This window comes from Salibaculum griseiflavum (assembly GCF_003129565.1).
In the GTDB taxonomy this organism is placed as follows: Bacteria; Pseudomonadota; Alphaproteobacteria; order Rhodobacterales; family Rhodobacteraceae; genus Salibaculum; species Salibaculum griseiflavum.
Genome location: NZ_QETF01000008.1, coordinates 1 through 56,030 on the forward strand (window position 1 = coordinate 1; position 56,030 = coordinate 56,030).

A 56,030-nucleotide genomic window follows, 5' to 3' on the forward strand; every position below is an offset into this window, starting at 1 on the left:
GATCATGTTTGGTAGGTTGAAGGATTGGCGGCGTGTGGCAACCCGCTACGACAGGTGCCCGAAGGTCTTCCTGTCAGCCATCGCCCTCGCAGCACTCGTCATCTACTGGCTATGAGTCCTGACCCTACTGAATCAGCGGAAATCTCGAAATCATCGGAAAAGAATGACTCGCTATCGAACACTTCAGCCCCCAACAAATGAACGATCGAGAGTTCTTTTCCAAGTTCTTGATCATTTCCATCCGGCGCCAAAGCATCGCCCTGATATAGTTAATGAAATATTAACGGTTTTTCAGAAAGATGAATGTCGAACCGAAAGATCGCTATTGATCCAAATAGATTCAGTGCAGCACAACGGCTCTTGCCTCACTTCGCTTGAGGCAAGAACAGGTGCGTAATGCAAAAATACCTATGAGAAGAAGATAACACTGACCTTCAAGAAGACTGTCAGGACAGGGTCACCCAGGTCGCCAAGGAAAACTCCACTTTGGTCTTAGGAAATGGCTTCAATCTAGCTCTGATTATCAGAGGCGAGATGAATCGAATTTCATGCAGCTGACAAAACTGGGGGGCAAGAAATTTTCCAGAATACTCGCGAATGAAACCGACACTCAGTCCAATCGAATCTGAAAACAGAGAATTCACGAAACGTCTTATGCCGGGCTTGCCGCAAAAACGTCGTTTTCGATTTCTGAAGCGCCTCCCCCTTCGATCAAAGTCGCGACATTGACGATTGCATCGGCCTGATCCGCATCGCGTGACGCTTCCGAAACCGTGATCAGCACGGTGGAGAGCAAAGATGTCGAACCGGAGGAGCTTTGCGCGGCTTCCAAAACCGCGCCAGCAATCTGCGCGATGACCGCCGCGTGTTCTTCATCGGTCAGGTTTGCGTCGTCCAGCATAGCAAGGGCCTGCAGCACCAGGTCTTGGCAACCAGTCTCAACCGCTGGCGTCTGGCAGGCAGCGAGAATTGCGGTGGTGTCCAGACCGGAAAGCGGCTGCGCATGAGCAGCGGGACTGAAGCCAAGGACCGACGTCACCGCCAAAACCACCCCATGCGTCCGAAACCCTACAGCCATGACCATCTCCCAAACTCAACGACAGCGACGCAAAAAGCATCCCAGAGTTGCTTTTCGAATTCTATAGTGCAATTTTAAGGGGAGTTCAATCGGGTCGCAACGTGTCTTTGAAGAGTGACCGGAGATTTCTCGCGGCCACCCAGAGCAGTTCGATCGTCGTTGCCGAAGGGTTCCCACATATGCTGCGGACCGCCCTGTCCATCTTTTGCGTCGTGCTCGCCCTGATGGCGGGTTGCCTTTTCGTTCACGAATACCGCCATTTTCGAGAGGCATCGCGCTCGCTCAATGAGCGGATTCCACGTCATGCCACATCAGCCAAGCTCGCCGAGCCGGCAAGCCTCAGCCGTCAGGTCGACCAGATGCGGTTTTGCGTGGATGCGCCACAAACGGTTCTTTTCAGCATCTATCCCGACGCAACGCGACAGGGCTTCTCGGAGGCCTGCCTCTCCCAGGCACAAACCATCCTGCGTTCGTCCCCGACAGTGTCCATTGCCTGGTTGGCCAAAGGGGTTTCACTCGCGCAACTGGACCAACCCGGCCCCGCCCGCGCGGCCCTTGCCAATTCCAGGCTTTGCGGACCGCGCGAGGGGTGGATCGCGATCCGCAGGTTGCGCCTGGCCCTTACCCTTGACGTCGGCGCAAGCGATCGGGGTGCGCCGGGGCTTTCCAATGACATTCATCTGCTTGCGAGCGATCCGAAGCTTCGACGTGATCTGGCGGAGCTGTTCGTGCGCTCGGGCACCAAACAGGACCTCATCATATCGATGATGGAAGAGGCGCCGGCGGAAGATCAACGACTCTTCCTGCGCGAGGTGAGGCGGATCAATGAGCGTTAAGTCTGATGTCAATTTCGAAGTGCTGCAACCGGTATTGCGCTCGGAGGTCGGCTCGGAACAAGGCGCCGAGGGACTGTCTTTCGACGAGATCGAGCTTCAGCCCGACGACGCTCCGCTTTCGCGCCAACGCGCCACGCGCAAACTCAACGACCGGCTGGGCGGCATCCTTGTGGCGATCGTTCTGCTGGCCCCGATCCCTCTGGGCTCGAACCGGCCGATTTTCTGGATGGGCTGGGCCGTGGTTCTGGGCCTGCTGACCGCCGGCTACCTGATCGCCATGAGGCGGATCCAGCCCACCCGCCCCTTGCAGGCGCGGCATTTCAAGCTGATCCTCGCAGTCGGGCTGGCCCTGCCGGCGGCCGCGCTGATCCAGCTGCTGCCGCTCGGCTCGCCTCCGATTGGCGATTTACCGGCCGAGATGCAGCCGCAACGGCTGACACTTTCGACCATGGCGACCTTCACAGGCATTCTCCGGCTTCTGAGCTACGGGCTTTTCTTCTTCCTCATGCTCGAAATCGCCACCCATCCGGGACGCATCAATGCGATGGCGCGAGCGATCTTCATCGGCATCATCGTCCATGCAACCTGGGGCCTCGCAGCGCTGACCTTGCTGGGCGACATCGCGTTCTGGGGCAAGAAAGAGGCCTATCTGGGCGTTGCCACGGGCACATTCATCAACCGCAACTCCTACGCGACATTCCTTGGGATGGGCCTGGTCATCGGGATCGCGGTGGTCATGAACCAGGCACGGCACGGCGTAGCACGCCCGCGCCGACGGATGATGCGTCTGGACGAAAACAGCCTGGCCGCTCTCGCAGGGTGGCTGGGCATCGCGGTGATCGCAACCGCGCTTATGGCGACACAGTCGCGGATGGGTATCGCCGCAAGCCTCGCGGGGTGTATGGTCGTGTATTACGCAATGTCTGTGAAAATCCACGGCGCGCCCTGGGCGACATTCATTCGCGTGATGCTGCTGGCGGTCATTCTGACGGCCATCCTGCTCGCCGCCTTCGGGCAAGGCGCCATCGAACGCAGCCTGTTGGTGTCCGAGGCCATCGACACGCGGGCCGACCTCTATGCCCAGGTCGCAGGAATGATCGCCGAACGGCCCTTTTTCGGCTATGGCCTCGACACCTTTCCGATCGCATACGAGATTTTTCACGATGCGCCTGTCTCTTCGGGGCTAATCTGGCCCCATGCCCACAACACCTACCTGGCCTTGTGGGTCGAGATGGGCGTCGTCGCGGGCTCCCTGCCGATGCTTGCGCTGCTTATTGCCACGATGAGGCTCGTCCGCAGCGTCCGGCGCAGGGCGTCCGCCTTTGCCATGCCCGTCGCCGCGCTCGGCATTTTGGCGCTCGGCTCGCTTCACTCGCTGGTCGATTTCAGCCTGGAAATCCAGGCGAATGTCTTTCTCTTCCTGGCTATCCTCGCGCTCGGACTGGGCCAACTTCGGCGTAAGGCGGACGAGCGGTGATATCCCGCCTGACCAGATGGCTCACCGGGCGCCCGGTCGACAGCACATCCTCGGCAACGGCCCGGATACTCGCCCTGCGCGAGATGCCCGCCGCGGTCTATGCCATTGGCGACGTTCACGGGTGTCTCGACCTCTACCAGGACCTCGAAGCGCAGATCGTGGCGGATGGCGCAACCCGCCCCGGCAAGAAGCTGATCGTCCTGCTGGGCGACGTGATCGACCGTGGGCCACAATCCGCCGGAGTCTTGGACCACATGCTTGGGCCGCCTCCAACGGATCACGAACGCGTGGTTCTTCGCGGAAACCACGAAGAAATGTTCCTGCGTTTCCTGGACGATCCCGAGCCTCATATGGGTTGGCTGGATCATGGCGGCTTGGAGACACTTGCCTCCTACGGCCTGCACCTGGACCCTGCCGATGTTTCGGGCGCTGCCCGGAATGGCACGCGCCGCCGGCTAAGGACCCACATTCCCGATAGCCACATAAAGCTTCTGTCGGATCTGCCACATGGCCTCCGGGTCGGGGACTATTTCCTTTGCCATGCAGGCACGGACCCGTCGAAACCGCCCCATGCGCAACGGCCCACGGACTTGCTTTGGGGATTTGACGGCGACGGAGCCCCCGCCCCGGACGGCCCCATCGTCGTGCACGGTCATTTTGCGCATGACACCCCACGTCAATCCCCAAGGCGGATCAATATCGACACCGGTGCCTATGCGACGGGGCGCCTCATGGCGGTCCGCCTTACCGATAATGATAGCCCGCGGTTCCTGCAGGCTCAGCGTGCCGTATACAACCATGTGGCGACTAGACACCGGGTTGCACCCGATTTAATGGATTAGACCTGTAACGGATTTCGAGTGGCAGGATGGCAGGTTACGACACCGGCACGGCAGGACTTAGGGATATCTTTCTGCTGCTGCGCCGAAAGCTTCGCCTGATCCTGATGACCATGGCCATCGCCATCGGGCTGGCCGCCATCTACGTTGCATCAGCGACCCCGCTCTATACTGCCTCGGCCCTGTTGCTGATCGACCCTTCCAGCAAGAACCTTCTGGACCCGGGCGAAACCACCAACCCGAACATTCGCGGGGCTGACGCCTTCATCGAAAGCGAAGTGGAAATCCTGCGTTCTAACGCGACCGCTCTGGCCGCGATCGAAGACGCGAACCTGCTTGCGGATCCCGAATTCGGCCCAAGCCTCGGCCTGCGTGACAAGATCTTGCAAGCTGTCGGCATTGGGTCCTCGGACGACAGAACCGGGCGGCAATTGCTGAATGCGACCCTGTCGCGTGTCAAGGACGCACTGACCGTCAAGCGACAAGGCCTCACCTATGTCATCTCGGTCTCGGTGACATCGGAATCCCCGGACCGGGCCGCCGCTTTGGCAAATACATTCGCCAAGGTCTATATTGAGCAGCAGGTGGACAGCAAAGTGGCCGCCTCGCTGTCCGCACGGGATGTGCTCAAGGCACAGCTCGATACGGCGCAGCAAAACCTGGCTCGATCAGAAGCTGCGCTTGCCTCCTATATCGACGACAATCTCGACCGACTGGCCGAGGAAAGCGGGTCGGCCGAAGTTGCCGCCCTCCGCAGCCAGCTCTTGCAGGCCAGAACAAGCCGCGCGCAATTCCAAGAGACCCTAGAAACCAGCCAGACAGCTCTGCAAACAGGCGATTGGCAAACGCTGACCGCTTCTCTTGAATCCGAGGCGCTTGCGGCCTTGGCAAATCAGCGCCAGAGGCTGGCGCGCCAACTGGGCCAGGCCGAGGACGGCAGCCAGGCCGCCATCGACCTGCGGGCCGAGCTGTCGCAGTTGGAGGAACAGTTGCAGCTTGAGGGGACGGCCGGCGTCCGGCAATTGCAGTCCAGCATTTCCGAGACCCGCCGGATTGGCGAGGGTGCCCGTGAAAGCATTCGCCGCGCCCTGCTCTCGACGGACCTGACCGCTGCCACCCTATCCGAGATCTATGCCTTGCAGCAGGAAGCCTCGATCGCCCGAAACCAGTACGATACCCTGTTGGCCCGCATGCGGGGACTGGAGGCGCAATCCCTTGTCGAAGTCGCCGATAGCCGCATCGTGTCCGAAGCCCTGCCGCCGTCCAGTGCCTCTTTCCCCGATGCCGGGCTGATCCTGGCGCTGACCCTCATCGGGTCTTTGGGTCTGGGTGTCGGGCTGGCTTTCCTGAATGAATACTATATGGGCGGCATAACCTCGGAACACCAGTTGGCAGCCGTCATCCCTGCGCCGGTGGCCGCAACCATCCCCGGCATTACGCCCCAGCGGGACCAGGTATCGGTGGCCGACACGATCCTCGATCAACCCATGTCATCCTTTGCCGAAGGTTTTCGCCGCTTGCGTGCAAGCATCGACAAGCGGTTCAGCCCGGTCGAGGAGCGCGGCAAGATCGTCATGGTCACGTCTGCCGAACCGGCAGAAGGGAAATCCACGATCGCGCTTTCCCTGGCCCGAACCTACGCGATGTCCGGAAAACGCGTTATTCTGATCGATGCAGACATGCGCAAGCCCAGCCTGCACAAGTATATCGGTGTCGATCCCGAACGCGGCTTATTGGATTATCTGCTGGACGATACCCAGACGGTCGGGCTGGACGGGTTCTATGTGGCCGACCGGATCCCGGAACTCGGCGTCATCCTTGGAAATCGCCGCAGCGACGTGCCGACGGACCAAATCCTTCAGTCCGAACGTTTTACGGGGTTGGTGACGAAGGCTCGGGAAAGCTTCGATGTCATTGTCATCGACACACCGCCGGTTCTGCCGGTCGTGGACACGCGCTATGTCGCGCCGCTTGCCGACTGCACCGTGCTTTGCGTCCGCTTCGACGAGACCGGGCAAACGGACCTTCGCAAGTCTTACGAGCAACTCGAAGACGCCTTGCCCAACGCCGACTCGGTTGTCTCCGTTCTGAACTTCCAGGAGGTGACGACCCGTGGTTATCGCTATGGTGGATATTACGGATATTCGGACGAAACCTAGCCCGCCCCGTCGCCCCCGCCCGAAGCGGCATGACCGCGCAGGCGGCAACAGATACTTGCCGCAGGCACGGGGTGGCCGTTAGGCTGTTTTCAGGTTGCACAGCCAAAGACGAGGTTCGCCATGGCCGTCCCGATCATTTTCCAGTCTCTCGAAGGCCAGACCCGAAAAGTGGCCGAATTCGCCGCCGATCTGGTCCGAAAATCCGGTCAGGCGCCGCAGCTGATCGACATGTCCGACCCGATGGTCGAGGTGCCGCTGGAGGGCGCCGAGCGGGTCATCCTCGCGGCCCCGGTCCATGAGCGCCGCCACCCGCAGGAATTCGAGCTGTTCCTGACCGCGCAAGGCAAAGACCTTGCGCGCTGCAAGACCCTGTTCCTGTCCGTCAGCATGAACGCCGCGTTTCCCGAAGGCCGGAACGAGGCGCAAGACTACGTCACCGAGATGCAGATGCGCACCGGCTTCACCCCCGATGCGAGCGCGCTCGTGGCCGGGGCCATCAAGCGTCGCGAATACGACTATTTCGCGCAACAGGTGATTCAGCATGTGGTCATGCGCGGCAAGGAATACGATTCCACCGCCGATGAACATGAATTCACCGATTGGGATGCGCTTGAAACAACCCTGCGTGACTTCCTGGGCTGAGCTCTACAGGATAGGCACCTGCGGCGCGGCCTCGCGGGGCAAGTCCCCTGTCAGACGCGGATCATCGGCTATCTCGACCTGGCGGCGATAGGGCGTGAAGCCAGACCGAATATAGAAGGCCAGCGCGGCGGGGCTGTCGAGCGTGCAGGTATGGACATGCAAGCGCGTGATCGGCGCGGCCCAGGCCCGCGTCAGCGCCTCTTCCATCAACCAGCGTCCGGCGCCTTGCCCCTGAAGTTCGGCGGCCAACCCGAAATAGGCCAGTTCGCATTCGCCAGCGATGCGAAAATCCAGTTCCAGCAGGCCAAGGTCTTCGCCCGCGCGACGCAGGGAAAAAACCGCAACTTGCGGATCATGAAGGATTGCCCTGAGCGCGGCATCATCCATTCCCAGCCGTGAAAACCACAGCCAGTCCCGGCCGATACGCGTGAACAATGCGCGATACCACTCGGGGTCCGGTTCGGCATGGGCGACCAGTTCCGCCCCCGGCAAGGCGGCGGCGCGTGGCGCGGGCCGGGCGAACATCTGAAGGTGCGTCACAACCGCAGCCAGCTTGCCCTGGGGAACATCGGAATAGCCATCGGGCAGCATCAGAAGGCCTTGAAGGTCAGAGTCGTCAGGCTGCGTTCGATCCCGTCAATGTCCAGCAGGTTCTCGTTGATGAAATGGCCCACGTCGCTGTCGTCGGGCACATAGAGCTTCATAAGCAGGTCCCACTCGCCCGAAGTCGAGTAGAGCTCGGAGTGGATTTCCTTGAGCGCGATCGCGTCGGCCACCTTGTAGGTGGTGCCGGGGCGGCAGCGGATCTGGACGAAAACGCATTGAGTCATGGCGAGGATCCTTCGCTAGATTTCGAGACAGGCTGGCATGCTCCGCCGCCAAGGGCAATCGCCTGCGGCAGCTGTGCCACCCCTTTGAAGCGTGCGCCGCATCGGGTGCTTGGCGCGACGGCTGAGGCACCCTATAAGCCGCTTTACAGCAACAAGGAATGCCCCATGCGCAAGGCCAGCATCAGCCGCAAAACCGCCGAGACCGAGATCGAGGTCGAAATCGACCTGGACGGGACCGGCCGGTATGACAATCAGACCGGGATCGGTTTTTTCGACCACATGCTGGACCAGCTGTCGCGTCACTCGCTGATCGACATGAACGTGCGCACCAAGGGCGATCTGCATATCGATGATCACCACAGCGTCGAGGATACCGGCATCGCGCTGGGTCAGGCCTTGGTGCAGGCGTTGGGCGACAAGACCGGCATCAACCGCTACGGCGAATGCCACCTTGCCATGGACGATGCGCAGGTGCGTTGTGCGCTGGACCTGTCCGGCCGGCCCTACCTGATCTGCAATCTCGACCTGCCGACGCCCAAGATCGGCACCTTCGACACCGAACTGGTCCGCGAATTCTTTCAGGCGTTGGCGACTCATGGCGGCATCACGCTGCATATCGACCGGCTGCACGGCTTCAACAGCCACCACATCGCCGAGGCCGCGTTCAAGGCGGTGGCCCGCGCGCTGCGCATGGCAGTCGAAACCGACCCACGCAAGGCGGACGCGATCCCCTCGACCAAGGGCGCGCTGTGACAACGGTTCTGATCGACTACGACAGCGGCAACCTGCACTCGGCGCAAAAGGCGTTCGAGCGGATGGCGCGCGAGGTGGACGCGGGCGAGGTCATCGTGACCTCGGATCCCGACATGGTGCGCCGCGCCGACCGCGTCGTTTTGCCCGGCGACGGGGCCTTTCCACATTGCCGGGATCAGCTATTCGGCCTGTCCGGCATGGCCGAGGCGGTGATCGAAGCGGTCGAGACCCGCGCGGTGCCCTTCCTTGGGATTTGTGTCGGCATGCAGATGCTGGCCAGCGTCGGCCATGAATACGAAGAAACCCCGGGCTTCGGCTGGATCCCCGGAGAGATCTGCCGCATCACCCCCTCAGACCCCGCCCTGCCCGTGCCGCATATGGGCTGGAACGACCTGGTCGTCGATCGCCCGCACCCGGTGCTGGAGGGGCTCGATCATGGGGACCATGCCTATTTCGTTCACAGCTGGGCCATGCAGGTCCAGAACCCGGCCCACCTGATCGCCCATGTGGATTACGGCGGGCCGGTGACGGCGGTTGTCGGGCGCGATACGATCATCGGCACCCAGTTCCACCCGGAAAAAAGCCAGGCCACGGGGCTGCACCTGATCGCGAATTTCCTGACCTGGAAGCCCTGACGCCGGTTTCGACCCGCTGCGACACCTTATCATGACGATTTTTGTCGACATTCGTTTGCATCCAATGGCCATTTGCACCATATCTCGGTGAACTTAACAGGGACCGGGGGCACGACAGCCGATGAGTGATGGAAACGTCTTTCTGATCATCATTGCCTTGTTGCCTTTTGCCGGCGCCCTGATGCCCGGCCTGATGATCCGGGCCGGTCGCACGGCCTGCGCCAGCTTTACCGCCATTCCAACGGCCCTGGCCCTGACGATGCTGATCGTTCTGGCCCCCGACGTGATGCGCGGCGAGGTGATCCAGTATGAGCTGCAATGGCTGCCGCAACTCGGCCTTTCGGCGTCCTTCTTCCTCGACGGGCTGGGCCTGCTTTTCGCCGGGATGATCCTCGGGGTCGGGCTGCTGATCACGCTCTATGCGCGGTTCTACCTCTCGGGCGAGGACCCGATGGGCCAGTTCTATACCTATCTTCTGCTGTTCCAGGGCGCGATGCTGGGCATCGTTCTTTCCGACAACATCCTGCTTTTGCTGATTTTCTGGGAGCTGACCTCGCTGTCCTCCTTCCTCTTGATCGGCTATTGGAAACACCTGCCCGAGGGGCGGCAGGGCGCCCGCATGGCGCTGGCCGTGACCGGCGCGGGCGGGCTGGCGATGATCGGCGGGATGCTGATCCTCGGGAATATCGTGGGCAGTTACAACCTGACCGACATCCTGGCCGCAGGCGACCAGATCAAGGCACATGACTGGTATATGCCTGCGCTGATCCTGATCCTGCTGGGCGCCTTTACCAAGTCGGCCCAGTTCCCGTTCCACTTCTGGTTGCCGCACGCCATGGCGGCCCCCACCCCGGTTTCGGCCTACCTGCACTCGGCCACCATGGTGAAGGCTGGCGTCTTCCTGATGGCGCGGATGTGGCCCGCATTGGCCGGCACCGAGGCCTGGTTCTACATCGTCGCCAGCGTCGGCCTGATCACGATGGTGGTCGGCGCGGTGATCGCCTTGTTCAAGGATGACCTGAAGGCGCTGCTGGCCTTTTCGACCGTGTCGCATCTGGGTCTGCTGACCATGTTGCTGGGCTTTGGCACGGACAAGGCGGCCATCGCCGCCGTCTTCCACATCATCAATCACCTGACCTTCAAGGCCGCGCTGTTCATGACCGCCGGGATCGTCGATCACGAGACCCATACCCGCGACATCAAGCGGCTGGGCGGGCTGTCGGCACTGATGCCCATCACCGCCGTGATCGGCACGATTGCCGCGCTGTCCATGGCTGGCATTCCACTGTTCAACGGCTTCATTTCCAAGGAAAAGATGCTGGAAGAGGCCGCGCATACCGTCTGGTGGGACAATCCCTGGATCATCGGTGCGCTGGCCACGCTGGGCGCGCTGTTCTCGGTCGCCTATTCCCTGCGCTTCATCTTCCACGTCTTCGGCGGCCCGGTGCGCGACGATTACCCGGCCAAACCCCACGACCCGCCCTTCGGCATGTGGGCGGCGCCGGCGCTGTTGTGCATTCCCGTCGTGCTCATCGGCGTCATGCCCCACCTGGCCGAACCGCTGGTCAATGTCGCCGCGGGGGCCGTGACCGGGGTGGAGCAGAACGCCAAGCTCAAGCTTTGGCACGGGCTGACCCCGGCGCTCTACATGTCGATCATCGCGGTGATCGGCGGGGCAATCCTGTTGTGGCTGCACAAGCCGCTGGACCGGGCCTGGATCGCCGCGCCGCGCCCCGAGGCCAAGACGATCTTCGACGCACTGATTGCGGCCGTTGTCAGCCTGACACGCCGGATGACCGATCTTCTGTTCACCGGCGAGATCAGCCGCTACCTGGCCATTTTCGTCGCCGCCTCGGTGGCGCTCGGGGCCGTGGCCTGGTCCGGAGGCGGCCTGGCCGCGCCCGACCGCGCACCGCTTCCCGTGGACCCGGTCGTCTGGGTCGGCTGGGTGCTTCTAGTCGCGGCGACCGGTGCGGTGGTCCTCATGCACCGCCACCGGTTCCGCGCATTGGTCCTGATCGGGATCATCGGGCTGATGATTTCTTCGGGCTTCGTGTTCCTGTCAGCGCCCGACCTGGCCCTGACGCAGATTTCCGTCGAGACCGTGACGATCCTTCTGTTGCTGATCGCGCTGCACTTCCTGCCCAAGGAAACCCCGATCGAAAGCGGTGTCGGACGCCGCTTGCGGGACGGTGTGATCGCGCTCGTGGCGGGTGGCGGCGTGGCCGCCGTTGCCTATGCTTTCCTGCAGCGCAATGTTGAAACGATTTCGGACTATCACCTGGCCAATTCCTACGAGGGCGGCGGTGGCACAAACGTCGTGAACGTGATCCTCGTGGATTTCCGCGGCTATGACACCTACGGCGAGATCATCGTGCTGGGCATTGCCGGACTGATCATCTTCGCCGTTATGGAGGCCCTGCTGAACGGCCCCGCCGGGCGCCGGCTGCGCAACATGGAACTGTCGCAGGATCGTTCGCGTGACCGGCACCCGTTGATGATGGTTGTCGCAACCCGCGTGATGATGCCCATCGCGCTGATGGTCGGCATCTATATCTTCCTGCGTGGCCACAATCAGCCCGGTGGCGGCTTCGTCTCGGGCCTGGTCGTGTCGATCGCGCTTTTGATGCAATACATGGCCTCGGGCTTCGCATGGACCCAGAACCGCCAGCGGATCGAATATCACACGCTCATCGGATGGGGTGTCATCATTGCCGGGCTGACCGGCGCGGGCGCCTGGCTGGCGGGCAAGCCGTTCCTGACCAGTGCCTTCGGCTACGTCCATTGGCCACCCATCGAGGAGTTCGAGCTGGCAACCGCCATGTTGTTCGACCTGGGCGTGTTCCTTGCCGTGCTCGGTGCGGTGATGCTGATGCTCTACAGCCTGTCGCGTCTGGCCCGTCATGCCGGCGAAACGGTGAATGTCGAGCCCATGGATTACGATCCGGTCGAACGCCAAGACAAACGCGAAGGGGAGGCCTGACATGGAAATGATCGTTGCCAGCGCCGTGGGCGTTCTGACGGCCGGGGGGGTCTACCTCGTGCTGCGCCTGCGCGCCTTCCCGGTCATCCTGGGTCTGGCCATGCTGTCCTACGCGGTGAACGTCTTTCTTTTCGCGGCGGGCAAGCTGACCACGAACATGCCGCCGATCTTGTCGAAATACGGCGAGGCCACCTATACCGACCCGCTGCCGCAGGCGCTGGTTCTGACGGCGATCGTGATTTCCTTCGGGATGACGGCCGTCTTGGTCATGGTCGCCCTCGCGTCGTTCCTTGAATCCGATAGCGACCGCATAAACCTCGGCCGGTCCGAGAATGCCGGCCTGCCGGTCGAACCCGGCCAGGAGGATGCGCAATGAACCATTGGATCATCGCCCCGGTCATTCTGCCGGCCCTTCTGGCCCCGGTGATCGGCTTCGTCATGCGCTATGACATTCGCCTTGCGCGGATCGCTTCCCTTGCCGGTGCCGTCGCCCTTCTGGCCATCGCATTGGGACTGGTGGTTCAGGCGGCGGGCGGCGAAACCCAGGTCTACCGGTTGGGCGACTGGCCCGCCCCGTTCGGCATCGTGCTGGTGCTGGACAGGTTGTCGGCGCTCATGGTGTTGCTGACGGCGCTGCTTGGGCTGCTGGTTCTGGCGCACGCCACCGCGACCGGCTGGGACGACCGGGGCCGCCATTTCCATGCCCTGTTCCAGTTCCAGCTGATGGGGATCTCGGGCGCTTTCCTCACGGGGGACGTGTTCAACCTTTTCGTGTTCTTCGAGATCCTGCTCATCGCCTCCTACGGGCTGATGATTCATGGCGGCGGACGTGACCGGATGCGCGCGGGTCTGCAATACGTTGTCATCAACCTGGCGGGGTCCACGCTGTTCCTGTTCGCCTTGGGGGTGCTTTACGCCAGCACCGGCACGCTCAACATCGCGGACCTGGCATTGCGACTGCAGGACATTCCGCTGGAAGACGCCGCCCTCGTGCGGGTGGCCATGATGCTTTTGCTGATCGTCTTCGCAGTCAAGGCCGCGCTGTTTCCGGTGCAGTTCTGGCTGCCGGGGGCCTATTCCAATGCCCCTGCCCCGGTCGCGGCGCTGTTCGCGATCATGACGAAAGTCGGCGCCTATTCGATCATCCGCATCCACACCACCGTATTCGGTCCCGGCATCGAGGCGACCGACGGGCTAGCCTTCGACTGGTTGTTCCCGGCGGCGCTGATCACCATCGCGATCGGCGCGGCGGGTGTGCTGGGTGCCCGCCGCCTGATGCCGCTGATCGCCTTCGCCGTTCTGGGGTCCATGGGCACGCTGATGCTGGCCGTGTCTGTCTTTGCCCCGGCCGCGATGACGGCCGGTCTCTATTACCTCGTGCATTCAACCTTTGCCGCCGCGGCCCTGTTCCTCGTGGCCGACCTCGTCATGGCCCAGCGCGATGGAAATGACGGCCTGTCGACACGTGCTGCCATCGCCCAGAACGGATTGATGGCGGCACTGTTCTTCGGTGCGGCCATTGCCATGGCAGGCATGCCACCGCTGTCCGGTTTCCTGGGCAAGCTGCTGGTCATGGACGCCCTGCGCGCGCCCGGTGTCATCGGTTGGGCCTGGGCGGCGATCCTTGTGGGGTCGCTCGTCACCATCGTCGGCTTCGCCCGGGCGGGCAGCGTGTTGTTCTGGAAATCCACCTCGCTTGCCCCGGCGCCTGAAACCGGGGACGCGCCCTTGCACCAGATCGAACGTAATGCGGCGGGCACGGCGCAGGTCATGCCCGTGCTGGCCATGCTGGGTCTGCTTGCGGCGCTTGCATTGTTTGCCGGGCCGCTGGCCGGGTATCTTGAAGCAACGACCGGGCAGCTCTTTGACCGGGCGGGCTATGTCGCCGCCGTGCTTGGCACGAACGGAGGGGTCTGATCCATGTTGGCACGTCTTTTCCCTCACCCGCTTCTGAGCCTGATGATGGTTCTGGTCTGGCTGGGCCTGGTCAACAAGGTGACGCTCGGCAACCTGATCCTGGGCAGCGCCTTCGGCCTGATCGTGCCGCTGCTGACCTCGCCCTATTGGCCCGACCGCCCGAAGGTCGCCCGACCGCTGAAAGTGATCGAGTATATCCTGATCGTTCTGTGGGATATCATCGTCGCAAATGTCCAAGTGGCGGCAATCATCCTGTTCAAGCCCAATGCCTCGATCACCTCGCGCTGGGTCACCATCCCGCTGCAGCTGACATCGGCCGAGGCGATCACCGTTCTTGCCGGCACGATCACCATGACACCCGGCACCGTTTCGGCCACGCTTTCTGCCGATGCCAGCGCGATCCTCGTGCATTGCTTGCATACGGATGACCCCGACGCCGTGCGCGACCAGATCAAGTCCCGCTACGAGGGCCGTTTGATGGAGATTTTCCAATGATGACTGCCGCGCTCTTCTTCGCCTTCGGCTGTTTCGGCCTTGGCCTTCTGTTCAACCTCTGGCGCATCGCAACAGGACCGGATGCGGCAGACCGGATCCTGGCGCTGGACACGATGGTCATCAACGTGATCGCCATGCTCATCCTCTACGGCATCTACCGCAGCACGGCGATGTATTACGAGGCCGCGATGCTGGTCGCCATGGTGGGATTCGTGTCAACCGTCGCCTATTGCCGCTTCGTGCTGCGCGGCGACATCATCGAATGAGGCGGCCATGTCCCTGATCACCGAAATCGTCATCAGCTTTTTCCTGATCGTCGCCGGCATTTTCGGCCTCGTCGGGTCCTTCGGGTTGCTGAAACTGCGCGACAGCATGCAGCGCCTTCATGCGCCAACCAAGGCCACGACGCTGGGCGTGGGCGGCGTGTTGATTGCGTCGATGCTCTATTTCCTGCTGGGCAAAGGCACGCTTTCCTTCCACGAGCTGCTGATCACGCTGTTCCTGTTCCTGACCGCGCCGATCACCGCCAATTTCATCGCCAAGACGTTCATAACTCGTAACGTCCGCGATCACGAGCTCCCCGAAACCGGTGGCAATTACGGCTGGGCCCCCTATGACGACCCGCCCCCCCAAGAGGTGGATATCCCCGAAGACAAGACCGGGGGATGAACGAAAAAGCCCGCGTCGCAATGGACGCGGGCTTTCGTTTCTCCGGATGCTGGCCGTCGGCTATTCGGCGGCGTCCATGTAGTCCTCCAGCGGCGGACAGGTGCAGACAAGGTGACGGTCGCCATAGACGTTGTCGACGCGCCCGACCGGCGCCCAATACTTGTCCACCTTGAAGCTGCCCGCCGGGAAACAGGCCTCCTGCCGGGAATAGGGCCGGTCCCAATCGTCCTTGACCATGTCCTGCATGGTATGGGGCGCATGTTTCAGCGGGTTGTTGTCCTGCGGCCAGTCGCCCTTTTCGACCTTGGCGATCTCCTCGCGGATGCCCAGCATGGCATCGCAGAAGCGGTCCAGCTCGGCCTTGGTTTCGCTCTCGGTCGGCTCCACCATCAGGGTTCCCGCAACCGGCCAGCTCATGGTCGGCGCGTGGAACCCGCAATCCATCAGCCGCTTGGCGATGTCATCGACGGTCACGCCCGCTTCGGCAAAGGGTCGCGTGTCGAGGATGCATTCATGTGCCACGTGGCCCTTGTCACCCGAGAACAGCACGTCATAGGCGCCTTCCAGCCGCTTGGCGATGTAGTTGGCGTTCAGGATCGCCACTTTCGTCGCCTGGGTCAGGCCGGCCCCGCCCATCATCAGGATATAGGCCCAGGAAATCGGCAGGATCGAGGGCGAGCCATAGGGCGCGGCCGAAACCGGCCCCTCTTCCCCGCCCGTGGCCGGGTGGCCCGGCAGGTGCGGCGCCAGATGCGCCTTGACCCCGATCGGCCCCATGCCCGGCCCACCCCCGCCATGGGGGATGCAGAAGGTCTTGTGAAGGTTCAGGTGGCTGACATCGCTGCCGATCTCTCCCGGCTTGGACAGGCCGACCATGGCATTCAGGTTGGCCCCGTCCAGGTAGACCTGCCCGCCGAACTGGTGGGTAATGTCGCACACCTCGCGCACGGTTTCCTCAAAGACGCCATGGGTGCTGGGATAGGTGATCATGCAGGCAGCCAGGGTCTCCCCAGCCGCCTCGGCCTTGGCACGGAAATCCTCCAGGTCGATGTCGCCGCGTTCGGTGCATTTGACCACGACCACATCCATCCCGCACATATGCGCGCTCGCCGGGTTGGTGCCATGGGCGTTCACCGGGATCAGGCAGGTCTTGCGCGCCGTATCCCCGTTGGCCCGGTGATAGGCCATGATCGTCAGCAGGCCCGCATATTCGCCCTGCGCCCCGGAATTGGGCTGCATCGACATGGCGTCATAGCCGGTGATGGTGCACAGCTTGTCGCAGAGATCGTCGATCAGCTCGCGATAGCCCTGCCATTGGTCGGCGGGGGCGAATGGATGGATCAGGCTGAATTCACGCCAGCTGACCGGCATCATCTCGGCCGCCGAATTCAGCTTCATCGTGCAGGACCCCAGCGGGATCATCGCCCGATCCAGAGCCAGGTCACGATCGCTGAGGCGCCGCATGTAGCGCATCATCTCGGTCTCGGCCCGGTTCATATGGAACACCGGGTGATCCATGAAACCCGACTGGCGGTGCAGCGCGTCGGGCACCCGGTATTCCGGGGTCAGGTCGTCGTCCTTGCGCTCGATCCCGAAGGCCCGCCAGACCCGTTCGATCACCGGACGGCGCGTGGCCTCGTCGAGCGAGATGCCCACCTTTGTCGTGCCCACCGGGCGCAGGTTGATCCCCTCGTCCACGGCGGATTTCAGCACCGCCCGTTGCAGCGGCCCGACCTCGACCGTGATGGTGTCGAAGAAGGCCTTGGGAACAACTTCGAACCCGGCCTCTTCCAAGCCCTTGGCCAGCCGGACCGTCTTGCGGTGAATGCGTTGGGCGATGGCCTTCAGCCCCTCTGGCCCGTGGAACACGCCATAAAACGAGGCCATCACAGCCAGCAAGGCCTGCGCGGTGCAGACATTCGACGTGGCCTTCTCGCGGCGGATATGCTGCTCGCGGGTCTGAAGGGACAGCCGGTAAGCCTTGGTGCCGTGGCTGTCGACGCTGACGCCTACGATCCGCCCCGGCATGTTGCGCTTATAGGCATCCTTGCAGGCGAAATAGGCGGCATGCGGCCCACCAAAACCCATGGGCACGCCAAAGCGCTGGGTGTTGCCCACCGCGATATCGGCGCCCATCGCGCCGGGCTCTTTCAGCAGGGTCAGCGCCATCAGGTCGGCGGCCACGATCCCGATCGCCTTGGTTTCGTGAAGCGCTTCGATCTCGGGGGTGAAATCGCGCAACTCTCCATGGGTGCCAGGATACTGGAAGATGCCCGCGAAGACAGCCTCGGGGTCCAGATCATCAGGGCTGCCGACGATCACATCGATGCCCAAGGGCGCGGCGCGGGTCTGCATCACCGCGATGCTCTGCGGGTGGCAGCTCTCGTCCACGAAGAACCCGGTTGTCTTGGATTTCGCGACACGCTGCGCCATGACCATCGCCTCGGCGCAGGCCGTCGCCTCGTCGAGCAGGGACGCATTGGCAATCTCAAGGCCGGTCAGGTCCGCCACCATCGTCTGGAAATTCAACAAAGCCTCCAGCCGGCCCTGGCTGATCTCCGGCTGGTAGGGGGTGTAGGCCGTGTACCAAGCGGGGTTTTCCAGCACGTTGCGCTGGATCACCGGCGGCGTGACCGTTCCGTAATAGCCCTGCCCGATCAGGCTGGTCAGCACCTTGTTCTTCGCCGCCACCTGCCGCATGTGGTTGAGCAGCTTTCGCTCGGACATGGGCTTGCCGAAATCCAGCGGCTCGGCCTGCCGGATCGCCTGCGGCACGGTTTCTTCGATCAACTGGTCAAGGCTTTCGACGCCGATGACCTTGAACATCTCCTCCATTTCAGAGGGGCTGGGGCCGATATGGCGCCGGTTGGCGAAGTCGTAGGGAAGGTATTCGGTCGGGGTGAAAGGCATGCCGCACCTGCTTCTTTGGGGTCAAAATACCGCGGGGGAGGCCGCGCGCCCTGCGGCGCGCGGGCGGGGGCAGAGCCCCCAATTGCGAGGCTGACGCCTAGGCGCCGATGAAGTCCTTGTAGGCGGTCTCGTCCATCATGTCGTCCATGGCCGACAGGTCCGCCACCTTCATCTTGAAGAACCAGGCCTCGCCCAGCGGGTCCTCGTTGACGAGGCCCGGATTGTCGGCCAACGCCGCATTGACCTCGACGATCTCGCCATCCAGCGGGGCCAGTATGTCCGACGCTGCCTTGACGCTTTCGATCACCACGACCTCGTCATCCTTGGCCACCTCGCCACCATCCTCTGGCAGTTCCACGAACACCACGTCGCCCAGCTGGGTCGAGGCATGTTCGGTGATCCCCACGACCACCACGTCGCCCTCGACGCGCAGCCATTCGTGTTCTTCGGTGAATTTCATCTTTGTCTCCTTACTTCTTGTAACTGGACGGCCGGAACGGCAATTCGCACACGGTGACGGGCAGACGCTTGCCGCGCACTTCGCCCCAAAGGGGCGTTCCCAGCGCCGCATGGGCGGTGCCGACATATCCCATCGAAATCGCGCATTCGGTCGAGGGGCCATAGGCGCCCGAGGTCACCTCTCCCACGGGCTGGCTCGCCTCTTCCTCTGCATAAAGGGGGGTGCCGGCCCGCATCGGCGCGCGGCCCTCGGGGCGCAGGCCCACGCGCAACCGCGCCGGCCCGTCCGTCAGGTGGTGACGGATGCGCGCGAAGCCGGGGTAATCGCCGGCCTCGCGCCGGGCCTTCTGAATGGCCCAGACAAGATTGGCCTCGACCGGCGTCGTGGTCTCGTCCAGATCAGAGCCGTAAAGGCACAGGCCCGCCTCCAAGCGCAGGCTGTCGCGGGCACCCAGCCCGACCGCTTCAACGGTTTCATCCTCCAGCAAGCACTTGGCGAGGGCCTCGGCGCTGTTGGCGGGGACCGATATCTCGAACCCGTCCTCGCCGGTATAGCCGGACCGCGAAATCCACAATTCGCCGAAATCGGACGCATGGGTTTCGACATCCATGAAGGCCATATCGACCACGTTCGGAACCAGCCGGGCCAGCGCCGCCTCGGCCTTGGGGCCTTGCAAGGCCATTAGGGCCCGGTCGGTGATGACCTCGACACTGGTGGTCTCAAGCCCCGCCCGCATATGGGCGATGTCGGCCTCCTTGCAGGCCGCATTGACGACCACGAACAGGTGATCGCCGCGATTTGCGAACATCAGGTCATCGAGAATGCCGCCATCCTCATTGGTGAAAAAGCCATAGCGCTGGCGCCCCTCCTTGAGCGTCTGCACCGCCTGCGGCACCAAGGTCTCAAGTTCTGCCGCCGCCTTCGGCCCGCGCAGGATCACCTGCCCCATATGGCTGACATCGAACAGGCCCGCGTTCTCGCGGGTCCAAAGATGCTCCTTCATCACGCCCAGTGCGTATTGCACGGGCATGTCGTAGCCCGCGAAAGGCACGAATTTCGCGCCAAGACTGGCATGCAGGTCGTAGAGAGGTGTTCTGTTCAGTTCGGCCATGCCGCCTCCGGTCGTTTTGGCCGGGGGCACAGCCCCGGGCATTGGATGCGGACAGGCGCCCGCCGTCAATGCCCCCTCTGTCCCGTTGCCTGAGATCGTTATCCCTTCGGCGGGTGCGTGTGGCACCACTCTCCAGAGTCCTATCGCGTGGCGGTCCTGAAGCCTGAGAGTTTACCGGGGCGGTTGCTCCTTCGGCACTGGCGTTGCCAGTTCTCCCGTCACGCGCCCTGAACCTATCCACACACGGCATGAGTCGGCAAGCCTTTTGCATACACGCGCATACATCTCCCGAAACACTTTGCCGGGCGGCCGGGCTTGGTATAATATATAGAAAACTGAATATGATATCCGGGAGGAAACCATGCAGATCAATCGCCGCACACTGCTCAAGTCGGGCACAGCCGCCCTCGGCGCAACCGCCCTGCCCGGCTGGGCCCATGCGCAGATGACCCTCGGCAATGTGCAGATCGACACGCTCAGCGATGGCAATCTCGTGCTGCCGCGCGAGTTCCAGTTCGGCGATCTGCCGCAGGACGAAGTCACCGAGATCCTGGCCCGTTATGGCATAACCGGCGACGAAATGACCCCCGACTGCAACGTGACCCTGATGCGCGATGGCACAAACACGGTCCTCTTCGATGTCGGGGCGGGCCCCAATTTCATGCCCTCCGCCGGCACCCTTTGGGAGGCTTTGGACGAGCTGGGCGTTTATCCCGAGGACGTGACCCACGTGGTCTTCACCCATGCCCATCCCGACCACCTGTGGGGCCTGCTGGACGATTTCGACGACCTTGTCTTTCCCGAGGCACAATACATGATCGGCCGGGCTGAGCGCGATTACTGGCTGGATCCGGCCACCCCCGACACGATCGGCGAGGCGCGACTGGCCTTTGCCGCCGGGGCGATCCGCTACCTTGGCGCGATCGAAGACCGTCTGACAACCTTCGAGGATGGCGAGGAAATCCTGCCGGGGATCGCCGCGCGCGCCACCTTCGGCCACACGCCCGGCCACATGGCCTTCGAATTGCGTGGCGGCAGTGAAAGCGTGATGGTGCTGGGCGATTGCATCGGCAATGCCCATGTCGCCTTCGAGCGCCCCGGCTGGGTGTCCGGATCCGATCAGGACCAGGAGATGGGCGCGGCCACCCGCGTTGCGCTGCTGGACCAGCTGGCCAATGACCAGATGCCCTTCATCGGGTTCCACATGCCCTATCCGGGGATTGGCCGGGCCGAGAAATCGGGCGACAGCTATCGGTTCGTCGCCGCCTGACATTCGGGCAATGAAAACGGGGCCGGAATTCCGGCCCCGTCAACATGATTCAGGAAATCTGTTCCGCGCTACTGCGCCGCCAGCGGTTGCCGGGCCAGTTGGCACTGGGTCCACAGGGTGCACAGCGCGCCTACCAGCCGCTCGATATCAGCCTCGGAGTGGACCGGGCCGGGCGTGATACGCAGCCGCTCGGTCCCCTTGGGCACCGTCGGGTAATTGATCGGCTGGATGTAGATGCCGAACTGGTCCATCAGCGTGTCACTGATGAACTTGCACTTGACCGGGTCGCCCACCATCACCGGGATGATATGGCTGGGGTTCGGGATATGCGGGATGCCGATCTCGTCCAGTTTTTCGCGCACCTTGGCGACCTTGTCTTTCTGCAGGTCGCGCTCGGCGGCAGAGGCCTTGAGATGGCGGATCGAGGCGCAGGCCCCGGCGGCCACGGCCGGCGGCAGCGCGGTGGTGAAGATGAACCCGCTGGCGAAGGACCGCACGAAATCCACCAGATCGGCCGAGGCGGCGATATAGCCGCCGACCACGCCGAACGCCTTGCCCAGCGTGCCTTCGATGATGTCGATGCGGTCCATCAGCCCTTCGCGTTCGGCGATGCCGCCGCCGCGCGGGCCATACATGCCAACCGCATGGACCTCGTCCAGATAGGTCATCGCGTTGTAGCGGTCGGCAAGGTCGCAGATCTCCTTGATCGGCGCGATATCGCCATCCATGGAATAGACGCTCTCGAAGGCGATCAGCTTGGGCGCATTGGCCGGCAAGGCCATCAGGTGCGCCTCAAGATCGTCGAGATCGTTATGTTTCCAGATCACTTTCTGCGCCTTCGAATGGCGGATGCCCTCGATCATGCTGGCATGGTTGAGCGCGTCCGACAGGATGACCAGCCCCGGAATCTTCGCGCCCAACGTGCCCAGCGTGGCCCAGTTCGACACGTAGCCCGAGGTGAACAACAGCGCCGCCTCCTTGCCATGCAGGTCGGCCAGCTCGCGTTCCAGCAGCACATGGTGGTGGGTGGTGCCTGAGATGTTGCGTGTGCCCCCGGCGCCGGCCCCCACGGTATCCAGCGCCTCATGCATGGCAGCCAGCACTTCAGGGTTCTGGCCCATCCCAAGGTAGTCGTTGGAACACCAGATGGTCACGTCGCGCACGGCATCGTCAATATGGTTGCGTGCCTTGGGAAACGCTCCGCGCTCCCGCTCCAGGTCGGCGAAGACGCGATAATTGCCTTCGTCCTTCAGCCGGGTGAGTTCCGAGCGGAAGTAGTCATCGTATTTCATGTCAGGTCAGGTCCCAGCAGCAGCCTGGACAATATCGTCCAGCAAGGATTCGACGGCCTGCATCGGCCCGTCCGGATAGGTGCGATGCCCAATCATGACCTCGCCATCCTGTTCGGTGACAAAGACGCCATAAGGGCAATGCGCGATATTCATCGGGTCCGCTTCCATCACCTCGCGCGAGACGGTGGCAGAGCAGAAAAGGAACACGTCGGCGGCATCGAAAATGGTCACATCGGACCCCACGTCTTCGCCGGTGCGGTTGAGCATTTCACCCACATGGCTGACATAGTCGATGACCAGTCCACGTCCGACGATCTCGTTTTCGACGGCAAAGGTCGCATCGTCAAAACTGCCGTCGAAGGGCGTCATGACAGCCTCTTGGGCCAAGGCGGTCGTGGCCGTCAGGCAAAGGGCAATAGCAGCAAACATTTTCATCGGATGATCCTCCTTGTCCTGTCCCATAATCCCAGAGCGGATGTCCGCGGGCATTGACCTAAATCAATGCCCGCGTAGACAGGATTTAGCCGAACATGTCGGCGGTGATGCCGTCATACCAACCGATCGACTCCTGGTAGGTGGCGGCACGGACCTCGGCGCTTTCGCCGGTATCCGAGACGAAGCCGTCGACCTTGGCGATCTTCTCCTCGGTTGCCTCGTAGGTGGCGCCGACCTTGACCCCGTCATCGGTGTCGATCAGCGACCAGCAGGTATTGGCGAAACGCGCCGGGAACACGGTGGACCCGGTCAGGGCCCCGCGCACCGCGTTCGCGCAGACCTTGGCCTGGCTGTTGGCCGAGAAGCCGGATTTCGGCATGTCGCCCTGGGCACAGGCATCGCCGAGCACATGGATGTTCTCGTCCATCTTCGAGCTGAGGTCAGCGGCATTGACCGGCGCCCAGTTGCCTTCGGTGATGCCGGCGATATCGGCAATGCGGCCCGCCTTCATGGCCGGGATCACGTTACAGGCGTCCACGTTGGTCACGCTGCCATCGATGGTCACCGTCATCGCCTCGGGATCGACCTCGACATTGCCACCACCGAAATCGGGGCCGATACGCTCGATCATCCCGGAATAATGCCGGTTCCAGCCTTCTTCGAACAGCGCCTGCTTGGAGAAGTTCTGCTTGGGATCGGCGATCAGGATCTTGGCAGTCGGATTGATCTGCTTGAGCAGGTGCGCAACCATGCTGACCCGCTCATACGGCCCCGGAGGGCAGCGGAACGGGTTGGGCGGCGCGACCATGGCATAGGTGCCGCCCTCGGGCATGGCCTCGATCTGGGCCTTGAGCAGTTCCGTCTGGCTGCCGGCCTTGTAGGCATGGGGCATCCGGTCCTGGGCGCTGATGTCCCAGCCGGGCACGGCCCCGTCCACGAAGTCGATGCCCGGCGACAGGATCAGCCGGTCATAGGGCAGCGTGTAGCCGCCTGCGGTGCTGACGGTCTTGGCATCGCGGTCCACGCCGGTGGCCCAGTCATGCAGCACGTTGATGCCGTATTCGCTGGCCAGCGTGCCATAGGAGTGGCCGATGCTGTCAATGCTGCGGAACCCACCGATATAGAGGTTGGAAAAGAAGCAGGTGTAATAATGGCGCGTCGGTTCGATCAGCGTCACGTCGATCTCGCCATTCGAATCCTTGGCGAGATAGCGCGCGGCGGTGGCGCCGCCTGCCCCGCCGCCGACAACGACGACACGCGGTTTACCATGAGCTGCGCCCATCACCATTGGTGCCGAAAGCGTGGCTGCGCCAGCTGCCGCCGTGCCGATAAAGGCTCTGCGATTGAGTTTCATATTGGGTCTCCTCCCTTGTCATCGGATGTGCCGGTTGCCTCCGGCATCGCTTCCGTTCTGTTCACCCGGTCGTGCCGGGCCCGGGCCATGATCGGCCCAATCCTAGTCTAGGGCCTATTCGATGTTTTCGAAATAGGCAGCCAGCGCCGCGATCTCCTCGTTCGACAGGCGGCTGGCCATCATTTCCATGACGTTATGTTCGCGCACCCCCTCCTTGTAGGCGTGCATCGCGGTGACAAAGACATCCGCCGGCCAGTTGGTGATCGAGGGGATCCCGTTGGCGGCCCCGCTTTCCTGGTGGCAGGACGTGCATTCGGTGGACAAGTATTCGCCATAGGCCGGATCACCGACGATGGCCAGGATCTCGGGGGCGACCTCGTGGTCCACTGCGGCCGCTGTCGGCGCTGCCTCGGGGATGTTGGCCGGATCGGCCGAGAACAGGCGCAGATAGGCAAGCAGGTCCGAGCGATCTTCGGCGCTTTCCATGCCGGCATAGTTCATGCGGGTGCGGCTGACGAAGACACGCGGGTTCTCGATATAGCGGTCAAGGCTTTCGAAATCCCATTTCAGCCCGGCATTCGCCCGCAGCATCATGTCCTCGGAATAGCGAAAATCCTCGATCTGGCCCGCTTGGCGATCGAAGATGCCATTCAGATGCGGACCGACGCGATTGCGGGCGCCCTGCCCGACCTGGTGACACGAGGCGCAATCGGAGCGGAACAGCACCTCGCCACGCTCCGGATCGCCCCCGACCTGGGCGGCCACGGGGCCGCCCAGGCCAGCGATCAGAATCGCCGGGAAAAGCGCCCGGCGCACCATTACTGGGCCTCGAAGGTCGAGAGATAGGCGATCATTACCGCGATCTCGTCCTCGCTGCGCAGGCCGGCAAAGGACATCTTGGTCCCCGGCATGGCCCCGCGCGGATCAGCCAGGTAAGCGCCCAGGTTCTCGGGCCCCCAGACCTCGCCCGCCGCTTTGGCTTCTTCGAAGACGCCGGAATAGCGGAAGTCATCCAGACCACCGATCGTGCGCCCAAGCACGCCGTTGAGATGCGGACCGGTGCGGTTCACGGCACCCTCGCCCACCTGGTGACAGGCGCGGCACTTGCGGAAGACCCCTTCGCCTTCCTCGACCAGCGCCGGATCGACAGCGGCCATTTCAGTTGCGCCTTCCTCGGCCGGGGCTTCTTCGGCGGCCGCTTCCTCTGTCGCGGGCTCGTCCGAAGTCTCGGCAGCGGCCTCGGTGACCTCGGCCTCTTCCTCTTCGGGCGTCACGTCCAGAATGGTCGCGCGCATGGTGATCTCGACGCTGTCCTTGCAGTTCTCCATGCAGGGCTCTTCGCTGAAGGCGGGGATTTCGCCCTCTTCACGGTCATCCATGAAGAACCCGTCCTCATTGGGCAGGCGCACCTCGGTGAAGTTCTCGTTCGACAGTTCGAAATCGTCGTCCACGAGGTTGTTGAGATACAAGAGGTAGGCGGTGATCGCGTAAACCTCGTCATCGGTCAGGCTTTGGGCCTGGCCATAGGGCATGGCGCGATGCACGTAGTCCCAGACGGTCGACAGGTAGGGCCAGTAGGAGCCCGGCGTTTTCACCGGATCTTCGTGGGTCAGCGTATCCCAGCCCCCGGCCAGCACCGGCCAGCGGCCCACGGCCTCACCGAAATCGCCGTGGCACATGGCACAGTTTTCGATGTAGACCTCTTCGCCGGTCCAGACATCGCCGGACCCCACCGGCAGGCCCTGACCATCGGGTCGGATGTCAATGTTCCAGGCGGCGACCTCTTCGGGCAGCGCCTCGCGGCCCAGGTCAAAGGTAATGCCTTCAAGCTCACCGATCATCGGGCTTTCATGGCTTTCAGCCCAAGCGGCCCCGACGAAAAGCGCGGGGCGCGACGTGCCGCCTTCGAATGCCATGCCGGCGTGCATCTCTTCGGCGGGGGCGTCTTCGGCGACCGGGGCCTCGGCCACGACATCCTCGGCTGGTTCTTCAACCGCCTCTTCGACGACCTCGGCCTCGGCGACAACCTCTTCGGTGACCTCTTCGGTCACCACGGTTTCGGCCTCGGCCGCTTCTGCGACCGCCGACGCCTCGGCAGCCTGGGTTTCCTCGGCCATGGCCTGTGCTTCGGCGGCGGCCAGGTCCGCCCGGTAGGCGGCACGTTCGGACAGGCCGACGCTCAGGGCCACGACCGAGGTCGTGGCGACGGCGACCAGAGCGAGTTGATTAGGAAATTTCGACATTCTCGGCCTCGCCTTTTTCGTTCACGTACCAGGTCTGGATACCGTTGTTGTGATAGATGGAATTCTCACCCCGCCATTCACGCAGCTGGTTCTTGGTGGGCTGCACATAGCCGGTGCTGTCATGGGCGCGGCTTTGCAGCAGAAGCGGCTTACCGTCCCATTCGAATTCAAAGTAGAAGCGGTGCATCGACTTGTTCAGGCTGGGGCCGGACATCCGGGCCTGGTGCCAGTTCTTGCCACCGTCCAGCGTTACGTCGACCCGCGGGATGGTGCCCCGGCCGGACCACGCCACACCGGTCAGGACCGTGTAGCCGGGGCCATGGGTCAGCGGAGCCTGCGGGCTGGGATTGGTGATGACCGACTTCGCGTCCATCTCCCAGGTGAAGCGGCGCGCGGTGCCGTCTTCGAGCAGGTCGGTATATTTGGAGGTCTCCTCGCGGTGGTGCCAAGGCTCGTCGCCCACCTCGATGCGGCGGAGCCACTTGACCCACATGTTGCCTTCCCAGCCGGGCACGACCAAGCGAACCGGGTAGCCCTGCTCGGTGCGAAGCGCCTCGCCGTTCATCTTGAAGGCCACGAGGCAATCGTCCAGCGCCTTCTCGATCGGGATCGAACGGGTCATCGCCGACGCATCCGCGCCTTCGGGCAGGATCCACTTGGCATTGGTCTTGAGCCCCGCCTCGGCCAGCAGAAGCTTGAGCGGGATGCCGGTATACATGACGTTGTGGATCATGCCGTGGGTGAACTGGCAGCCATTGAGCTGCGCGCCGGCCCATTCCATGCCGGTATTTGCGGCACATTCCAGGAAATAGACGTGGTTTTCACGCGGGAAGCGCATCAGGTCTTCCATGGTGAAGACCAGTTCCTTGTCGACCAGCCCGTTGATCATCAGGCGATGCTCGGCCGGGTCAATCTCTGCCGCGCCGCCATGGTGGCGTTCGAAGCAGACGCCGTTGGGGGTGATGATCCCGTCAAGCTCGTGCAGCGGGGTGAAGTTGATCGACGACACGTTGTCGGCGGTCAGCCATTCCACGGTGCGGCGCACCACGTGGCTTTCATGCTTGGAGGGCATGCCATAGGGCGCGGCATCAACGCCATCCCCCAGATAGACCTGCCAGTCCTGCAATTCGGTGATCGCCGGGTCGGGGGCGGTCTGCCCCTTTGCGACGGTCGCGGCAACGCTGCCCACCCCGGCGGCGGCTGCCCCCGTCAGGAAGGAGCGGCGCGAGGGCTTCATGCCTTTGAACTTCATGTCCATGTCTCGTCCTCTCGATACGTAATGCGGCTCAGGCGCCCACGACTTCGACGCTGGTATTCGGCGTCACGGTCACGGTGCCCTGGTTGCGGATGTGGTTTTCCACCACGTCCCAGATCTGCGGTCCTTCGGTGCCTTCGTTCACACTGGCCCACCCGGCGACCACATAGGTCTTGGCCGGGTCGATGGCTTCGCCCGTGGATAGCAGGGTCATGTCAGTGATGCGGCTGCCCTGGGGCTTGGTGATGTCGATGCGATAGCCCATGCCACCGATGCGAACCATGTCGCCGCCCTGCTGGTAATAGGGATCGGGATTGAACAGGTTGTCACCCACGTCCTCGAGGATGGTGTGGATGAATTCCCCGGTCATTTCCGTGCGATAGGCGCGGCCATAGGTCATCGAGGTCACGTTCCAGATATCCTCGCGGGTGATGTCCTGCCCCGGCAGGATCGACGGCCCCCAGCGCACGCCGGGCGACATGGCGATGTCCGCCTCACGTTCGCTCATCAGCGCGTCGCAAATCAGGTCGTCCCAGCTGCCGTTGAAATTGCCGCGGCGATAGAGCAGCCCGTCGGTTTGGCCGATCACCTCGGTCAGCTCCGCCTCGTAGGGCGCGCGCTGCTCGTCGATCAGGGCGGCAATTTCGGCATCGGGTTCGATCACGTCCGAGAAGATCGGGATCAGCTTGTGGCGGAAACCCATCATGCGGCCGTTCTGGATATCGAGGTCGACGCGGCTGACGAACTTGCCGTTGGACCCCGAGGCGATCAGGATCGTGTCGCCCACAAGAACCGGTTCGGGCAACGCGTCATGGGTGTGGCCGGTCAGGATCACGTCGATGCCGCTGACGACCGAGGCCATCTTCTTGTCCACGTCAAACCCGTTATGAGACAGGCAAACGACGCATTCGGCCCCCTGGGCGCGGACCTCATCGACCATCTGCTGCATGTGTTCGTCCCGGATCCCGAAGGAATAGTCGGGGAACATCCAGCCGGGATTGGCGATGGGCATGTAGGGGAAGGCCTGCCCGATCACGGCGATCTTGACGCCACCCCGTTCGAAGAACTGGTAGGGTTTGAATTCGGCCGCGGGCTCGTCCCACATGGCATCAAAAATGTTCTGGCCCAGCGCAGCATAGGGCAGACCGTCGACCAGTTCGCGCACGCGGTCCTGGCCGAGGGTGAATTCCCAGTGGAAGGTCATCGCGTCGGGTTTGAGCGCGTTCATAACGTTAACAACGTCCTGCCCCTCGGTGTGGTAGCAGGTGTAGGATCCGTGCCATGTGTCGCCACCATCCAGCAGCAGCGCATCGGGCCGTTCCGCGCGGATCGCGTTCACGACCGTGGCGACGCGGTCCATGCCGCCCATCTTGCCGTAGGTCTGCGCGAGGGCCGAGAAATCGTTGTAGGTCAGCGCGTAATGCGACGGGCTTCCATCCTCGATCCCATAGAGCTTGCGGAACTCCGCGCCCGTGATGTGCGGAACGGCGCCCTTGTTGTCGCCCACCCCCAGATTGATTTCCGGTTCGCGGAAATAGATCGGTTTCAGCTGGGCGTGAATGTCGGTGATATGGACCAGCGAAACGTTCCCGAAGGTGTCGAACTGCAAAAGCTGATCCTGTGTCAGCGCCTGCTGCGCGGCCAACTTGCTCCAATTGCCGAAGCCGGACGCGCCGACCATGGCCGAGGCCGCCATTGAAGCCTGGAGGAAATCACGACGGGAGATCATGTGCGGGTCCTTTTGTCTTGGTCCCTTCCGCGCATCATATGCGCAAAAGTGAATATCTTTGGTTAAAGAAAACCCGCACCGGCGGAACCGGCGCGGGCCTTCGGATCAGTTACGGACGGCCGGGCCTTCGACGGTCAGGCCGTTGCCGCGCGAGGCGACGTAGAGCTCCAGCGCCACGAATTCCGGGCTGCCGACCGAGTAGGTCTCGGCACGGGTGTCGCGGATACAGCCACGGAAGCGCGAATGCGTGCCGTTCAGGCGGGCATTCTTCAGACGATAGGTCGGGAACCCGTTGATCTGCCCCTGGGACAGGTGGTCGGCCCGAATGTAGTTATCGTAGTTCAACTCGTGACAGGACGCGCAGGACAGGTCCAGCTGACCGAAACGGGTGTAGTAGATTTCCTTGCCCTTTTCCCAAGTCTCGGCAGCGGGGCCGTCAATGGCCACGTCAACGACCTGGCCACGACCGACCGAAGAAATCGCCGCTTCCATCGCCAGCATGGGACGCGAATCCAGCCCATAGGGCTCGGCGCTCATCTGGTTCACGCGACAATCGTCGATCTGCATCTGGATGTTGCGAACCTCGCCGGCCTCTTCGTTCCACTTGGGATAGGTCGCACGGACCATTTCCATGGAGTCTTCCATGGCCCCGTGGCAATCGGCACAGGATTTACCTTCTGCTCCGTCGGCCGTGTTCCAGGCTGCCATGCCGTTATCGACACTGATCATCGCCGGGTTTTCGAAGTCGTCCATCTGCAAGGCCTTGGTTTCCGTCGTCCGGAACGTCCAGCCCGAGCGCACGGTGGACAGCGCGCCGTCCAGATGCGCCGCTGGCTCGGTCTCGGTGATCATCTCGATCTCACCGTTGACGACCAGCTCCTCGGCGCTTGCTGCCAGCGGAGCGGCCAGAAGGGCCAGCCCGCAGACAGCGGTTTTGAGTGTGGACATTGTCATATTGTTATTCCTCCCTGTGAACCGCCAGCCTTAGCTGACAGCGATGTCCTTCGACTCTTCGTAGACCGACCCGTCGTCGTCGTACCAGGTAAAGGCGAAGGTGCCGCTTTCGGGCACGATGGCCTGGAACTCGATGAACGGGTTGGTGGAAATCGCAGGTTCGAGGATCATTTCCATGACGCTCTCGCCGTTGAATTCACAGGTGAAGCGGTTGATGATCGACCGCGGAATGGTGTTGCCGTCGCTGTCCTTGCGCTGGCCCGATTCCATCGGGTGCGAAATGAGCGTCTTGATCGTGATGGTTTCGCCGGCGGCGGCATCACGAGGGACGCGGACGCGGGGGGTAACGTTGTCTGCCATGTCTTTATCCTCTCCTAGGTTTAGCCGCCGCAGCCGCCGATGGTGACTTTCACTTCCTGGCGGGCCTGGGCGTAAGAACCGTCTTCCATCTTGGCGATGGCGACGACGTCCTGCGTGCCGGCCAGACGCATACGGGTCGATGCGGCCTGCGCCCCGGCCAGCGGGCCGAAGTTGAAGGTCGCGACACCCGGCGTCGGGTTGCCAGCAGCCAGAATGATGATCGAGGCGGCGCCCGGAGCGCTGACTTCGATCGGCACGGTGTTGCCGTTCTCGGCAATCTCGGGGGCCGTCAGGGTGATCCCGCTCTCGGCCATTTCGGCGCCGTCGGTAAATGCGGCAATGGCATCCTCGATCGCGGCACGGGCCGACATCGGCAGCGCGGTTGCGGCCGCGGCCCCCAGCGCCATCAGGATGGTCTCTCTACGCGAAAAGCTCATGTTTTCTCCTCTCGGGTTCGCGGTGCCCTGTCCGTCCTTGTCAGTCGGTCAGGGTCATCAGGTAGGCAACGACATCTTCGATCTGTTGCGCAGTCAGAAGCGGGTCCAGCGGACCCTCGGCGGCCTTGCCGGTAAAGGCATTGCCGGGGCGGATGAAGCCATCGACCTTGTAGAAGGCCGGCATCACGCTTTCAGGAAAGGTCATCTTGGCGTTGGCGACAATGCCGCGCAACTCGGCCTCGGTGCGGTAGCTGCCCACACCATCGAGAATCGGCCCGACTTCGCCATGGAACGGGATGTCTTCAAGGGCGGTGACCGCGTGGCAGGCCACGCAATTGCCCAGCCCGCGGGTGATCATCACCTCGCGACCCGCCTCGGCATCGCCGGGCACGCCGGTCAGCGATTGTTCGATTTCTCCGTATTCGCCGTATGTGACGTCTGCCGGGGCCACCATGTCGGCCAGCGCCATGCCAGCCCCCATGGCCATGCCGGCTGCTAGTGCAATAGTTCGCTTCATGATCCCTCCCTAAGGTCTTTCGAACTTATTATTTCGTATACCGTAGCGCACCGAGGCGGCGACTCGCAACATCAAATTCATAGCATTGAATTTATGTATACGAATGGATGCCGCGCCTACGAGCCCGATCACTCGGCCCGATCAGCGTAAAGCCCCTCGCCCGCGTTGAAGATATTGGCGTGATATTTCTGGAAGTTTTCGGTTTCGTAAACCCCGTCCCGCACATAGGTGAGCATGTTGTAGAACATGCCCGGGCTCAGGGCGCCGGGCACGTAGGCGGCGGCCACGCGATTTGCCGGGGCCTCCTCAGTCACCTCTTCGGGGAAGAAGTAGATCGTCGGCGTGTACATCGCGCCCCATTTGCGGACCATGTCCTTCTCGGGCAGGGCCTCGCCATCGAAATCGGTGACTTCCAGATCGCCGAACATGTTGATCTGCACGACATAGAATGCCTCGTGCAGCAAGGCGTCGATCTCGGGGATCGGGTAGACCTCCTCGTGCATCTTGGTGCAGTAGATGCAGCCCCGCTGCTCGATCATGATCGCCAGGCGCTTGCCCTCGGCAGTGGCATCGGCCAGGTCCTCGCGCAGGTCGAGGAAGGTTTCGTGCATCCAGTCGGCCTTGTGCAGGCCATCGTCACCCAGCTCCGCCGCCTGAGCGGCAACAGCGAGTGGCAGGGCCACGAAGGCCGCAAGCAGTTTCTTCAGCATTGGTCGTCCTCCCTGTTTGTTCGGCCAGTCTAGCCGATATTCGTAAAGCCCGGGAACGTTTCGATCATCCAGTTCCCGATCGCGTTGATGGTGTTGGTGGCGATCAGAATTGCGAAGACGATCAGCAAGACCCCCATCACCTTTTCGACGTAAGCCATCTTGGCGCGGTGCCGCTGCATGAACCCAAGAAACGGCTTGGCGAAGAACGAGGCAATGACAAAGGGCAATGTCATGCCCAGCCCGAACACTGCCAGCAGCAGCGTGCCGCGCGTCAGGTCGCCCATGCCGCTGGCCATCATCAGGATCGTCGCCAGCACCGGGCCGACGCAGGCCGTCCAGCCAAAGCCGAAGGCGAGCCCCATCACGTAGGCGCCCAGCACCGTGGACGGGTCCGATTTGCTTTCCATCCGGGCCTCGCGCATGAGGAAGCCGATGCGGATGACCCCGAGGAAATGCAGGCCGAAGACGAAGATGACGGCGGCGGCGACATAGCTGAGCGGCTCCCTGACCGCGGCAAAGGCCTGGCCAAGCGCCGTGGCCCCGAGACCCAGAAGCATGAAGATCGTCGTGACGCCCAGCGCGAACATGATCGCCGAGACGGTCAGGCGGCGCTGGGCCCCGGGCGCAATGCCGCCGTCGTCGCGAAGTTCGGACATTGAAATGCCCGCCATATAGGAGAAGTAGAACGGAACCATCGGCAGGATGCACGGCGTCATGAACGCCAGCAGCCCCGCGAGGAACGCCCCCATGAAGGACACGTCGAACATGCCTGCTCCTTGAAAAATTCACATATTCGAATTATGGTAAGTGAAATTGCAAAGGTCAATTCCGGTATGATCCGTCTTCTCGCCGCCCTTGGCGCACTCTTCGTCATGAGCAACGCTGCCATTGCCCAGCAGTCCACCGCGCCGGAGGTCGAGTTGGTCATGGTCGAACAGCATGGCTGCGCCTATTGCATCCGCTGGGACGAGGAAATCGGGCCAATCTACCCGAAGACGGCCCTTGGCGAGACCGCGCCGCTGCGCCGGATCAACATACACGAGCCGGTGCCCGAGGATCTGGATCTGGCGCGCCGGCTGACCTTCACACCAACCTTTGTGTTGATGGTCGATGGCGTCGAGGCGAATCGCCTGGAAGGCTATCCGGGAGAGGACTTCTTCTGGGGGATGGTGGAACACATGGTGATCGAGGAAGGCCTGATGGACCCTTCGACCGCAGGATAGACCCAGATGACCAGGGTCCCCCCCCCTGTTGCGGAGAACGCGCATGTCGAGGTCAACGCACCGGAGCGCCCGTTCCCCTCGGCACAGGAACAGGATAATGTCTGCCGAACTCGAGGCAGGTGGATCATGGGCCTTCCCATAATAGATAATTCGATCGCGACCGAGGACATGGATCGGATGGCTGAAAACGCCACCGATGCGTCCAATTTCCTCAAGGCCATCAGCCATGAAGGGCGGCTGATGATCCTGTGCCATCTGGCGACGGGAGAGAAATCCGTGACCGAGCTTGAAAATCTGCTCTCGGCCCGACAAGCGGCGGTGTCACAGCAATTGTCGCGACTGCGGCTCGAAGGGCTCGTCACCCCCCGGCGCGAAGGCAAGACGATTTACTATCGCTTGACCGACGAGCGTCCGCGACAAATACTGGACCTTGTCTACGACATGTTCTGCCGTCGCGGCTGAACCCTGTCGGCGGCGATTGGGAGGACACAATGCTGGAGACCATCGGCTATGCCAATATGGCGGCCCTCATCGGGCTGACCGGTGGCATATTGCTGGGTCTGGCCGCCCGGTTTGGCCGTTTCTGTACGCTCGGCGCGATCGAGGACTGGCTCTACGGTCATGATGACACCCGCATGCGGATGTGGGCCGTAGCCATCGGCGTGGCCGTGATCGGCAGTTTTTCCCTGATGGCACTCGGTCTGTTCGACGCCGGGACCACCGCCTATCTCGGCCAGAGCTGGAACCCTCTGGCCTCGATCGCAGGCGGGCTGGTCTTTGGCTATGGGATGGCGATTTCCGGCAATTGCGGCTATGGCGCGCTGGCGCGGCTGGGCGGCGGTGACCTGCGGTCTTTCGTGATCGTGCTGGTCATGGGCCTGTCAGCTCTGATTACCCTGTCAGGGCCGCTGGCCTGGCTTCGCATCACGATTTTTCCCTTGCAAGAGGCGCCGGCTTCCCCACCGGGAATCGCCCATGGGCTTGGAACGCTGACCGGTCTTTCCCCGGCTGTATTCGGGATCGCCTTCGGGATCCTCATCCTTGCCATCGCGCTGCGTTCGCCGCTCTTGCGCGCCGCGCCTGCCTCGATCATCTGGGGTGTTGTCGTGGGGTTCTCCGTCGTGCTGGCCTGGGCCGGCACCTATTGGCTGTCGATGGAGAGCTTTGCCGAGACTCCAGTGCAATCGCATACCTTCACCGCGCCCGTAGGCGCGACGATGCTCTATGCCATGACGGCTTCCGGCAACGAACTGACCTTCGGCATCGGCTCGGTTCTGGGGGTTCTGACCGGGGCCTTCATCGGGTCGTTGATCAAGGGACATTTCCGCTGGGAAGCCTGCGAGGACCCACGCGAGCTGCGCCGCCAGATCCTCGGAGCGGCGCTGATGGGCGTCGGCGCGGTGGTCGCGCTGGGCTGTTCCATCGGACAGGGGCTGTCGGCCTTTTCCGTGCTGGCATGGAGCGCACCCGTCACCTTCGCGGCCATCCTTGCCGGGGCCGCGCTGGGGTTGCGACAGCTGATCACCGGATTCCAACCCGCCGAATGATGCGGGCCACGTCGTTTTCGCGCTAGACCTTTCCCCGCTGCCCGCCTAGGCGCTGTTTTCATGACCACCGCACACGCCATCCACGCCGACCGCATTCTGCCCGGCATCCTTCTGATGATCGGCTTCTGCCTGTCGGCGCCGATGCTGGACGTGGCCGCCAAGCTGGCCGCCGAAACCCTGCCCGTCGGCCAGATCACCGCAGCGCGGTTCGTCATCCAGGCAGCGCTGATGTTGCCGATCTGCCTTTGGCTCGGGCTTGGCCTGCGCCCCGGACCAGGCACGCTGTCCATGCTGCTGTGGCGCTCATTCTTCCTGATCCTTTCCACCTATTTCTTCATTGCCGCCATTCGGGTCATGCCCATCGCCGATGCACTGGCCATCGTCTTCGTCGAACCGTTCATCATCCTCTTCGTCGCGAAATACCTGTTCGGGGACGAGATCGGGCCGCGCCGGATCGGCGCCTCGATCGTGGGGTTCGGCGGTTCGCTTCTGGTGATCCAGCCCAGTTTCGTCGCATTCGGCTATGTCGCGCTGCTGCCGCTGGGCACCGCCTTCAGCTTTGCTGCCTACATGCTGATCACCCGCAGCCTGTCGCGACGGATGCACCCGGTTGCGATGCAGTTCCATACCGCGCTGATCGCGAGCGCGGCCACCGTGCCGATCATCTGGCTGGCCGACGGGCGCGGCTGGGCGACGCTGGATCCTGTCATGCCGCAAGGCGTGGCCTGGCTGTGGCTTCTGGGCGTGGGAGGTTTCGCGGCGCTCAGCCACATGATGATGACCTATGCGCTGAAATTCGCGCCCTCGGCCACGCTGGCCCCGCTGCATTACCTGGAAATCGTCATGGCGACGCTGGTGGGCTACCTTATCTTCAACGACTTCCCCGATCCGCTGACCCTGGCCGGGATCGCGGTGATCATGGGATCGGGCCTGTTCGTGATCCACCGCGAACGCCAGCTGTCGCGCGCCGACCAGGCTACCAAGGCGCCGCCGGGCAGTCCCGTCTAAAGCAGCGTGACGCCCGAAATGGTGCGGATCGCGTCGCAATCCTCGTCATAGGCTTGAGAGAGCAGGTCGCGCGTCTCGGCGTCCCATGGGGCATAGCGGGGACCGTCGGCATGGTTCTGTCGTATCCGGCGCACAAGGTCGCGCGGCAGTTTCCGGCCGTCGCGTTGACTGGCTTCCGCCTCGATCCGGGCCATTGCCTCGGCGCTGAGCGAGGCCATGGCCCCACGGCTGGCGAAATCGACCTCGAAGGCCCCGCCGGTCATAGCGTCAACGACCCGCTGTCCAACATCGTGCAGGTCCTCGTAGCGCCAGACCGTGAGCCGCGCGCGGGGCAAGGCCGCCCTGATATCGGCCACCACGTCCGGCCAGCGGCGCGGCATCCGAGCAAGATCGGCGCGCTGAGGCGCACCGAAGTGCACCCAGACACCCTGTTGCGCAATCGTCGAATGACAGGAGGCGAAGAAGCCCGCGTAATCGCGGATCGACAGGAACACCTCGGTCTCGGTCCCGTTCCAGGCGGCAGGCAAGGCCCCCAGCCGCGCCCGCAGCCCGGGATAGAGCGTCGCGTGGCGCAGCATCAGTCGCGGGGTGCCGAGGATGTTCTCTTCGCTGACGAGAAGCCGGCTGCGCGTCTGTCCCAACGCACCGGGCGGCAATGTCTCTAACAGCCCTGCCGTGCGTGCCTGAACCTCGGCCATGCGAGAGGCGCTCATTTCCGGCTTTGGGAAAACAAGGCCGGGCACATCCCGCAGATCGTCCGGGCCCAGGTAGCCCGTGCCAAGGCGCAGCAGCTCGCGCCGGCGCGTGCCGAATTCGCGCTGGATCATCGTCGTCGCCGTCTTGTGCGCGCCCAGATGCAGCGCCAGGGTTTCCAGCATCGGCCCGTTCCGTTTCCTTCGGTCCCGATCTAGCCAGAGGGCCCCACCCTTGTCCACGGCCCTTGCCACTCGTCCCGCACCCTGTAACGTCGAGCCATGGACGGCGACCGGCCATATCTGGGCATCCTCTTGATGTTGGGCTTCTGCGTGCTTGCCCCGCTCGGTGACGCGATCGCCAAGCTTTTGGGGGGCGTCTTGTCGGTGGGCGCTCTGGTTGCGGTGCGGTTCGGGGCACAGGCGGTGACGCTCTTGCCATTGGCGGGCCTGCTGCGCCTGCCATTCCCCTCCGGCCGACGCATCCTGTTGCTGATTGCGCTGCGCACGGTGCTGCACATCCTTGGGATCGGCCTGATGTTCACCGCCCTGCGCTTCCTGCCGCTGGCCGACGCGCTGGCCATCGCCTTCGTGATGCCCTTCCTGTTGCTGTTGGCAGGCTGGCTGTTCCTGGGTGAGGAGGTCGGCCCGCACCGGCTGGGTGCCTGCGCCGTGGGCTTTGTCGGCACGCTCATGGTGATCCAGCCCAATTTCGTCGAATCCGGCTGGACGGCCCTGTTGCCGCTGGGCGTGGCCGTGGCCTTCGTCGGCTTCATGCTGGTCACGCGGACCATCGCCAAACAGGTCGACCCCGTGACCATGCAGGGCGTGTCGGGGCTGATGGCTCTGGCGGTGCTCGGACCGCTGGCGCTGGCCTTCCCGGGATGGGACATCCTGTTCTTCGACGGGCTTGGTGGCAGCAACCTTGCGCTGGTGCTTCTGATGGCAGTGCTGGGCACCGTCGCGCATCTATTCATGACATGGTCGCTCAGATTCGCGCCGTCGGCCACGTTGGCGCCCATGCAATATCTGGAGATACCCATCGCCACGATCATCGGCTGGCTGATCTTCAAGGACCTGCCCAACGGGCTGGCCGCGCTGGGGATCTGTGTCACCGTGGCGGCGGGGCTTTACATCATCCTGCGCGAGCGGGCCATCGCCCGGACGCCACGCCCACCTGCGCCAGAAGTGCCCTGACGGCGACCGCCAGCTGGTCGCGGGGCAGGATCACCAGCATCTGCGGCGCCTCGGGGGCCAACGCGACGGGTCCGGTCGCCCGGTTCGAGGTCCCGATCCGCCCGTCCGGCGCAAGATCCAGCCCCGTGGTCGGCCATTCCAGCCCCTCGCTTTCCACCCGCCCGGCCACCAGCGGAAAGATCGAAACGGTCGTGCCCGGAGCCGTATCCAGCCGCAGGCGCGGCGGGCACAGGAAAACAAGGCTTTCGCGCCCGATCACCAGGCAGGGCCGGTCGGGGTGCCGCGCCAGCACGGTCAGCGCTGCCAATTCGTGGTCAAACCGCCCGCCCGAGACCCCGACCGCCAGAACCAGCGGCGCGGCGATGGCGCGCAGTGCCTTGTCGAAATCCGTCGTTTCCTGCTCGGACACGGGATGCAGGACATCCGCCAGGATTTCGCGGGCCGAAGCAGACAGGCTGTCCATGTCACCGATCACCGCCGCGGGACGCTGCCCGGCCAGAAGCGCTCTGTCGCCGCCGCCATCGGCCGCCACCAGCAGCGGCGCATGGGCCATCGCCTCCGCCAGGTCGGCTTCGGCATGATCCGATCCGCCCAACAGCGTGACCGGATCGTGACTTGAAACAATCACCTGTTCCACCTGAAATTAGACACGATTCTGGAAACTCGCCACAAAAGGGTCACGAAATAATACTCCTCTAAACCTTCTTTCGTTCCGGATTGCGAACCAATTGATGGTAAACCCGATTGCGTTGGGTAAGACAGAAAGTGAGCATGCAATGGTTGGAACAAGCAAGATCCTGACAGTCTCCTACGGCACGTTTTCCTGCACTCTGGAGGGGTTCGACGACTCCTTCAACACGATGAAGGCGATTGCCGAGTATTTCAGGGACCTGGCCGCAGATGATCGCTATTTCGGGGCCGAACCGCCGACCCCCGACGCCGAAATGCTTGCCCGCATTGCAGAACGCGAAATCTCGCGCCGTGTCGAGGCGCGTTCCGGCGCCGATGGCGTTGTGCTGCGCCCGGCGCTGAGCCAGCCCACCCCGGAGCCGGAGTCGCCCGATCTGCCCGAGACCCAACCACAGGGCGACACCTCCGCAGCGGCGATTTCCGCCGCCGTCTCCGCCGTTGCCGCCACTCCGACCAGCACAGATGCCCCAAAGGCGGCCCCCTCCGAGGATCAGACCGAGGCCGCACAACCCGATGACGCGGCAGAGCAGCCCACACAAGAGGACACCGAGGCAGCGCCCGCTGAACCCGAAGCGATGCCAGAGCTGCCAGCCGAGCGCCCGGTCGAGGAAACCACGTCGCACAAGGAGACCGTTGACGACACCGTCGTGCCGGATGCCGCCTCCCACGATGACATGGACCAGGAAACCGAGCCGTCGGCCGCCGAATTGCCCACCGAGCAGGACGAGGACCATCAGGCTCAGGACGTCGCCGCACAGGCGGCTCCTGTCGCGCCTGCGCCGCTGACCGAGCCCCCCGCTCATCCCGACGCGGACAGCGTGGCTGCCAAGCTTCAGCGTATCCGCGCGGTCGTCGGACAGAACACCGCCGCCCAGGCCGCATCGGATTACACCGAGGACATGGGCGGAGACGACCTGGGTGCCCAGGACATGCCCGACGTGACCGACTACACCGGTTCCCTTCGGAACGAAGAAGAGGACCTGTCCGAACCCGCAACCGCCCCCGTCGAGACCGCGCCGGAAAGCATGCCGACCGCTGACGAGGATGAGGGGGATGCGCGACCGGCGATCGCCGAAGAGGCAGACGCAGCGGCCGCGGCTCCGGAAGCCATGGCGCATGACGCACAGCCCGAGGATGCCGCCGAAGCGGTGGCCTCCGAGGATACCTTGGATACCGCCGAAGAGGACACGGATGACGACATGGAGTCCGGGGCCGAGTTCGTCGGCGAAATCACCGAACCTGACCTCGCCACGCTGGACGGGGCCGACGACCTGGATGAATACCTGGGCGATCGCGGCCAGGCCGACCTGTCACCGGAGGAGGAAGCCGAGCTGATGGAAGCCGTGGCCGAAGAGCCCACGACGACCGAGGCGATCACGGATGGGGAAGAGGCAGCCGGGGCCCGCAGGGGCTTCGAGACGTCGCCCGAAGAGGACGAAGCCTCGCTCAACCGCCTGCTCGACGAGACCGACGCGCAGATGCAGGAGCCCGAGGGCAACCGCCGCCGCGCCGCCATCGCCCACCTCAAGGCCGCCGTTGCCGCGACCCAGGCCGATGGGGAAAGCGCCGAACCCCAGGACGATGTGGAAAACGCGTTCCGCGACGACCTCGAAAAGGTCGTGCGCCCGCGCCGCGCCCCCAAGGCCGATCATCACAGCATGCGGCCCCGCCCGGCCCCGCTGAAACTGGTCGCCGCCCAGCGCGTCGACGTGTCCGAGGACGAAGCCCCGGCCAAGCCGGTCCAGCCCGTGCGCCCGCGCCGCGTCCAGGCACGTGCCCGCGCTGAAGGCAACGCCCCCGACGGCTTCGCCGAGTTCGCAGAGCAGATGGGCGCACGCGACCTGCCGGACCTGCTGGAGGCCGCCGCCGCCTATACCTCTTTCGTGGAAGGGGCCGAGGAATTCTCTCGCCCGCAGATCATCCGCCGCGTGCGCCAACTGGAGCCGGACAGCTTCAACCGCGAGGACGGGCTGCGCAGCTTTGCCGATCTGCTGCGAGAGGGCCGCATCAACAAGGTGCGCAACGGCCGCTTCCAGGTGGCCGAGGACACCCGTTTCCACCCGCAGCGCCAGGCCAGCTGACGACATCCAAGCAGACCAGATAGAAACGGGGCAGAACGATTTCTGCCCCGTTCTTCGTGCGACGCTGCTTTCGGGGGACCCGCCTTGCGCTTCTTTGTCAGTGGACGGGATTTATCGGGCAGCTGATACGTCCGGTGCGGACGTTATTCGCCTTGGCCCACGCCCTTGAACACCCATTTCAGCGGGAACGCCCAAAGCACACCAAGCCCGACGTAAATGGCCAGTTCCGCGCCCAGTGGCGGGCGCGCCTGCGGGTCGGGCCAGAGCCAGTTCACCACCGTCACGCAAACCACAATATAGACCGGCAGGCCCACAACGAGGATCAGCAGCGACAGGCGTTTGCGGGCTTTGAGCGTCAGGGCCAAGGGCGCCTCCTCAGTCGGCGAAGGGATCCGTCACGAGGATCGTGTCGTCCCGTTCAGGCGACGTGGAAAGTAGCGCGACCGGGCATTCGATCAACTCTTCGACGCGGCGCACATACTTGATCGCGTTGGCGGGCAGGTCGGCCCAGCTGCGCGCGCCTTCGGTCGATTCCGACCAGCCGGGCATTTCCTCGTATACGGGGGTGCACCGCGCCTGCTTGTCGGCGGCGGTGGGCAGATAATCCAGCCGCTCGCCGTCCAGCTCGTAGCCGACGCAGATTTTCAACGTCTCGAACCCGTCCAAAACGTCCAGCTTGGTCAGCGAAATGCCGGTCACGCCCGAGGTGGCGCAGGTCTGGCGCACCAGCGCCGCATCGAACCAGCCACAACGGCGCTTGCGCCCCGTGGTGGTGCCGAATTCGTGACCCCGTTCGCCCAGGCGCTGGCCATCATCATCGTCCAGCTCCGTCGGGAACGGACCCTCGCCCACGCGGGTCGTATAGGCCTTCACGATGCCCAGAACATATTCGATGCTGCCGGGGCCGACGCCGGTGCCCGTCGCCGCCTGCCCCGAGATCACGTTGGAGGAGGTCACATAGGGGTAGGTGCCGAAATCAATGTCCAGAAGCGCGCCTTGCGCCCCTTCGAACAGGATGCGGCGGCCCGCCTTGCGCTTTTCGTTCAGCACCTTCCAGACCGGCCCGGCAAAGGGCAGAATCTGCGGCGCGATCTCTTTCAGCAGCGCGATCAGCCCGTCGCGATCGATCGGCTCCAGCCCGAGGCCCGCGCGCAAGGCATTGTGATGCACCAGCGCCCGGTCGACGCGGGTTTCCAGCGTCGCGTCATCGGCCAGGTCAGCCACGCGGATCACCCGGCGCCCGACCTTGTCTTCGTAGGCGGGGCCGATGCCGCGCCCCGTCGTGCCGATCTTGGCGACGGAATTCTGGTTCTCGCGCGCCCGGTCCAGTTCGCCGTGGAACGGCAGGATCAGCGGCGTGTTCTCGGCGATCATCAAAGTCTCGGGCGTGATCTCGACCCCCTGGGCGCGGATCGTCTCGATCTCGTTCACCAGGTGCCAGGGGTCCAGCACCACCCCGTTGCCGATGACCGACAGCTTGCCGCCGCGCACCACGCCCGAAGGCAACGCATGCAGCTTGTAGACGGCCCCGTCGATGACCAGCGTATGGCCGGCATTGTGCCCGCCCTGGAACCGGCAGATGACATCCGCGCGCTCGCTCAGCCAGTCCACGATCTTGCCCTTGCCCTCGTCGCCCCACTGGGCGCCGACCACGACCACGTTTGCCATCGGTCCGTCCTTCGAAATGAAAACCCGCGCCGGTATAGGCCAAGCCCGCCGGGCGCGAAAGGGCCGAATGGCGGCAAGTTGGCCACAGGACAGGGGTTGCGGGCGGGCGCAATGGCTTCTAGATACGCCCCGTTGCGCTAACAAAGGCTGGCCCCATGCAGAACGTCGTTCTTGTCATCCACTTGCTTCTTGCCCTCACCCTGATCGGCGTGGTGCTGATGCAGCGTTCCGAGGGCGGCGGCCTTGGCATGGGCGGCGGTGGCGGCGGCGGGGGACTGGTGTCTTCGCGCGGGGCGGCCACGGCTCTGGGCAAACTGACCTGGCTGCTGGCGATCGCCTTCATCTGCACCTCGATCGCGCTGACGATCCTTGCGGCACGTGATGCGGCGGAAAGCTCGGTCACCGACGCGCCCGCGGCCTCCGGAGCAATCGAGGACACGCCGGCGACACCCAGCCTCGATGGCGACTCGCTTCTGCCGCCTTCGACCGGCGGCTCGGGCGACGCGCCGCTGGTTCCGGACGCAAACTAAGGGGCTTAAACTGACCACTATCGGTTGCGGGCGGCTGGACCGCCCCAACATGATATTGCGTCACCGGTTGCGTTCGCGGGGCGAATCCGGATACACTTAAATCCCGTGATCAAGGGTTTCTGCGAAAACCCGAATCCACGACTTTCGGACGGTTTCACGGGGGCTTCCTTATATATGGCGCGCTATATCTTCATCACGGGCGGTGTCGTTTCCAGCCTTGGCAAGGGATTGGCTTCGGCCGCGCTGGGGGCGCTTCTGCAGGCCCGCGGCTTCTCGGTGCGGCTGCGCAAGCTGGACCCCTACCTGAACGTTGACCCCGGAACGATGTCGCCTTTCGAGCATGGCGAGGTTTTCGTCACCGACGATGGCGCAGAAACCGACCTCGACCTTGGCCATTACGAACGCTTCACCGGGGTGCCGGCCCGGATGACCGACAGCGTGTCCTCGGGCCGGATCTATTCCAACGTTCTGGAACGCGAACGTCGGGGCGACTACCTTGGCAAGACCATCCAGGTGGTTCCCCATGTCACCAATGAAATCAAGGACTTCATCGGGATCGGGGATGACGAGGTCGATTTCATGCTCTGCGAGATCGGCGGCACGGTCGGTGATATCGAGGGCCTGCCCTTCTTCGAGGCGATCCGACAATTCAGCCATGACAAGCCGCGCGGGCAATGCATCTTCATGCACCTGACGCTGCTGCCCTACCTGGCCGCCTCGGGAGAGCTCAAGACCAAGCCGACCCAGCACTCGGTCAAGGAGCTGCAATCCATCGGCATCGCGCCCGATATCCTGGTCTGCCGTTCCGAACAGCCGATCCCGGACAAGGAACGCGAGAAGATCGCGCTGTTCTGCAATGTGCGCAAAGAGGCCGTGGTCGCGGCCTATGACCTCAATTCCATCTACGAGGCGCCGCTTGCCTATCACCGCGAGGGTCTGGACCAGGCGGTGCTGGACGCGTTTGGCATCAGCCCGGCCCCCAAACCCGACCTGCGGGTCTGGGAAGACGTGGCCGACCGTATCCACAATGTCGACGGCGAGGTGAACATCGCCATCGTCGGCAAATACACCCAGCTGGAAGACGCCTACAAATCGATCAAGGAGGCCCTGACTCACGGTGGCATGGCCAACCGGGTCAAGGTCAACGTGTCCTGGGTGGATGCCGAGGTCTTCGACCAGGACGATGCTGCGCCGCACCTGGAAGGATTCCACGCGATCCTGGTGCCGGGCGGATTCGGGGAGCGCGGCACCGAGGGCAAGATCAAGGCGGCGCAATTCGCCCGCGAACGCGACATCCCCTATCTCGGGATCTGCCTGGGCATGCAGATGGCCGTGATCGAGGCGGCACGCAACGTCGCCGGGGTCAGCAGTGCCGGGTCCGAGGAATTCGACCACGAAGCCGGAAAGAAACGGTTCGAGCCGGTGGTCTATCACCTCAAGGAATGGGTGCAGGGCAACGAGAAGGTCAAGCGCAAACACACCGACGACAAGGGCGGCACCATGCGGCTCGGGGCCTATGACGCGGTGCTCAAGGACGGATCGAAAGTGGCGCAGGTCTATGGCACCACGGCGATCGACGAGCGCCATCGCCACCGCTACGAGGTGGATGTGAAATATCGCGACAAGCTGGAAGAACAGGGGCTGATCTTTTCCGGCATGTCGCCCGACGGCCGCCTGCCCGAGATCGTGGAGTGGCGCGACCACCCCTGGTTCATCGGCGTGCAGTTCCATCCGGAGCTGAAATCCAAGCCCTTCGCGCCGCATCCCCTCTTCGCGGATTTCGTCCGTGCCGCCGTGGAAACCTCGCGCCTGGTCTAGGCGGTTTCGGATCGCGTCCGCGATCCGACCGGGTGGGGGGCCAGCCCCCCACACCCCCCGGGATATTTTCGGTCCAAAGAAACTTGGTATTTGCCTGGCCCTGTTGGCCGGTGCCGCCGGCGCTCAGGTCGTGGAGGCGGATTACGACACGGTTGCGGCCGAGTTGGGCGGAGTTTTCGACTTCGAAGCGTTCGAGGTGCTGCCGGAGCCGGGCGCCCGGATCGACGGTGTCATCCTGGGGCCGGGATTGAGCATCGGCGAGCGGTTCCAGGGACAGCGGTTGCACGATGACCCCCCGCGGGAGTCTGCACGACCGCTCGAACCGGAGGCGCTGGTCGTTCTGCCCGGCGCCGCCGGTCAAAATCACGCGGTCGCCCATCATGCGGGGTTCGGGTCCAATGCGCTGTTTCCGATCGGACCGGCCGGGTTCGAGCGGATCGAGGGCCGGGGCGAGGGCGTGACCAGCATCCGGTTTGGTATTCCTCAAGCCGCGGTCGGGTTCAGGTTGCATGCGGACTATGCCGACCCGCTTGGGGTCCGGCCCCCTCCGGGTGTGCTCCGGGTGCATTTCTTCGATCCGGGCGGAGGTTTTTTCGGAACCCAGGTGGTGGAACTGCGCCACGGGGTGATGTCGCTGGCCTTTCGCAGCCTCGGCGCGCGGATCGGCGGTATTCAGATCGAGCATGACGATCCGGGCGGAATCGCACTGGATGATCTTCTCTTCGCGATACCGCAGGTCGTCGGCTGAATTTCCCCTTTGCAATGGGCGGCTACGGTGCCCAGAGTGGCGACGAAGACCCAGGCAACGAGAGTGCGATGTTCGAGAAATTGCTGGCCCGGCTGCATCTGGCCGACCCACCCGAAACCCCGATGCCGCCTGCGGATGCGCAACACGCACTGGGCGCGCTGCTGGTGCGGGTGGCCAAGGCCGACCGGACCTATCTGTTCGCCGAGATCGAAGAGATCGACCACCTGCTGACCGATCTTTACGATCTCAACCCCGTCGAGGCCGCGCAAATGCGGGCACAATGCGAAAAGCTGGAAGCGGCCATGCCCGACACGGCGGAACTGGCGCATATCCTGGAGGCGGGGATCACCGAGGCGGACAAGGAACGCTTCGTGCGCGCGCTCTGGCGGGTTTCAGCCGCCGACGGGCACCGCCACGAAAGCGAGACAGAGGTGGTTGCGCTGGCGACCGAGGCATTGGGGCTGGCGACAGAGCGCGTGGCAGCCCTGCGTGACCCTGCCTGAGCGGGCGGGGATTGGCCTTGGCCCCGCACCGTCTTATGTTCGGGACATGATAGCCGATCTTCTGCGCGCCCTGACCGCCCCGACCCCGCAGGCCATTCCGGCCGATGATGCCCATCTGGCGCTGGCCGCCCTGCTGGTGCGGATCGCGCGGGCGGATGGTGAGTACGACGCACGCGAAGTGGCCCGGATCGACGCGGTGCTCCAGGCCCGATTCGACCTGGACGCGGAAGCCGCCCTGGCGATGCGGCGAGAGGCCGAACAGGTCGAAGCCGAGGCCCCCGACACCGTGCGCTTCACCCGTGCCATCAAGGAGAGCGTGCCCTACGAGGACCGCGAGGGCGTGATCGAGGCACTGTGGGAGATCGTGCTGGCCGACGGGGTGCGCGACCACGAAGAAGACGCGCTGTTGCGGCTGGTCGCGCCGATGCTGGGCGTCTCGGACCAGGACAGCGCCCATGCCCGGCGCCGCATCGAGGCCCGCAGGGGGTGATCGCCGCCCTGCCCATGTATGACCGGCCCGAGACGCGGGCAGCGACCGATCGGTTCTGGGAGCTGACCCGCGACGCGTTGTCCTTGCATGGCATAGACGCCCCTGAAGCTCTGACACGAGATCGCGATCCCTGGGATATCTGGCAGGCGCCGGACCTTGTGCTGGCGCAGACCTGTGGCCTGCCCTACCGCGCGCGGCTGCATGGGACAGTCACGCTGATCGGGGCTGCCGATTTCAACCTGCCGGGCTGTGCGCCGGGGGAGTACAACAGTGTGATACTGGGGCGTGCGGACAGTCTGCCCGACGCGCCCGTGCTGGCGGTGAACGAGGCGCTCAGCCAATCCGGCTGGGCGGCGCTGCACGGGTTTTGTCAATACAATCACGTGACCCCGTCAGACATCGTCTTCACCGGCGCGCATCGCGCTTCGGTCCGCGCGGTGCTGGACGGTCAGGCGGACCTCGCCGCCTGTGACGCGCAGACCTGGTGGTTGATGCAGCAGCATGATGCCTGGGCCGCATCCGCCGTCGAAATCGCCCGAACACCGCCCACGCCCGGCCTGCCCTTCATCACCCGCGCCGGACAGGACCCCGCTCCATACCTGGAAGCGTTGCGCGACGCCTGCGCCGCGCTGCCGGCCGTGGACCGGGCCGCGCTCAACCTGCGGGGGATCGTGGCAATGACGCCCGCGCGCTACACCGCGCTGCCCATTCCGCAGGCACCGGCGTCCAGCCCGGCCTGAGAGCAGGCCTGGCGTGCGGAAATCATTGCATTCGTCAAGGAATCGCGCCCTATTACAGGGCCAAGCAACCTCAAGAGGCCCCGTGACCGATCCGGCCAACGCCCCCGTTCTGGAAATTCGCAACCTGCACAAGGCCTACGGGTCGCTTGAGGTGATCAAGGGCGTCGATATTTCCGCACCCGCCGGCCATGTCCTGAGCCTGATCGGCTCGTCGGGGTCAGGCAAATCCACGATCCTGCGCTGCGCGAACCTTTTGGAGGACAGCCAGCAGGGCGACATCCTGTTCTGTGGAGAGCCCGTCACATGGAAGGGTGAAGGCCTGAACCGGCATCCGGCGGACAAGGCCCAGATGATCCGTATCCGGACGAACCTTTCGATGGTGTTCCAGCAGTTCAACCTGTGGGCGCATATGACAATCCTTCAGAACGTGATGGAAGCGCCGCTGACGGTTCTGAAACGGAACCGCGACGAGGTCGAGGCCTCCGCGCGCGCCTATCTCGACAAGGTGGGGATCGGGGACAAATGCGATGTCTATCCGGCACAGCTCTCGGGCGGGCAGCAGCAACGCGCGGCGATTGCCCGGGCGCTCTGCATGGAACCAAAGGCGCTCTTGTTCGATGAACCCACCAGCGCGCTCGACCCGGAACTCGAGCAGGAGGTCGTGCGCGTGATCAAGTCGCTGGCCGAGGAAGGGCGCACCATGCTGGTCGTGACCCACGACATGAAGATGGCCAACGACATTTCGGACCATGTCGTGTTCCTGCACCAGGGCCTGATCGAGGAACAGGGACCGCCGGACCAGGTCTTCGGAAACCCGCAATCGGAACGGTTGCGCGGTTTTCTGTCGGCAACCGCCCATACGTAACGGTTGCCAAATGCGAACCGGCAGGGAATCCTCTGCCACAGGGCCCTTCGGGGCCGAAACCAACGGGAGAAACCAATGAAGAAACTTGCTCTTTCGACCGCAGCGCTGGCGATCGTCGCCGGGGCCGCGTTTGCCGAAGGCCACAGTGTTGTCCGCATGGGCACCGAGGGTGCCTATCCTCCGTGGAACTTCATCAATGACGCGGGCGAGGTCGACGGCTTCGAACGCGAGCTGGGCGACGAGCTGTGTGCGCGCGCCGAGCTGACCTGCGAGTGGGTGACCAACGAGTGGGATTCGATCATCCCCAACCTCGTGTCGGGCAACTACGACACCATCATCGCGGGCATGTCGATCACCGATGAACGCGACGAGGTCATCGACTTCACCCAGGCTTATACCCCGCCGGATCCGTCAGCCTACCTGGCCTTGTCCGCCGATCTTGATGTCGAAGGCGCGGTCATCACCGCCCAGACCGGCACGATCCAGGCCGCTTTCGTCGCCGATCAGGGCTGGACGCTTGTCGAGTTCGCCACGCCCGAGGAAACCGTCGCCGCAGTGGTGAACGGCGAGGCCGACGCGGTGCTGGCCGACAAGTCGTTCCTCGACGGCGCGTTGGAAAGCAGCAGCGAACTGGTCATGCTGGAGCGCATGGAACAGATCGGCGGAGGTGTCGGCATGGGCATCCGCGAAAGCGATGCCGAGCTGCGCGAAACCTTCGATGCGGCGATCCAGTCCATGAAGGATGACGGTTCGCTCAATGCGCTGATCGAGAAATGGGAAGTGGCCTCGACGTTCTGAGCCCGTCCCGATCCCGTGCCGGTCAGATCCGGCACGGGGCCCCCTTCATCTTGGCAAATAAACTCAATTTGCACCGCTGATCCGAGGCCCAGCCATTTTCAGTTACTGCACTGATCCCTCGACCCTGGACGGCCTGCAATGGCTGTCGTGCTACCTGACCACGGGCAAGCACATGAATTTCTACGTGTCTTTCGGCACGGTTCTCCTGCTTCTGGCGATCACCGCCCCCACGGCGCTGGCCTTCGGATTTGGTGGGGCGATGGCGGCACGCAGCCGTTTCGCGCCGCTCTCCTGGTTGGGCAAGGCCTATATCGCCATCGTCCGCGGCGTGCCCGATATCGCCTTCTTCCTGTTCTTCGTGATCGCCCTGGACCAGGCCTTCGAATACCTCCGGCACCAGGTAAAATGCCCCGACTGGCCCGATGCGATCCGTCAGGGCAACGATTTCGTCGTCTGCGCCGAGGCCAAGCTGCCGCTTGGCAACTCCGCGCAGTGGGTCCATGAAACCTACGGGTTCTTCCTTGCGGTCCTGACGTTTTCCATCGTTTTCGGCGCCTTCGCGGCCAATGTGCTCTATGGCGGCATGCGGGCCGTGCCACGGGGCCAGCTGGAAACCGCCGAGGCCTATGGCATGTCCCAGCGCCAGACCTTCTGGCGCATCCTCGTGCCGCAGATGTGGGTCTATGCCCTGCCCGGCCTGGGCAACCTCTGGATGGTGCTGACCAAGGCCACGCCGCTTCTGTTCCTGCTGGGGGTCGAGGATATCGTCTACTGGGCGCGCGAACTTGGCGGCATCAAGGGCGAACGCTTTACCGACTACCCCCATGGGGACTGGCGCATGTGGTATTTCCTGGTGCTGCTGATCTTCTACCTCGGCCTGACCCGCGTGTCGGAGATCGTGTTGGATCGGCTGATGAAGCGCCTCACCCACGGCCAGGCGACATCGGGCGGGGAAGCCCAGCGAAAGGCGGCCGCATGATACAACGAAATGCCGCAATCTTGCCTGCGCGGAGGTCCGCCCCATGAGCTGCTGGCAGACCATTTCCGACTACGCGTTCCGGTCTCTGGGCTATGGCGAACGCCTGCTGCCGCGCGAGGATTTCACCCTTTGCCAGCAATTCACCCTGATCGGCTCGGGGATGATCTGGAACGTCTATTTCGGGCTTATCGCCCTGCTGACCGGCTTCTTTCTCGCCACGGCCGTGGCCATGGGCAAGGCCAGTTCCAACCGGCTGATCCGCAAACCCTCGGAATGGTTCATCTTCCTGTTCCGCGGCTCGCCCCTCTTCATCCAGTTCTTCTTCGCGTATTTCTTCTTTCTCAGCCTGAAATCGCAATATGCGTTCTTCGATCCCTTCACCTCGGCCGCCGTTGGCGCCGCCATCGTCCTGTTCCTCAACACCGCCGCCTATTCCGGTGAGATTTTCTACGGGGCGCTGCAATCGATTCCGAAGGGCGATACCGAGGCCGCAGATGCCTATGGGTTCTCGGGCTGGGCGAAGTTCCGCAAGATCACCTGGCCCACCATGCTGCGCCTGGCCTGGCCCGCCTATACGAACGAGGCGATCTTCTTGTTCCATTCCACGACGCTGGTCTTCTTCAGCGGTTTTCCGGCGTGGCAACAGCGGGGCGATGCGCTCTATTACGCCAGCTATTTCGCGGACAAGACGTTCAACCCCTTCGTGCCCTACCCGATCCTTGCAGGGTATTTCATTCTGGCGACCCTCGTGATCATCACGGTGATGGGGGCGATCAATCGCCGCCTGAACCGGCACCTGCCGCAGGATGTCCGGCCGAGGATGCGGTTCCGCACCCCGGCCATACGCTGATGGAGAGCATTCGCGCCATCCGAACGGCCACGGCCGACCTCAACGGCATCGCGCGCGGCAAACGCCTGCCCGGCCAGATGGGGGACAAGCTGCTGGCGGACGGGGCGCGGTTTCCCCTGTCGGTGCTGAACCTCGATATCTGGGGCGAGGACATCGAGAACAGCCCGCTCGTCTTCGACAGTGGCGATCCCGACGGTGTAGCCCGGCCCACCGAACGCGGCCCCCTGCCGATGCCCTGGCTGGACACGCCCAGCGCCCTCGTCCCGATGTGGATGTATCACGAGGATGGGCGCGTTTTCGAAGGCGACCCCCGGCAGGCACTTGCGCATCTTCTGGTGCGGTTCACCGAACGGGGCCTGTTTCCGTTGGTTGGAACCGAACTGGAATTCCACCTTGTCGATGACAGCGCCGAGGACATTGCGCCGGCCGCCTCACCTCGCTCGGGCAAGCGGCGCACCGGCGGCGACATCCTGTCATTGCGGCAACTGGATGCCTTCGATGCGTTCTTCACCGACCTCTATGACGGGGCCGAGGCGATGGGAATCCCGGCCGAAACCGCAATTTCCGAAAGTGGGCTTGGACAGTTCGAGATCAATCTCGGTCACCGGGAAGCCCTGACGGCCGCCGATGATGCCTGGCTGTTCAAGATGCTGGTTCATGGCATGGCGCGCAAGCACGGTTTCGCCGCCAGCTTCATGGCCAAGCCGTGGCCCGATCAGGCCGGCAACGGGATGCATGTGCATGTCTCGGTGCTGAACGATGAGGGCCGTAATGCCTTCGACGACGGCACCGAAAAGGGCAGCGACATGCTGCGCCACGCCATCGGCGGGTGCCTTGCGGCCATGCCCGCATCGACCCTCATCTTTGCACCGCACGGGCCAAGCTATGACCGGTTCGTGCCGGGGGCCCATGCGCCCACCGGCGTTGGCTGGGCCTACGAGAACCGCACCGCGGCGCTGCGTGTTCCGGGTGGCGCGCCCGCGGCACGGCGGCTGGAACACCGCGTGGCGGGGGGCGACGCGAACCCGTACCTGATGATCGCCGCCGTGCTGGGGGGCATCATCAACGGCATCTCGGACCGCATCGCCCCGCCCGCTGCGCTGACCGGCAATGCCTACGAGATGGACCTGCCGCAGATCCCGCAGGATTGGCAGACGGCCATCGACCTTTTCGAAACCAGCCCCGAGATGGCCCGCATCTTCCCGGCCGGGCTGATTGCGAATCTCACCGCCACCAAGCGGCAAGAGGCCCGGAAGCTGGCCGAACTGGACGCGACGGCGCGGCGCGATCTCTATCTCGACATCGTCTAGGCACGGGCCTAGGCTGCGGCAAAACACCCGAAGGTGACCCATGAAAATCGGTATCCTGCAAACCGGCCACGCGCCTGACCAGTTGCGCCCCGTGCTGGGCGACTACGCGGACCTGTTCCGGCAGTTGCTGTCCGGACAGGGGTTCGAGTTCGAGACCTACAGCGTCGTTGACGGCACCTTTCCATCCGGCCCCGAAACCTGCGATGGCTGGCTGATCACCGGCTCCAAGCACGGCGCCTACGAGGACCACGCCTGGATCCCGCCGCTGGAGGATTTGATCCGCGCCATTCGCGACAGCGGGCGGCCGCTGGTGGGTATCTGTTTCGGCCATCAGATCATCGCACAGGCCCTCGGCGGCCGGGTCGAGAAATTCAAGGGCGGCTGGGCCGTAGGGCGGCAGGCCTATGACTGGGAGGGCGAAACGCTCCACCTGAACGCCTGGCACCAGGATCAGGTCGTGTCGCTACCGGACGGGGCCGAGGTGATCGCCTCGAACCCCCATTGCGCCTATGCCGCGCTTCGGATCGGTGACGCGGTGCTGACCGTACAGCCCCATCCCGAATTCGGCCACGAGGTGATCGCGGGTCTGATCGAACATCGCGGCGATGCCGTGCCCGACGACCAGTTGGACGCCGCTCGCGGGACTCTGGGCCAGTCGGTCGCCAATGACAAAATCGCCGCGCAGATCGCGCGCGTCCTCAAGGCCAAGGTGCCCGCATGAAACCCTGGATGAAACAGACCCCCGCCGCGGCCCAGTCCTACATGGAAGCCAACCGCCTTGACGAGGTCGAATGCATGATTGCCGACCTGCCCGGCATCGCCCGCGGCAAGGCCGTCCCCGCCACCAAGTGGGAGCGGATGCAGAAATTCCATCTGCCCAACTCGATCTTTTTCCAGACCATCACCGGTGGCTGGGGCGAGGCCGCCGGCGACGAGGGCTTTACGGAACCCGACATGGTGCTTTACCCGGACCTCAGCACCGCGACCGCCGCGCCCTGGGCCGATGACGGCACGCTGCAAGTTATCCACGATGCCTTTGACCAGAAGGGGAAGCCCATCCCCTATGCCCCGCGCAACGTGCTCAAGCGAGTGGTCGAGCTTTATGCCAAGGAGGGCTGGACCCCGGTCGTCGCGCCGGAAATGGAATTCTTCCTCGTCGCGCGCAACGTGGACCCGGCCAAGCCGATCGAACCGATGATGGGCCGGTCGGGTCGCCCCGCCGCCGCGCGGCAAGCCTATTCCATGTCCGCGGTGGACGATTACGGCCCCGTGATCGACGACATTTACGAATTCGCGGAAATCCAGGGGTTCGAGATCGACGGCATCACCCAGGAAGGCGGCGCCGGGCAGCTGGAAATCAACCTGCGCCACGGTGACCCGGTCAAGCTGGCCGACGAGGTGTTCTTTTTCAAGCGCCTGCTGCGCGAGGCGGCTTTGAAACATGATTGCTTCGCCACCTTCATGGCCAAGCCCATCGAGGGCGAGCCGGGCAGCGCCATGCATGTGCATCACTCCATCCTCGACAGCGAGGGCGACAACCTGTTCACCGGCCCCAATGGCGGCGAAACGGATGCTTTCTTCCAGTTCATCGGCGGGTTGCAGACGCACCTGCCCTCGGTCGTGGCGCTGATGGCGCCCTATGTGAACAGCTACCGGCGCTACGTGCGCGACCACGCCGCCCCGATCAACCTTGAATGGGGGCGCGACAACCGCACGACGGGCCTGCGCGTGCCGATCAGTGACCCAGCCTCGCGCCGGATCGAAAACCGGCTGGCGGGTATGGATTGCAACCCCTACCTGTGCATCGCGGCCTCGCTTGCCGCGGGCTACCTGGGCCTGAAACAGGAACTCTGGGCCGACAAGAGCTATCGTGGCGATGCCTATGACGGCGAACCCGACCTGCCCCAGGGCTTGGGTGCGGCGCTGGACCTGTTCGACGGGAACACGGACATGCAAGAGGTCCTGGGCCCCGAATTCACCCGCGTCTATTCCATCGTAAAACGCGCCGAATACGAGGAATTCCTGCAGGTGATTTCCCCGTGGGAACGCGAACACCTGTTGTTGAACGTCTGATGCCGAACCCGCTTTACCGTAACGACCACCCCGCCACCTATCCCGACAGCTGGTATGTCGCCTCGTCGAAAATACCGGCCGAACGGCCGGGCCTGCGCGGCCAGCAGACGGCGGATGTCTGCATCGTGGGGGCTGGGTTCTGCGGCCTGACCGCAGCGCTGCACCTCGCCCAGGCGGGGATGTCGGTGATCGTGCTGGACGCCCACCGCGCAGGCTGGGGCGCCTCGGGGCGAAATGGCGGGCAGGTCGGCAGCGGCTTCAACAAGGACCAGCGCTGGCTGGAAGCGAAGATGGGCAAGGGTCCGGCCCGCGCCCTGTGGGACATGACCGAAGAGGCCAAGCAGATGCTGCGCGACCTGTCGGCCGCCCACGCCCCCGATGCGCTGTTCAAGCCCGGCGTGGCCCATGGCGCCTATTCCGTGGCCGAGGCCGCCGCGCTGCATGACGAGGCCGAGTTCCTGGACAAGGCCTATGGCTATACGCAGGTCGAGCCGCTCGCCGCCAAGCCGTTCCAGCGGATCGTGCGCTCGCCGCTCTACAAGGGTGGCGTAATCGACCGGGGCGCGGGCCATATTCACCCGCTGCGCTATGCCCTGGGGCTGGCGCGGGCCGCCGAAAAGGCCGGGGCGATCATCCATGAGCGCTCAGAGGTGCACCATATCGAGCCGGGCAACCCGGCCGAGGTCCGCACCGGGTCGGGCCGGGTCCATGCGAAATTCGTCCTGCTGGCCGGGAATGGCTATCTGCCCAACCTGAACCGCAAGGTCGCGGCGCGGACCATGCCGCTCAATTCCTTCATTGCGGCCACCGAACCGCTGGACGAGCGCGCCGCCGATGTGCTGGCCGAGGATATCGCCTGCGCCGACAGCAAATTCGTGGTCAATTATTTCCGCCTGTCCGAGGACAAGCGCCTGCTGTTCGGAGGGCGCGAAAACTACACGGTCGCTTTCCCGCGCTCGATCGAGCCGGAACTGCGCACACGCATGGAAACCATGTTCCCGCAGCTCAGGGGCGTCGGCATCGACCATGTCTGGGGCGGCACGCTGGGGATCACCCTGACCCGCCTGCCCCTGGTCACGCGCCTGCAGGACAACATGCTCAGCGCCGGCGGATTTTCCGGCCATGGCGTCGCCCATTCGGGCATGGCCGGTAAACTGATGGCCGAGGCCGTGATGGGACAGGCGGGGCGGTTCGATGTTTTCGCCAAGCTGCCCGTGCCTCCCTTCCCGGGCGGCGCGGCGTTCCGTGCGCCGCTGCTGACCCTTGCCATGACGTGGTATTCCCTGCGCGACCGGCTGGGCATCTGAGGCCCTGATTCAAACCTGCAACAGTTTCGATGGCGGGGCGGCATGGCCCTACCGGCGTCATGGATTCGACACACTGGCTGTGTTAGGAGGAATCGAAATAACATTTCGATTTTCCCGAAAAGAGGCCGAGCCATGCCCCAGATCCCCAATGTCTACGACGCCGAACCCATCCCGGCCACCGCCATGGAAGAGGTGACGCGCCTGCTGAACACCGGCGACCTGTTCCGCTATACCGCGCCCGAAGATGCGCCGGTCTCTCTGCTGGAGCAGGAATTCGCCGCCCTTCTGGGCACGAAATACGCGCTGGCCGTGTCGTCCTGTTCGGCGGCGCTGTTCCTGTCGCTCAAGGCGCTGGACCTGCCCCGCGATGCCAAGGTCCTGATCCCGGCCTTTACCTTCGCCGCCGTGCCCTCCTCCATCGTGCATGCGGAATGCCAGCCGATCCTTGTGGAATGCGGCGAGAATTATCGCATCGACATGGCTGACTTCGAGGCCAAGCTGCCTCAGGCCGATGCGGTCATCATCAGCCATATGCGCGGCCATACCAGCGACATGGACGCGAT

Annotated in this window: 58 protein-coding genes, 1 pseudogene and 2 riboswitches (1 of these 61 running past the window's edge); of the genes and pseudogenes, 36 read left to right on the forward strand and 23 right to left on the reverse strand. The window is 63.7% G+C overall.

The window, feature by feature from the left end; translation table 11 throughout:
- Positions 1–115: pseudogene (locus DFK10_RS08835) on the forward strand (IS5/IS1182 family transposase); the annotation flags it as partial.
- A gap of 537 nt (positions 116–652) precedes the next feature.
- Here DFK10_RS08835 and DFK10_RS16230 read toward each other — a convergent pair.
- The gene (locus DFK10_RS16230; RefSeq protein WP_146193249.1) at positions 653–1,078 is read right to left on the reverse strand and encodes a hypothetical protein; all 426 of its coding nucleotides are present in this window, start codon (positions 1,076–1,078) and stop codon (positions 653–655) included.
- Positions 1,079–1,257: 179 nt separating this feature from the next.
- Between DFK10_RS16230 and DFK10_RS08845 the strand changes: the two genes are divergently transcribed.
- From DFK10_RS08845 to DFK10_RS08865, 5 genes are all read left to right on the forward strand, one after another.
- The gene (locus DFK10_RS08845) at positions 1,258–1,914 is read left to right on the forward strand and encodes a hypothetical protein (protein WP_109388668.1); all 657 of its coding nucleotides are present in this window, start codon (positions 1,258–1,260) and stop codon (positions 1,912–1,914) included.
- Complete coding sequence (locus DFK10_RS08850) at positions 1,904–3,391, forward strand: O-antigen ligase family protein (protein ID WP_109388669.1); 1,488 nt, start codon at positions 1,904–1,906, stop codon at positions 3,389–3,391. The genes DFK10_RS08845 and DFK10_RS08850 overlap by 11 nt, the downstream gene beginning before the upstream one ends.
- Positions 3,388–4,233, forward strand: a complete 846-nt coding sequence (locus DFK10_RS08855) for a metallophosphoesterase (protein ID WP_109388670.1) — start codon at positions 3,388–3,390, stop codon at positions 4,231–4,233. The genes DFK10_RS08850 and DFK10_RS08855 overlap by 4 nt, the downstream gene beginning before the upstream one ends.
- Positions 4,234–4,259: 26 nt before the next feature.
- Entirely contained in the window at positions 4,260–6,389 is a 2,130-nt protein-coding gene (locus tag DFK10_RS08860) for a GumC family protein (protein ID WP_109388671.1), read from the forward strand.
- A gap of 120 nt (positions 6,390–6,509) precedes the next feature.
- Positions 6,510–7,031 (forward strand): flavodoxin domain-containing protein, encoded by a 522-nt coding sequence (locus DFK10_RS08865; RefSeq protein WP_109388672.1) that lies wholly within the window; start codon positions 6,510–6,512, stop codon positions 7,029–7,031.
- 3 nt (positions 7,032–7,034) lie between these two features.
- Here the strand turns inward: DFK10_RS08865 and DFK10_RS08870 are convergent, their stop codons facing one another.
- Both DFK10_RS08870 and DFK10_RS08875 read right to left on the reverse strand, forming a co-directional pair.
- Positions 7,035–7,622 carry a GNAT family N-acetyltransferase gene (locus DFK10_RS08870; RefSeq protein ID WP_109388673.1) on the reverse strand — a complete coding sequence of 196 codons (588 nt, stop codon included), beginning with the start codon at positions 7,620–7,622 and terminating at the stop codon, positions 7,035–7,037.
- Positions 7,622–7,861 carry an Lrp/AsnC ligand binding domain-containing protein gene (locus DFK10_RS08875; protein WP_109388674.1) on the reverse strand — a complete coding sequence of 80 codons (240 nt, stop codon included), beginning with the start codon at positions 7,859–7,861 and terminating at the stop codon, positions 7,622–7,624. The genes DFK10_RS08870 and DFK10_RS08875 overlap by 1 nt, the downstream gene beginning before the upstream one ends.
- A 165-nt stretch (positions 7,862–8,026) precedes the next feature.
- Between DFK10_RS08875 and hisB the strand changes: the two genes are divergently transcribed.
- The 8 genes from hisB to DFK10_RS08915 all read left to right on the forward strand — a co-directional run bounded on the left by hisB (position 8,027) and on the right by DFK10_RS08915 (position 15,313).
- Positions 8,027–8,614, forward strand: a complete 588-nt coding sequence (hisB, locus tag DFK10_RS08880; protein ID WP_109388675.1) for an imidazoleglycerol-phosphate dehydratase HisB — start codon at positions 8,027–8,029, stop codon at positions 8,612–8,614.
- Positions 8,611–9,249 carry an imidazole glycerol phosphate synthase subunit HisH gene (hisH, locus tag DFK10_RS08885; protein ID WP_109388676.1) on the forward strand — a complete coding sequence of 213 codons (639 nt, stop codon included), beginning with the start codon at positions 8,611–8,613 and terminating at the stop codon, positions 9,247–9,249. Before hisB ends, hisH begins: the two co-directional genes overlap by 4 nt.
- A 121-nt stretch (positions 9,250–9,370) precedes the next feature.
- A complete protein-coding gene (locus DFK10_RS08890; RefSeq protein WP_109388677.1) occupies positions 9,371–12,232 on the forward strand; it encodes a monovalent cation/H+ antiporter subunit A in 2,862 nt (953 codons plus the stop codon).
- Between the two features lies 1 nt (position 12,233).
- Positions 12,234–12,608, forward strand: a complete 375-nt coding sequence (locus tag DFK10_RS08895) for a Na+/H+ antiporter subunit C (RefSeq protein WP_109388678.1) — start codon at positions 12,234–12,236, stop codon at positions 12,606–12,608.
- Positions 12,605–14,149, forward strand: coding sequence for a monovalent cation/H+ antiporter subunit D (locus DFK10_RS08900; protein WP_109388679.1), 1,545 nt, complete (start codon positions 12,605–12,607; stop codon positions 14,147–14,149). Before DFK10_RS08895 ends, DFK10_RS08900 begins: the two co-directional genes overlap by 4 nt.
- A gap of 3 nt (positions 14,150–14,152) precedes the next feature.
- Entirely contained in the window at positions 14,153–14,644 is a 492-nt protein-coding gene (locus DFK10_RS08905; protein ID WP_109388680.1) for a Na+/H+ antiporter subunit E, read from the forward strand.
- On the forward strand, positions 14,641–14,910 hold the full coding sequence (locus tag DFK10_RS08910) for a K+/H+ antiporter subunit F (RefSeq protein WP_109388681.1): 270 nt from the start codon (positions 14,641–14,643) through the stop codon (positions 14,908–14,910). Before DFK10_RS08905 ends, DFK10_RS08910 begins: the two co-directional genes overlap by 4 nt.
- Before the next feature lie 7 nt (positions 14,911–14,917).
- Entirely contained in the window at positions 14,918–15,313 is a 396-nt protein-coding gene (locus DFK10_RS08915; protein WP_109388682.1) for a Na+/H+ antiporter subunit G, read from the forward strand.
- A gap of 60 nt (positions 15,314–15,373) precedes the next feature.
- Here the strand turns inward: DFK10_RS08915 and gcvP are convergent, their stop codons facing one another.
- From gcvP to gcvT, 3 genes are all read right to left on the reverse strand, one after another.
- Complete coding sequence (gene gcvP / locus DFK10_RS08920) at positions 15,374–18,223, reverse strand: aminomethyl-transferring glycine dehydrogenase (RefSeq protein WP_109388683.1); 2,850 nt, start codon at positions 18,221–18,223, stop codon at positions 15,374–15,376.
- Positions 18,224–18,320: 97 nt separating this feature from the next.
- Positions 18,321–18,683, reverse strand: coding sequence for a glycine cleavage system protein GcvH (gene gcvH / locus DFK10_RS08925; RefSeq protein WP_109388684.1), 363 nt, complete (start codon positions 18,681–18,683; stop codon positions 18,321–18,323).
- A gap of 10 nt (positions 18,684–18,693) precedes the next feature.
- Positions 18,694–19,794, reverse strand: a complete 1,101-nt coding sequence (gene gcvT / locus DFK10_RS08930; RefSeq protein ID WP_109388685.1) for a glycine cleavage system aminomethyltransferase GcvT — start codon at positions 19,792–19,794, stop codon at positions 18,694–18,696.
- A gap of 75 nt (positions 19,795–19,869) precedes the next feature.
- Positions 19,870–19,932: riboswitch (glycine riboswitch) on the reverse strand.
- A 3-nt stretch (positions 19,933–19,935) separates the two neighbouring features.
- Positions 19,936–20,022: riboswitch (glycine riboswitch) on the reverse strand.
- A gap of 133 nt (positions 20,023–20,155) precedes the next feature.
- Between gcvT and DFK10_RS08935 the strand changes: the two genes are divergently transcribed.
- The gene (locus tag DFK10_RS08935) at positions 20,156–21,064 is read left to right on the forward strand and encodes an MBL fold metallo-hydrolase (protein ID WP_109388686.1); all 909 of its coding nucleotides are present in this window, start codon (positions 20,156–20,158) and stop codon (positions 21,062–21,064) included.
- Positions 21,065–21,132: 68 nt separating this feature from the next.
- On the opposite strand, the gene hemA is transcribed toward DFK10_RS08935, so the two are convergent.
- From hemA to DFK10_RS09000, 13 genes are all read right to left on the reverse strand, one after another.
- Positions 21,133–22,356: a 5-aminolevulinate synthase gene (gene hemA, locus DFK10_RS08940; protein ID WP_109388687.1), complete on the reverse strand. Its 1,224-nt coding sequence runs from the start codon at positions 22,354–22,356 to the stop codon at positions 21,133–21,135.
- Between the two features lie 6 nt (positions 22,357–22,362).
- On the reverse strand, positions 22,363–22,785 hold the full coding sequence (locus DFK10_RS08945) for a DUF302 domain-containing protein (RefSeq protein WP_408005582.1): 423 nt from the start codon (positions 22,783–22,785) through the stop codon (positions 22,363–22,365).
- Positions 22,786–22,876: 91 nt separating this feature from the next.
- A complete protein-coding gene (locus DFK10_RS08950; protein ID WP_109388689.1) occupies positions 22,877–24,145 on the reverse strand; it encodes an NAD(P)/FAD-dependent oxidoreductase in 1,269 nt (422 codons plus the stop codon).
- A gap of 114 nt (positions 24,146–24,259) precedes the next feature.
- Positions 24,260–24,964 (reverse strand): c-type cytochrome, encoded by a 705-nt coding sequence (locus tag DFK10_RS08955; RefSeq protein ID WP_109388690.1) that lies wholly within the window; start codon positions 24,962–24,964, stop codon positions 24,260–24,262.
- Positions 24,964–26,388 carry a c-type cytochrome gene (locus DFK10_RS08960; protein WP_408005579.1) on the reverse strand — a complete coding sequence of 475 codons (1,425 nt, stop codon included), beginning with the start codon at positions 26,386–26,388 and terminating at the stop codon, positions 24,964–24,966. Before DFK10_RS08960 ends, DFK10_RS08955 begins: the two co-directional genes overlap by 1 nt.
- Positions 26,372–27,646: a sulfite dehydrogenase gene (gene soxC, locus DFK10_RS08965; protein WP_217810111.1), complete on the reverse strand. Its 1,275-nt coding sequence runs from the start codon at positions 27,644–27,646 to the stop codon at positions 26,372–26,374. Before soxC ends, DFK10_RS08960 begins: the two co-directional genes overlap by 17 nt.
- Before the next feature lie 28 nt (positions 27,647–27,674).
- Positions 27,675–29,372: a thiosulfohydrolase SoxB gene (gene soxB / locus DFK10_RS08970; RefSeq protein WP_109388691.1), complete on the reverse strand. Its 1,698-nt coding sequence runs from the start codon at positions 29,370–29,372 to the stop codon at positions 27,675–27,677.
- A 105-nt stretch (positions 29,373–29,477) separates the two neighbouring features.
- Positions 29,478–30,326 carry a sulfur oxidation c-type cytochrome SoxA gene (gene soxA / locus DFK10_RS08975; RefSeq protein ID WP_109388692.1) on the reverse strand — a complete coding sequence of 283 codons (849 nt, stop codon included), beginning with the start codon at positions 30,324–30,326 and terminating at the stop codon, positions 29,478–29,480.
- Positions 30,327–30,356: 30 nt separating this feature from the next.
- Positions 30,357–30,686 carry a thiosulfate oxidation carrier complex protein SoxZ gene (gene soxZ, locus DFK10_RS08980; RefSeq protein WP_109388693.1) on the reverse strand — a complete coding sequence of 110 codons (330 nt, stop codon included), beginning with the start codon at positions 30,684–30,686 and terminating at the stop codon, positions 30,357–30,359.
- A 20-nt stretch (positions 30,687–30,706) separates the two neighbouring features.
- A complete protein-coding gene (gene soxY / locus DFK10_RS08985) occupies positions 30,707–31,123 on the reverse strand; it encodes a thiosulfate oxidation carrier protein SoxY (protein WP_109388694.1) in 417 nt (138 codons plus the stop codon).
- Positions 31,124–31,163: 40 nt separating this feature from the next.
- On the reverse strand, positions 31,164–31,640 hold the full coding sequence (gene soxX, locus DFK10_RS08990; protein ID WP_109388695.1) for a sulfur oxidation c-type cytochrome SoxX: 477 nt from the start codon (positions 31,638–31,640) through the stop codon (positions 31,164–31,166).
- A 128-nt stretch (positions 31,641–31,768) separates the two neighbouring features.
- Positions 31,769–32,350 carry a thioredoxin family protein gene (locus tag DFK10_RS08995; RefSeq protein WP_217810112.1) on the reverse strand — a complete coding sequence of 194 codons (582 nt, stop codon included), beginning with the start codon at positions 32,348–32,350 and terminating at the stop codon, positions 31,769–31,771.
- Positions 32,351–32,379: 29 nt separating this feature from the next.
- A complete protein-coding gene (locus DFK10_RS09000) occupies positions 32,380–33,117 on the reverse strand; it encodes a cytochrome c biogenesis CcdA family protein (protein ID WP_109388696.1) in 738 nt (245 codons plus the stop codon).
- Between the two features lie 66 nt (positions 33,118–33,183).
- Between DFK10_RS09000 and DFK10_RS09005 the strand changes: the two genes are divergently transcribed.
- From DFK10_RS09005 to DFK10_RS09020, 4 genes are all read left to right on the forward strand, one after another.
- A complete protein-coding gene (locus DFK10_RS09005) occupies positions 33,184–33,573 on the forward strand; it encodes a thioredoxin domain-containing protein (protein ID WP_109388697.1) in 390 nt (129 codons plus the stop codon).
- Between the two features lie 126 nt (positions 33,574–33,699).
- Positions 33,700–34,035 (forward strand): ArsR/SmtB family transcription factor, encoded by a 336-nt coding sequence (locus DFK10_RS09010; RefSeq protein WP_109388698.1) that lies wholly within the window; start codon positions 33,700–33,702, stop codon positions 34,033–34,035.
- A gap of 29 nt (positions 34,036–34,064) precedes the next feature.
- The gene (locus tag DFK10_RS09015) at positions 34,065–35,120 is read left to right on the forward strand and encodes a YeeE/YedE family protein (RefSeq protein WP_109388699.1); all 1,056 of its coding nucleotides are present in this window, start codon (positions 34,065–34,067) and stop codon (positions 35,118–35,120) included.
- 60 nt (positions 35,121–35,180) lie between these two features.
- On the forward strand, positions 35,181–36,128 hold the full coding sequence (locus tag DFK10_RS09020) for a DMT family transporter (protein ID WP_109388700.1): 948 nt from the start codon (positions 35,181–35,183) through the stop codon (positions 36,126–36,128).
- Here DFK10_RS09020 and DFK10_RS09025 read toward each other — a convergent pair.
- On the reverse strand, positions 36,125–37,006 hold the full coding sequence (locus DFK10_RS09025; RefSeq protein ID WP_109388701.1) for a hypothetical protein: 882 nt from the start codon (positions 37,004–37,006) through the stop codon (positions 36,125–36,127). The two genes, DFK10_RS09020 and DFK10_RS09025, sit on opposite strands and share 4 nt — an antisense overlap.
- Before the next feature lie 96 nt (positions 37,007–37,102).
- Here DFK10_RS09025 and DFK10_RS09030 point away from each other — a divergent pair, with 96 nt between their 5' ends.
- On the forward strand, positions 37,103–38,017 hold the full coding sequence (locus tag DFK10_RS09030) for a DMT family transporter (RefSeq protein WP_109388702.1): 915 nt from the start codon (positions 37,103–37,105) through the stop codon (positions 38,015–38,017).
- Here the strand turns inward: DFK10_RS09030 and DFK10_RS09035 are convergent.
- A complete protein-coding gene (locus tag DFK10_RS09035; protein ID WP_328589362.1) occupies positions 37,956–38,645 on the reverse strand; it encodes a thiamine diphosphokinase in 690 nt (229 codons plus the stop codon). The genes DFK10_RS09030 and DFK10_RS09035 overlap by 62 nt on opposite strands.
- Positions 38,646–38,793: 148 nt before the next feature.
- Between DFK10_RS09035 and DFK10_RS09040 the strand changes: the two genes are divergently transcribed.
- Positions 38,794–40,788, forward strand: a complete 1,995-nt coding sequence (locus tag DFK10_RS09040; protein WP_109388704.1) for a hypothetical protein — start codon at positions 38,794–38,796, stop codon at positions 40,786–40,788.
- 143 nt (positions 40,789–40,931) lie between these two features.
- On the opposite strand, the gene DFK10_RS09045 is transcribed toward DFK10_RS09040, so the two are convergent.
- Together DFK10_RS09045 and DFK10_RS09050 are read right to left on the reverse strand one after the other, a co-directional pair.
- The gene (locus DFK10_RS09045) at positions 40,932–41,153 is read right to left on the reverse strand and encodes a DUF2842 domain-containing protein (RefSeq protein WP_109388705.1); all 222 of its coding nucleotides are present in this window, start codon (positions 41,151–41,153) and stop codon (positions 40,932–40,934) included.
- Between the two features lie 10 nt (positions 41,154–41,163).
- A complete protein-coding gene (locus DFK10_RS09050) occupies positions 41,164–42,456 on the reverse strand; it encodes an adenylosuccinate synthase (protein ID WP_109388706.1) in 1,293 nt (430 codons plus the stop codon).
- 155 nt (positions 42,457–42,611) lie between these two features.
- On the opposite strand from DFK10_RS09050, the gene secG reads away from it, so the two are divergent.
- The 15 genes from secG to DFK10_RS09125 form a co-directional block, all read left to right on the forward strand.
- Positions 42,612–42,986 (forward strand): preprotein translocase subunit SecG, encoded by a 375-nt coding sequence (secG, locus tag DFK10_RS09055; RefSeq protein ID WP_109388707.1) that lies wholly within the window; start codon positions 42,612–42,614, stop codon positions 42,984–42,986.
- Positions 42,987–43,160: 174 nt separating this feature from the next.
- Positions 43,161–44,804, forward strand: a complete 1,644-nt coding sequence (locus DFK10_RS09060; protein WP_109388708.1) for a CTP synthase — start codon at positions 43,161–43,163, stop codon at positions 44,802–44,804.
- 103 nt (positions 44,805–44,907) lie between these two features.
- On the forward strand, positions 44,908–45,552 hold the full coding sequence (locus tag DFK10_RS09065; protein ID WP_109388709.1) for a hypothetical protein: 645 nt from the start codon (positions 44,908–44,910) through the stop codon (positions 45,550–45,552).
- 68 nt (positions 45,553–45,620) lie between these two features.
- Positions 45,621–46,055 (forward strand): tellurite resistance TerB family protein, encoded by a 435-nt coding sequence (locus tag DFK10_RS09070; protein ID WP_109388779.1) that lies wholly within the window; start codon positions 45,621–45,623, stop codon positions 46,053–46,055.
- A 46-nt stretch (positions 46,056–46,101) separates the two neighbouring features.
- The gene (locus DFK10_RS09075; protein WP_109388780.1) at positions 46,102–46,545 is read left to right on the forward strand and encodes a tellurite resistance TerB family protein; all 444 of its coding nucleotides are present in this window, start codon (positions 46,102–46,104) and stop codon (positions 46,543–46,545) included.
- The gene (locus DFK10_RS09080; protein WP_109388710.1) at positions 46,542–47,285 is read left to right on the forward strand and encodes a phosphate/phosphite/phosphonate ABC transporter substrate-binding protein; all 744 of its coding nucleotides are present in this window, start codon (positions 46,542–46,544) and stop codon (positions 47,283–47,285) included. Before DFK10_RS09075 ends, DFK10_RS09080 begins: the two co-directional genes overlap by 4 nt.
- 82 nt (positions 47,286–47,367) lie before the next feature.
- Positions 47,368–48,150 carry an ABC transporter ATP-binding protein gene (locus DFK10_RS09085; RefSeq protein WP_109388711.1) on the forward strand — a complete coding sequence of 261 codons (783 nt, stop codon included), beginning with the start codon at positions 47,368–47,370 and terminating at the stop codon, positions 48,148–48,150.
- Between the two features lie 75 nt (positions 48,151–48,225).
- A complete protein-coding gene (locus tag DFK10_RS09090; protein ID WP_109388712.1) occupies positions 48,226–48,948 on the forward strand; it encodes a transporter substrate-binding domain-containing protein in 723 nt (240 codons plus the stop codon).
- Positions 48,949–49,042: 94 nt separating this feature from the next.
- The gene (locus DFK10_RS09095) at positions 49,043–49,927 is read left to right on the forward strand and encodes an ABC transporter permease (protein WP_109388713.1); all 885 of its coding nucleotides are present in this window, start codon (positions 49,043–49,045) and stop codon (positions 49,925–49,927) included.
- A gap of 43 nt (positions 49,928–49,970) precedes the next feature.
- Positions 49,971–50,777: an ABC transporter permease gene (locus DFK10_RS09100; RefSeq protein ID WP_109388714.1), complete on the forward strand. Its 807-nt coding sequence runs from the start codon at positions 49,971–49,973 to the stop codon at positions 50,775–50,777.
- Positions 50,777–52,087 carry a glutamine synthetase family protein gene (locus DFK10_RS09105; protein ID WP_109388715.1) on the forward strand — a complete coding sequence of 437 codons (1,311 nt, stop codon included), beginning with the start codon at positions 50,777–50,779 and terminating at the stop codon, positions 52,085–52,087. The genes DFK10_RS09100 and DFK10_RS09105 overlap by 1 nt, the downstream gene beginning before the upstream one ends.
- Positions 52,088–52,127: 40 nt before the next feature.
- Positions 52,128–52,808, forward strand: coding sequence for a type 1 glutamine amidotransferase (locus DFK10_RS09110; protein WP_109388716.1), 681 nt, complete (start codon positions 52,128–52,130; stop codon positions 52,806–52,808).
- Entirely contained in the window at positions 52,805–54,160 is a 1,356-nt protein-coding gene (locus DFK10_RS09115; protein WP_217810113.1) for a glutamine synthetase family protein, read from the forward strand. Before DFK10_RS09110 ends, DFK10_RS09115 begins: the two co-directional genes overlap by 4 nt.
- A complete protein-coding gene (locus DFK10_RS09120; RefSeq protein ID WP_109388717.1) occupies positions 54,160–55,467 on the forward strand; it encodes an NAD(P)/FAD-dependent oxidoreductase in 1,308 nt (435 codons plus the stop codon). The genes DFK10_RS09115 and DFK10_RS09120 overlap by 1 nt, the downstream gene beginning before the upstream one ends.
- 132 nt (positions 55,468–55,599) lie before the next feature.
- On the forward strand, positions 55,600–56,030 hold the beginning of the coding sequence (locus tag DFK10_RS09125; protein WP_109388718.1) for a DegT/DnrJ/EryC1/StrS family aminotransferase. The gene runs 766 nt beyond the window's last position; 431 of the gene's 1,197 nt are visible here — the first part of the coding sequence; its start codon is at positions 55,600–55,602; the stop codon falls past the right edge of the window.

Bases quoted from the DNA above. Each gene is read 5' to 3' on its own strand.
- DFK10_RS16230 (WP_146193249.1), bottom strand. From the start codon at position 1,078: ATGGCTGTAGGGTTTCGGACGCATGGGGTGGTTTTGGCGGTGACGTCG.
- DFK10_RS08845 (WP_109388668.1), top strand. From the start codon at position 1,258: ATGCTGCGGACCGCCCTGTCCATCTTTTGCGTCGTGCTCGCCCTGATG.
- DFK10_RS08850 (WP_109388669.1), top strand. From the start codon at position 1,904: ATGAGCGTTAAGTCTGATGTCAATTTCGAAGTGCTGCAACCGGTATTG.
- DFK10_RS08860 (WP_109388671.1), top strand. From the start codon at position 4,260: ATGGCAGGTTACGACACCGGCACGGCAGGACTTAGGGATATCTTTCTG.
- DFK10_RS08865 (WP_109388672.1), top strand. From the start codon at position 6,510: ATGGCCGTCCCGATCATTTTCCAGTCTCTCGAAGGCCAGACCCGAAAA.
- DFK10_RS08870 (WP_109388673.1), bottom strand. From the start codon at position 7,622: ATGCTGCCCGATGGCTATTCCGATGTTCCCCAGGGCAAGCTGGCTGCG.
- DFK10_RS08875 (WP_109388674.1), bottom strand. From the start codon at position 7,861: ATGACTCAATGCGTTTTCGTCCAGATCCGCTGCCGCCCCGGCACCACC.
- hisB (WP_109388675.1), top strand. From the start codon at position 8,027: ATGCGCAAGGCCAGCATCAGCCGCAAAACCGCCGAGACCGAGATCGAG.
- DFK10_RS08890 (WP_109388677.1), top strand. From the start codon at position 9,371: ATGAGTGATGGAAACGTCTTTCTGATCATCATTGCCTTGTTGCCTTTT.
- DFK10_RS08895 (WP_109388678.1), top strand. From the start codon at position 12,234: ATGGAAATGATCGTTGCCAGCGCCGTGGGCGTTCTGACGGCCGGGGGG.
- DFK10_RS08900 (WP_109388679.1), top strand. From the start codon at position 12,605: ATGAACCATTGGATCATCGCCCCGGTCATTCTGCCGGCCCTTCTGGCC.
- DFK10_RS08905 (WP_109388680.1), top strand. From the start codon at position 14,153: ATGTTGGCACGTCTTTTCCCTCACCCGCTTCTGAGCCTGATGATGGTT.
- DFK10_RS08910 (WP_109388681.1), top strand. From the start codon at position 14,641: ATGATGACTGCCGCGCTCTTCTTCGCCTTCGGCTGTTTCGGCCTTGGC.
- DFK10_RS08915 (WP_109388682.1), top strand. From the start codon at position 14,918: ATGTCCCTGATCACCGAAATCGTCATCAGCTTTTTCCTGATCGTCGCC.
- gcvP (WP_109388683.1), bottom strand. From the start codon at position 18,223: ATGCCTTTCACCCCGACCGAATACCTTCCCTACGACTTCGCCAACCGG.
- gcvH (WP_109388684.1), bottom strand. From the start codon at position 18,683: ATGAAATTCACCGAAGAACACGAATGGCTGCGCGTCGAGGGCGACGTG.
- gcvT (WP_109388685.1), bottom strand. From the start codon at position 19,794: ATGGCCGAACTGAACAGAACACCTCTCTACGACCTGCATGCCAGTCTT.
- DFK10_RS08935 (WP_109388686.1), top strand. From the start codon at position 20,156: ATGCAGATCAATCGCCGCACACTGCTCAAGTCGGGCACAGCCGCCCTC.
- hemA (WP_109388687.1), bottom strand. From the start codon at position 22,356: ATGAAATACGATGACTACTTCCGCTCGGAACTCACCCGGCTGAAGGAC.
- DFK10_RS08945 (WP_408005582.1), bottom strand. From the start codon at position 22,785: ATGTTTGCTGCTATTGCCCTTTGCCTGACGGCCACGACCGCCTTGGCC.
- DFK10_RS08950 (WP_109388689.1), bottom strand. From the start codon at position 24,145: ATGAAACTCAATCGCAGAGCCTTTATCGGCACGGCGGCAGCTGGCGCA.
- DFK10_RS08955 (WP_109388690.1), bottom strand. From the start codon at position 24,964: ATGGTGCGCCGGGCGCTTTTCCCGGCGATTCTGATCGCTGGCCTGGGC.
- DFK10_RS08960 (WP_408005579.1), bottom strand. From the start codon at position 26,388: ATGTCGAAATTTCCTAATCAACTCGCTCTGGTCGCCGTCGCCACGACC.
- soxC (WP_217810111.1), bottom strand. From the start codon at position 27,646: ATGGACATGAAGTTCAAAGGCATGAAGCCCTCGCGCCGCTCCTTCCTG.
- soxB (WP_109388691.1), bottom strand. From the start codon at position 29,372: ATGATCTCCCGTCGTGATTTCCTCCAGGCTTCAATGGCGGCCTCGGCC.
- soxA (WP_109388692.1), bottom strand. From the start codon at position 30,326: ATGACAATGTCCACACTCAAAACCGCTGTCTGCGGGCTGGCCCTTCTG.
- soxZ (WP_109388693.1), bottom strand. From the start codon at position 30,686: ATGGCAGACAACGTTACCCCCCGCGTCCGCGTCCCTCGTGATGCCGCC.
- soxY (WP_109388694.1), bottom strand. From the start codon at position 31,123: ATGAGCTTTTCGCGTAGAGAGACCATCCTGATGGCGCTGGGGGCCGCG.
- soxX (WP_109388695.1), bottom strand. From the start codon at position 31,640: ATGAAGCGAACTATTGCACTAGCAGCCGGCATGGCCATGGGGGCTGGC.
- DFK10_RS08995 (WP_217810112.1), bottom strand. From the start codon at position 32,350: ATGCTGAAGAAACTGCTTGCGGCCTTCGTGGCCCTGCCACTCGCTGTT.
- DFK10_RS09000 (WP_109388696.1), bottom strand. From the start codon at position 33,117: ATGTTCGACGTGTCCTTCATGGGGGCGTTCCTCGCGGGGCTGCTGGCG.
- DFK10_RS09005 (WP_109388697.1), top strand. From the start codon at position 33,184: ATGATCCGTCTTCTCGCCGCCCTTGGCGCACTCTTCGTCATGAGCAAC.
- DFK10_RS09010 (WP_109388698.1), top strand. From the start codon at position 33,700: ATGGGCCTTCCCATAATAGATAATTCGATCGCGACCGAGGACATGGAT.
- DFK10_RS09015 (WP_109388699.1), top strand. From the start codon at position 34,065: ATGCTGGAGACCATCGGCTATGCCAATATGGCGGCCCTCATCGGGCTG.
- DFK10_RS09020 (WP_109388700.1), top strand. From the start codon at position 35,181: ATGACCACCGCACACGCCATCCACGCCGACCGCATTCTGCCCGGCATC.
- DFK10_RS09025 (WP_109388701.1), bottom strand. From the start codon at position 37,006: ATGCTGGAAACCCTGGCGCTGCATCTGGGCGCGCACAAGACGGCGACG.
- DFK10_RS09030 (WP_109388702.1), top strand. From the start codon at position 37,103: ATGGACGGCGACCGGCCATATCTGGGCATCCTCTTGATGTTGGGCTTC.
- DFK10_RS09040 (WP_109388704.1), top strand. From the start codon at position 38,794: ATGGTTGGAACAAGCAAGATCCTGACAGTCTCCTACGGCACGTTTTCC.
- DFK10_RS09050 (WP_109388706.1), bottom strand. From the start codon at position 42,456: ATGGCAAACGTGGTCGTGGTCGGCGCCCAGTGGGGCGACGAGGGCAAG.
- secG (WP_109388707.1), top strand. From the start codon at position 42,612: ATGCAGAACGTCGTTCTTGTCATCCACTTGCTTCTTGCCCTCACCCTG.
- DFK10_RS09060 (WP_109388708.1), top strand. From the start codon at position 43,161: ATGGCGCGCTATATCTTCATCACGGGCGGTGTCGTTTCCAGCCTTGGC.
- DFK10_RS09070 (WP_109388779.1), top strand. From the start codon at position 45,621: ATGTTCGAGAAATTGCTGGCCCGGCTGCATCTGGCCGACCCACCCGAA.
- DFK10_RS09075 (WP_109388780.1), top strand. From the start codon at position 46,102: ATGATAGCCGATCTTCTGCGCGCCCTGACCGCCCCGACCCCGCAGGCC.
- DFK10_RS09090 (WP_109388712.1), top strand. From the start codon at position 48,226: ATGAAGAAACTTGCTCTTTCGACCGCAGCGCTGGCGATCGTCGCCGGG.
- DFK10_RS09100 (WP_109388714.1), top strand. From the start codon at position 49,971: ATGAGCTGCTGGCAGACCATTTCCGACTACGCGTTCCGGTCTCTGGGC.
- DFK10_RS09105 (WP_109388715.1), top strand. From the start codon at position 50,777: ATGGAGAGCATTCGCGCCATCCGAACGGCCACGGCCGACCTCAACGGC.
- DFK10_RS09110 (WP_109388716.1), top strand. From the start codon at position 52,128: ATGAAAATCGGTATCCTGCAAACCGGCCACGCGCCTGACCAGTTGCGC.
- DFK10_RS09115 (WP_217810113.1), top strand. From the start codon at position 52,805: ATGAAACCCTGGATGAAACAGACCCCCGCCGCGGCCCAGTCCTACATG.
- DFK10_RS09120 (WP_109388717.1), top strand. From the start codon at position 54,160: ATGCCGAACCCGCTTTACCGTAACGACCACCCCGCCACCTATCCCGAC.